The 57,671-nt window shown below is 41.5% G+C and carries 51 protein-coding genes (2 of these 51 running past the window's edge); 30 read left to right on the top strand and 21 right to left on the bottom strand.

Annotated features, from left to right (window positions below; all coding sequences use genetic code 11):
* Window positions 1-602, top strand: partial view of an aldehyde dehydrogenase family protein gene (locus K0S23_RS13425; protein WP_300358295.1) — the end only. The gene continues 955 nt to the left of window position 1, outside the view; 602 of the gene's 1,557 nt are visible here — the last part of the coding sequence; the start codon falls outside the window, past its left edge; its stop codon occupies window positions 600-602.
* Between the two features lie 177 nt (window positions 603-779).
* Here the strand turns inward: K0S23_RS13425 and K0S23_RS13420 are convergent, their stop codons facing one another.
* Window positions 780-983, bottom strand: coding sequence for a YwbE family protein (locus tag K0S23_RS13420; protein WP_366944316.1), 204 nt, complete (start codon window positions 981-983; stop codon window positions 780-782).
* A gap of 118 nt (window positions 984-1,101) precedes the next feature.
* Here K0S23_RS13420 and K0S23_RS13415 point away from each other — a divergent pair, with 118 nt between their 5' ends.
* The 5 genes from K0S23_RS13415 to K0S23_RS13395 all read left to right on the top strand — a co-directional run bounded on the left by K0S23_RS13415 (window position 1,102) and on the right by K0S23_RS13395 (window position 5,186).
* Entirely contained in the window at window positions 1,102-1,641 is a 540-nt protein-coding gene (locus K0S23_RS13415; RefSeq protein WP_300358293.1) for a hypothetical protein, read from the top strand.
* 42 nt (window positions 1,642-1,683) lie between these two features.
* A complete protein-coding gene (locus K0S23_RS13410; protein ID WP_300358290.1) occupies window positions 1,684-2,172 on the top strand; it encodes a hypothetical protein in 489 nt (162 codons plus the stop codon).
* Between the two features lie 20 nt (window positions 2,173-2,192).
* A complete protein-coding gene (locus K0S23_RS13405; protein WP_300358287.1) occupies window positions 2,193-3,542 on the top strand; it encodes a SpoIIE family protein phosphatase in 1,350 nt (449 codons plus the stop codon).
* A 474-nt stretch (window positions 3,543-4,016) separates the two neighbouring features.
* Window positions 4,017-4,592 carry a DUF1990 family protein gene (locus tag K0S23_RS13400; protein WP_300358285.1) on the top strand — a complete coding sequence of 192 codons (576 nt, stop codon included), beginning with the start codon at window positions 4,017-4,019 and terminating at the stop codon, window positions 4,590-4,592.
* Window positions 4,593-4,595: 3 nt separating this feature from the next.
* Window positions 4,596-5,186 carry a CHAP domain-containing protein gene (locus K0S23_RS13395; RefSeq protein WP_300358282.1) on the top strand — a complete coding sequence of 197 codons (591 nt, stop codon included), beginning with the start codon at window positions 4,596-4,598 and terminating at the stop codon, window positions 5,184-5,186.
* Window positions 5,187-5,426: 240 nt separating this feature from the next.
* Here the strand turns inward: K0S23_RS13395 and K0S23_RS13390 are convergent, their stop codons facing one another.
* The 3 genes from K0S23_RS13390 to K0S23_RS13380 are packed head-to-tail and all read right to left on the bottom strand — an operon-like array spanning window position 5,427 to window position 10,418.
* Entirely contained in the window at window positions 5,427-6,170 is a 744-nt protein-coding gene (locus K0S23_RS13390; RefSeq protein WP_300358239.1) for a hypothetical protein, read from the bottom strand.
* Window positions 6,171-6,218: 48 nt separating this feature from the next.
* The gene (locus K0S23_RS13385; RefSeq protein ID WP_300358236.1) at window positions 6,219-8,669 is read right to left on the bottom strand and encodes a TonB-dependent receptor; all 2,451 of its coding nucleotides are present in this window, start codon (window positions 8,667-8,669) and stop codon (window positions 6,219-6,221) included.
* 30 nt (window positions 8,670-8,699) lie between these two features.
* The gene (locus K0S23_RS13380) at window positions 8,700-10,418 is read right to left on the bottom strand and encodes an ABC transporter substrate-binding protein (protein WP_300358233.1); all 1,719 of its coding nucleotides are present in this window, start codon (window positions 10,416-10,418) and stop codon (window positions 8,700-8,702) included.
* Window positions 10,419-10,669: 251 nt separating this feature from the next.
* On the opposite strand from K0S23_RS13380, the gene K0S23_RS13375 reads away from it, so the two are divergent.
* The 3 genes from K0S23_RS13375 to K0S23_RS13365 all read left to right on the top strand — a co-directional run bounded on the left by K0S23_RS13375 (window position 10,670) and on the right by K0S23_RS13365 (window position 12,727).
* Window positions 10,670-11,476 carry a hypothetical protein gene (locus K0S23_RS13375; protein WP_300358230.1) on the top strand — a complete coding sequence of 269 codons (807 nt, stop codon included), beginning with the start codon at window positions 10,670-10,672 and terminating at the stop codon, window positions 11,474-11,476.
* Window positions 11,477-11,688: 212 nt separating this feature from the next.
* Entirely contained in the window at window positions 11,689-12,090 is a 402-nt protein-coding gene (mce, locus tag K0S23_RS13370; RefSeq protein WP_300358228.1) for a methylmalonyl-CoA epimerase, read from the top strand.
* A 1-nt stretch (window position 12,091) separates the two neighbouring features.
* Entirely contained in the window at window positions 12,092-12,727 is a 636-nt protein-coding gene (locus tag K0S23_RS13365) for a hypothetical protein (RefSeq protein WP_300358226.1), read from the top strand.
* Window position 12,728: 1 nt separating this feature from the next.
* On the opposite strand, the gene K0S23_RS13360 is transcribed toward K0S23_RS13365, so the two are convergent.
* Window positions 12,729-13,349, bottom strand: coding sequence for an HAD family phosphatase (locus tag K0S23_RS13360; RefSeq protein ID WP_300358223.1), 621 nt, complete (start codon window positions 13,347-13,349; stop codon window positions 12,729-12,731).
* A 38-nt stretch (window positions 13,350-13,387) separates the two neighbouring features.
* Here K0S23_RS13360 and K0S23_RS13355 point away from each other — a divergent pair, with 38 nt between their 5' ends.
* The 5 genes from K0S23_RS13355 (at window position 13,388) to K0S23_RS13335 (ending at window position 19,957) form a co-directional block, all read left to right on the top strand.
* Entirely contained in the window at window positions 13,388-13,732 is a 345-nt protein-coding gene (locus K0S23_RS13355) for a hypothetical protein (protein WP_300358221.1), read from the top strand.
* A 195-nt stretch (window positions 13,733-13,927) separates the two neighbouring features.
* Window positions 13,928-16,651 carry a 2-oxoglutarate dehydrogenase E1 component gene (locus K0S23_RS13350; RefSeq protein ID WP_300358219.1) on the top strand — a complete coding sequence of 908 codons (2,724 nt, stop codon included), beginning with the start codon at window positions 13,928-13,930 and terminating at the stop codon, window positions 16,649-16,651.
* A 29-nt stretch (window positions 16,652-16,680) separates the two neighbouring features.
* Window positions 16,681-17,964, top strand: coding sequence for a 2-oxoglutarate dehydrogenase complex dihydrolipoyllysine-residue succinyltransferase (gene odhB / locus K0S23_RS13345; protein ID WP_300358216.1), 1,284 nt, complete (start codon window positions 16,681-16,683; stop codon window positions 17,962-17,964).
* Window positions 17,965-18,362: 398 nt separating this feature from the next.
* Window positions 18,363-19,352 carry a tetratricopeptide repeat protein gene (locus K0S23_RS13340; RefSeq protein WP_300358213.1) on the top strand — a complete coding sequence of 330 codons (990 nt, stop codon included), beginning with the start codon at window positions 18,363-18,365 and terminating at the stop codon, window positions 19,350-19,352.
* Window positions 19,349-19,957: a hypothetical protein gene (locus K0S23_RS13335; RefSeq protein WP_300358210.1), complete on the top strand. Its 609-nt coding sequence runs from the start codon at window positions 19,349-19,351 to the stop codon at window positions 19,955-19,957. Before K0S23_RS13340 ends, K0S23_RS13335 begins: the two co-directional genes overlap by 4 nt.
* Here the strand turns inward: K0S23_RS13335 and K0S23_RS13330 are convergent.
* The 6 genes from K0S23_RS13330 to K0S23_RS13305 form a co-directional block, all read right to left on the bottom strand.
* A complete protein-coding gene (locus tag K0S23_RS13330; protein ID WP_300358207.1) occupies window positions 19,954-21,291 on the bottom strand; it encodes a saccharopine dehydrogenase family protein in 1,338 nt (445 codons plus the stop codon). The two genes, K0S23_RS13335 and K0S23_RS13330, sit on opposite strands and share 4 nt — an antisense overlap.
* Before the next feature lie 150 nt (window positions 21,292-21,441).
* Window positions 21,442-21,768, bottom strand: coding sequence for a hypothetical protein (locus K0S23_RS13325; protein WP_300358205.1), 327 nt, complete (start codon window positions 21,766-21,768; stop codon window positions 21,442-21,444).
* Between the two features lie 59 nt (window positions 21,769-21,827).
* Window positions 21,828-22,886 (bottom strand): META domain-containing protein, encoded by a 1,059-nt coding sequence (locus tag K0S23_RS13320; protein ID WP_300358203.1) that lies wholly within the window; start codon window positions 22,884-22,886, stop codon window positions 21,828-21,830.
* A gap of 108 nt (window positions 22,887-22,994) precedes the next feature.
* Entirely contained in the window at window positions 22,995-24,314 is a 1,320-nt protein-coding gene (locus K0S23_RS13315; RefSeq protein ID WP_300358200.1) for a T9SS type A sorting domain-containing protein, read from the bottom strand.
* Window positions 24,315-24,329: 15 nt separating this feature from the next.
* Window positions 24,330-25,649, bottom strand: a complete 1,320-nt coding sequence (locus K0S23_RS13310) for a hypothetical protein (protein WP_300358198.1) — start codon at window positions 25,647-25,649, stop codon at window positions 24,330-24,332.
* A 4-nt stretch (window positions 25,650-25,653) separates the two neighbouring features.
* Window positions 25,654-26,877 (bottom strand): outer membrane protein transport protein, encoded by a 1,224-nt coding sequence (locus K0S23_RS13305; RefSeq protein WP_300358195.1) that lies wholly within the window; start codon window positions 26,875-26,877, stop codon window positions 25,654-25,656.
* Window positions 26,878-27,034: 157 nt separating this feature from the next.
* Here K0S23_RS13305 and K0S23_RS13300 point away from each other — a divergent pair, with 157 nt between their 5' ends.
* The 10 genes from K0S23_RS13300 (at window position 27,035) to K0S23_RS13255 (ending at window position 37,925) form a co-directional block, all read left to right on the top strand.
* On the top strand, window positions 27,035-27,373 hold the full coding sequence (locus K0S23_RS13300) for a hypothetical protein (protein ID WP_300358193.1): 339 nt from the start codon (window positions 27,035-27,037) through the stop codon (window positions 27,371-27,373).
* A 152-nt stretch (window positions 27,374-27,525) separates the two neighbouring features.
* Window positions 27,526-28,803 carry a hydroxymethylglutaryl-CoA reductase gene (locus tag K0S23_RS13295; RefSeq protein WP_300358191.1) on the top strand — a complete coding sequence of 426 codons (1,278 nt, stop codon included), beginning with the start codon at window positions 27,526-27,528 and terminating at the stop codon, window positions 28,801-28,803.
* Window positions 28,804-28,806: 3 nt separating this feature from the next.
* The gene (locus tag K0S23_RS13290) at window positions 28,807-29,391 is read left to right on the top strand and encodes a CDP-alcohol phosphatidyltransferase family protein (protein WP_300358189.1); all 585 of its coding nucleotides are present in this window, start codon (window positions 28,807-28,809) and stop codon (window positions 29,389-29,391) included.
* A complete protein-coding gene (locus K0S23_RS13285) occupies window positions 29,381-30,112 on the top strand; it encodes a phosphatidate cytidylyltransferase (RefSeq protein ID WP_300358187.1) in 732 nt (243 codons plus the stop codon). The genes K0S23_RS13290 and K0S23_RS13285 overlap by 11 nt, the downstream gene beginning before the upstream one ends.
* A gap of 5 nt (window positions 30,113-30,117) precedes the next feature.
* Entirely contained in the window at window positions 30,118-31,068 is a 951-nt protein-coding gene (locus K0S23_RS13280; RefSeq protein WP_300358185.1) for a UbiA family prenyltransferase, read from the top strand.
* Window positions 31,065-33,665 (top strand): PEP/pyruvate-binding domain-containing protein, encoded by a 2,601-nt coding sequence (locus K0S23_RS13275; protein ID WP_300358182.1) that lies wholly within the window; start codon window positions 31,065-31,067, stop codon window positions 33,663-33,665. Before K0S23_RS13280 ends, K0S23_RS13275 begins: the two co-directional genes overlap by 4 nt.
* A complete protein-coding gene (locus K0S23_RS13270) occupies window positions 33,658-34,746 on the top strand; it encodes a DUF3419 family protein (RefSeq protein WP_300358180.1) in 1,089 nt (362 codons plus the stop codon). The genes K0S23_RS13275 and K0S23_RS13270 overlap by 8 nt, the downstream gene beginning before the upstream one ends.
* On the top strand, window positions 34,743-35,414 hold the full coding sequence (locus K0S23_RS13265) for a hypothetical protein (protein WP_300358178.1): 672 nt from the start codon (window positions 34,743-34,745) through the stop codon (window positions 35,412-35,414). Before K0S23_RS13270 ends, K0S23_RS13265 begins: the two co-directional genes overlap by 4 nt.
* Window positions 35,411-36,418, top strand: a complete 1,008-nt coding sequence (locus tag K0S23_RS13260) for a hypothetical protein (RefSeq protein ID WP_300358175.1) — start codon at window positions 35,411-35,413, stop codon at window positions 36,416-36,418. The genes K0S23_RS13265 and K0S23_RS13260 overlap by 4 nt, the downstream gene beginning before the upstream one ends.
* Before the next feature lies 1 nt (window position 36,419).
* Window positions 36,420-37,925 carry an AMP-binding protein gene (locus K0S23_RS13255; protein ID WP_300358173.1) on the top strand — a complete coding sequence of 502 codons (1,506 nt, stop codon included), beginning with the start codon at window positions 36,420-36,422 and terminating at the stop codon, window positions 37,923-37,925.
* Window positions 37,926-37,928: 3 nt separating this feature from the next.
* On the opposite strand, the gene K0S23_RS13250 is transcribed toward K0S23_RS13255, so the two are convergent.
* Window positions 37,929-40,835 (bottom strand): PKD domain-containing protein, encoded by a 2,907-nt coding sequence (locus K0S23_RS13250; protein WP_300358171.1) that lies wholly within the window; start codon window positions 40,833-40,835, stop codon window positions 37,929-37,931.
* 172 nt (window positions 40,836-41,007) lie between these two features.
* On the opposite strand from K0S23_RS13250, the gene K0S23_RS13245 reads away from it, so the two are divergent.
* Complete coding sequence (locus K0S23_RS13245) at window positions 41,008-41,361, top strand: ArsR family transcriptional regulator (RefSeq protein ID WP_300358170.1); 354 nt, start codon at window positions 41,008-41,010, stop codon at window positions 41,359-41,361.
* Here K0S23_RS13245 and mnmE read toward each other — a convergent pair whose 3' ends face one another.
* The 8 genes from mnmE to pheS all read right to left on the bottom strand — a co-directional run bounded on the left by mnmE (window position 41,362) and on the right by pheS (window position 49,615).
* Window positions 41,362-42,768: a tRNA uridine-5-carboxymethylaminomethyl(34) synthesis GTPase MnmE gene (gene mnmE, locus K0S23_RS13240; RefSeq protein ID WP_300358168.1), complete on the bottom strand. Its 1,407-nt coding sequence runs from the start codon at window positions 42,766-42,768 to the stop codon at window positions 41,362-41,364.
* Between the two features lie 506 nt (window positions 42,769-43,274).
* Entirely contained in the window at window positions 43,275-44,711 is a 1,437-nt protein-coding gene (locus K0S23_RS13235) for a T9SS type A sorting domain-containing protein (protein WP_300358165.1), read from the bottom strand.
* A 95-nt stretch (window positions 44,712-44,806) separates the two neighbouring features.
* Entirely contained in the window at window positions 44,807-45,598 is a 792-nt protein-coding gene (locus tag K0S23_RS13230; RefSeq protein WP_300358163.1) for an ABC transporter permease subunit, read from the bottom strand.
* Window positions 45,595-46,494 carry an ATP-binding cassette domain-containing protein gene (locus tag K0S23_RS13225; protein ID WP_300358160.1) on the bottom strand — a complete coding sequence of 300 codons (900 nt, stop codon included), beginning with the start codon at window positions 46,492-46,494 and terminating at the stop codon, window positions 45,595-45,597. The genes K0S23_RS13230 and K0S23_RS13225 overlap by 4 nt, the downstream gene beginning before the upstream one ends.
* Before the next feature lie 205 nt (window positions 46,495-46,699).
* Complete coding sequence (locus K0S23_RS13220) at window positions 46,700-47,143, bottom strand: nucleoside deaminase (RefSeq protein ID WP_300358158.1); 444 nt, start codon at window positions 47,141-47,143, stop codon at window positions 46,700-46,702.
* Between the two features lie 9 nt (window positions 47,144-47,152).
* The gene (locus K0S23_RS13215; protein WP_300358156.1) at window positions 47,153-48,229 is read right to left on the bottom strand and encodes a glutaminyl-peptide cyclotransferase; all 1,077 of its coding nucleotides are present in this window, start codon (window positions 48,227-48,229) and stop codon (window positions 47,153-47,155) included.
* Window positions 48,230-48,231: 2 nt separating this feature from the next.
* Window positions 48,232-48,588: a bacillithiol system redox-active protein YtxJ gene (gene ytxJ / locus K0S23_RS13210; protein ID WP_300358153.1), complete on the bottom strand. Its 357-nt coding sequence runs from the start codon at window positions 48,586-48,588 to the stop codon at window positions 48,232-48,234.
* 1 nt (window position 48,589) lies between these two features.
* Complete coding sequence (pheS, locus tag K0S23_RS13205) at window positions 48,590-49,615, bottom strand: phenylalanine--tRNA ligase subunit alpha (RefSeq protein WP_300358150.1); 1,026 nt, start codon at window positions 49,613-49,615, stop codon at window positions 48,590-48,592.
* Window positions 49,616-49,797: 182 nt separating this feature from the next.
* Between pheS and K0S23_RS13200 the strand changes: the two genes are divergently transcribed.
* The 3 genes from K0S23_RS13200 to K0S23_RS13190 all read left to right on the top strand — a co-directional run bounded on the left by K0S23_RS13200 (window position 49,798) and on the right by K0S23_RS13190 (window position 51,108).
* Window positions 49,798-50,175 carry a hypothetical protein gene (locus tag K0S23_RS13200; protein ID WP_300358147.1) on the top strand — a complete coding sequence of 126 codons (378 nt, stop codon included), beginning with the start codon at window positions 49,798-49,800 and terminating at the stop codon, window positions 50,173-50,175.
* A gap of 17 nt (window positions 50,176-50,192) precedes the next feature.
* A complete protein-coding gene (locus tag K0S23_RS13195; protein WP_300358144.1) occupies window positions 50,193-50,576 on the top strand; it encodes a hypothetical protein in 384 nt (127 codons plus the stop codon).
* Between the two features lie 160 nt (window positions 50,577-50,736).
* Window positions 50,737-51,108: a hypothetical protein gene (locus K0S23_RS13190; protein ID WP_300358141.1), complete on the top strand. Its 372-nt coding sequence runs from the start codon at window positions 50,737-50,739 to the stop codon at window positions 51,106-51,108.
* A 49-nt stretch (window positions 51,109-51,157) separates the two neighbouring features.
* Here K0S23_RS13190 and K0S23_RS13185 read toward each other — a convergent pair whose 3' ends face one another.
* Window positions 51,158-53,965: a prolyl oligopeptidase family serine peptidase gene (locus tag K0S23_RS13185; protein ID WP_300358138.1), complete on the bottom strand. Its 2,808-nt coding sequence runs from the start codon at window positions 53,963-53,965 to the stop codon at window positions 51,158-51,160.
* Window positions 53,966-54,013: 48 nt separating this feature from the next.
* Here K0S23_RS13185 and K0S23_RS13180 point away from each other — a divergent pair, with 48 nt between their 5' ends.
* Together K0S23_RS13180 and K0S23_RS13175 are read left to right on the top strand one after the other, a co-directional pair.
* Window positions 54,014-56,125, top strand: coding sequence for a tetratricopeptide repeat protein (locus K0S23_RS13180; RefSeq protein ID WP_300358136.1), 2,112 nt, complete (start codon window positions 54,014-54,016; stop codon window positions 56,123-56,125).
* A 4-nt stretch (window positions 56,126-56,129) separates the two neighbouring features.
* Window positions 56,130-57,671, top strand: partial view of a family 20 glycosylhydrolase gene (locus K0S23_RS13175; RefSeq protein WP_300358133.1) — the 5' portion only. 663 nt of this gene lie beyond the right edge of the window; only the first 1,542 of its 2,205 coding nucleotides appear in the window; its start codon is at window positions 56,130-56,132; its stop codon lies off the right edge, out of view.

Genomic DNA, 57,671 nt, shown 5'->3' with positions numbered 1-57,671 from the left:
AAGTAAGAGATGCTTTGGTGAATGCATACAAACAATTGAAGATCGGAAATCCTTTGGATCAAAACAATCACGTTGGACCGCTTATCGATAAAGATGCAGTAGCTGCTTACCAGAATGCGTTGACACAAGTTGTGGAAGAAGGTGGTAAAATTTTGGTTGAAGGCGGAGTGCTTTCAGGTGAAGGATACGAATCCGGATGCTACGTGAAACCGGCAATTGCAGAAGCTCAGAATACTTTTAAAATTGTACAGCACGAAACCTTTGCTCCTGTTCTGTATTTGATGAAATACACAGGTGGTGTAGAGAATGCGATCGCTATCCAAAACGGAGTTCCTCAGGGATTATCTTCGGCAATTATGACAAACAACCTGCGTGAAGCAGAAGCATTCTTGTCTCAGGCAGGATCTGACTGTGGAATTGCAAACGTCAATATCGGTACTTCAGGTGCTGAGATCGGCGGAGCTTTCGGTGGTGAAAAAGAAACCGGTGGCGGGCGTGAGTCAGGATCCGATGCATGGAAAGTATACATGCGCCGTCAGACAAACACGATCAATTACACCGATTCATTGCCATTGGCACAGGGAATCAAATTTGATTTGTAAATCATTTTAATATAAACCACGTAGGGGCGCGATTAATCGCGCCCCTTTTTTATTACCTACCGGTCGCTTCATTTTAGCGAGACCGGTAGGCTCGCTTTAAATCTGTGCATCAGTGGGAGAAAAATAATAATACGTTTAAATTGTGGGTTAATCGCGCCCCTACGTGGTTTATCATATTTAATCAACCTCGGAATCCACAATCTCCACCACTCTTCCGACCAGTTTATCAACCGTCATAATTTTGATCCCATGTGGATGAGAAGGAGCGCTTGTGAGTAAGGATTTTACAATTCCTTCAGTCAGTTCTCCTGTTGCCTGGTGCTTCTTTTGAATAAACAAGACAAGCATTCCCGGTTTGATATCTTTTCGCTCTGGTTTCATGATCCAAAATTACGGAGAATTGAATCAATCTCAAATGAAAATAAACGCGTGTGAAATCATCCGAAAGTGATCTGGAATTCTTAAATATTTAATACTTTTAAAAGACAATCATTCGAATATGAAACCGAATCGGGTTAGCTGGTTTTTACCTGTAGAAAATTACATCATTCACACAAAATTAAGCGAGGAAGAAATCATTCAACGCTTAACCGAACTCACAAAGAATACAGGTAGTAAAAGCAATGCTTCTTTGTTTGGTTTAGGAACCCTGTTTGGTCAAAAAAGCGGTGGTCCTTATGAAGGGAAAATCCAGTCAAAAGAATTCAAAATAAGCCGAATTATTTCCTATCGGAACTCTTTTCTACCTGTAATAAAAGGTTCTATTTCCTCTTTTTTGAATCAGAGAGAAATAACAATTTCCATGGGGCTCAACCTGGTGGTTAAAATATTCACGATTGTTTGGTTCTCAATTGTTGCAATAAGTGCATTTTTCATCCTCGATAAATTTCTCCACACTAATGAAAACCCATTCCTGACGAACCTTTTCCCATTACAAATGGCCGTGTTTGGATACGTGGTAATGATTCTTTCATTTAAGTTTGAAAGCAGAAAAAGCAAGAAAGATCTGAAAAAATTGTTCGAAGCTGAAGTGGTCTGAAAAGCTTAATTTTTCATACTTTTAAAAGACAATCATTCGAATATGAAACCTAATCGAGTCAGTCGATTTTTACCTGTAGAAAAATACCAAATACAAACCAAACTAACTCCGGAAGAAGTAAAAGAGCGGGTTGCTTTGATCACAGCTTCAGAATACAATGGAATAGTATCCGGAAACACGTTCAAATTAAGCCGATCCATCAAATACCAAAACTCGTTTTTACCTGAAATAAAAGGAACAATTGCTAGCTATCTTGGAAAAACAGAGATTGATATTTCAATGAGTTTGAATCTCTATGTAAAAATATTCGTGATCGTTTGGCTTTCTCTCACAGGAATTCCATCAGCTATTATTCTTTTGGCACTGGTAAGAATGTTAATCCACTTTTACTTTAAAGGTTTTAGTCCGTTCCTGCTTATTCCGATCGGGATGTTCATTTTTGGCTATTTACTAATGCTTGTAGCATTTAAATCAGAAAGTAGGATAAGCAAAAAAAGATTGAATGTCCTTTTTGAAGCAGAACCAAAATAGACAAGTATATTTGAGCCGGAATGATAACTCAAATACTCAATAACGGAATTACTACTGAAAATTCGGATGCCCTGAATCGCAAGATCCGTATTGGAAATTTGATCGCTTTATTGACGGCTACGGTAATGTTTTGTTATACACCTGTATACGTTTATTACGAACAACCGGTCGGGATTCTCAATAACAGCTTTTTCTTTGCCGCAAGCATTATCACTTTTTACCTCATCCGTAAAAAAAAGTATTACCAGGCATTTTTCTTCCATGTTTGCTGTGGGTTTCTCTACTTTATTGAAGGAACACTCGCTTACGGCTTGCAAACCAATCTTCACTTCTATCTCCTGATCATGTGTATGATCAGTGCCGTGATGTTTGATCACCGGAAAACGATCCAGGGCTTCATTGCCTTTGCTATTCTTTCGTTCTTCGGCCTGATTTCATGGCTGCAGTTCCACAAACCCTTCATCTCTGTGCCGGAACAGTCCGAAACTATTCAAACTATTATCGGGAACGTCAATTTGCTGCTGCTCTTTATCATCAGTTCACTTTTCATCTTGTTCTTTAAGGAGGAAATGTTGAAATCGCAAAAACGGATTACAGAGCAGAAAGATCTGATAGAAGAGAAGAACAAAGATATTGTCGACAGTATCCAGTACGCACAGCGCATTCAGCTGGCTTTGCTTCCGAGCAGGAATAATCTGAAGGGAATGTTTCCCGGCTCATTCCTCTATTTCCAGCCAAAGGATATTGTAAGTGGTGATTTTTACTGGATCTTTCAAAATGAGGATTATCGGTTCGTTGCAGTTGGAGATTGCACAGGTCATGGAGTACCGGGTGCGCTGATGAGCGTACTGGGAATTAATCTCCTGAATGAAATTGTGGAGAATAAAGCGGTTTTTAATCCTTCGGAGATTCTCAGCGAACTGCGTTCGGGAATTATTGCTGCCTTTGACAAAGAAGGCAAAAGCAGTGAGTATAAAGACGGAATGGACATTTCAATCCTACGCATCAGCCGGAAAACAAATACGTATGTCTTGGCTGCTGCAAACAATCCAGTCTATCATATTTCCGGTTCCGGATTGGAAGAACGAAGCGCAGACAGGCAGCCGGTCGGATACTCCCATGAATTACGACCTTTTACCGACCAGGAATTGCCCTATCAAAAAGGCGATCTTCTTGTTTTGTTTACGGATGGTTTTGCAGATCAGTTCGGGGGACCGAAAAACAAAAAGTTCCGCTATAAACCTTTCAGGGAAATCCTGGTTCAGGGACAAAATGAAGATCCGGAAAAGATCCTTGCTGCAACTTTTGAATCCTGGAAAGGCAGTTTGGAACAAGTCGACGATGTATGTGTATTAGGTATTCGTTTGTGACTGTAGTTAGGCCCATTACAAAGAATAATTCAAGTATGGATAAGAGTCCGCCGCGGCGGACGAAGACTGAGGCTCTGTCTCACTCGATCCGAAGCGATCATTTGTTTGATCTGCTTTGGTCAAGACAGAAAACCGAGGGATATAACTACTATATTCCATAGTTAAAGCATATTTATAGCATGGATTAAGCATGGATACCCCACCTTTTAACCTACGAAGCTCGAAAGAGCGCTGAAAGCCCTAACCAAAGCGTCAGTGTTGAAAACCTTGACCATAGCGTCAATGGAAGTAGGGAATAACCTGCGAAGTCGACGACGAAGTAGGTTTCGCATTCGTAGCGACTACAAAGTCTGCTACTGTCACCCTGAGACGTAGCGACTGTAAAGTCTGCTACTGTCTCCTTTTTTAACTAAAGTGATTTCAAATCTACTTTAGTCTTTGTTAAATCTTCTAACTTTACACAAATTCTCAACCGTGAAAATCGCTTTCTTTAATCAAAAGAATCAGTTCAAAAAGTATTTGGAAGAACTCAAAAAAGTTCCTGTGATGACTTACGAAAAAAGTCAATTGGTCGAGAAAGTCAGTTCCATCGAAATTCATAACTGTTCCAATCTGAAAGACCTTGATTTAGCATTCTTCTTTGATTACCGGATTTTCCCTGAAAACATTCTTTCAGGCTATCCGCAATGGAAAGACGAGCAAAGAGCTATGAGATCGGGCGATACCATTCTACAACAGGTTTATCTCCCACCCATTCCGAAATTTTCTCAAAAAGCACTTTTCGGAGTTCGGATTAAAGAGGTGATTAATGAAGAAAAAAGATGTGGTTTCAGTTATGAAACTTTGAAGGGGCATGTTGAATGCGGAATTTCCTATTTCTTAATGGAAGAAGCGAATGGAAAAGTCCTTTTTAAAATTCAAACCTTTTCCAAGCCGGGAAATTTCTTCACGCGCTTACTTGGTCCCGTTTTCTCCATTCCGTATCAGACTTACTGCACAATAAAGGCATTAAAAAATGTCAAAAGAATACTCGAAACCGAATCACTTTAAGCAATGAAAAAAATATTCCTGCTCTTCTTTATTCTTATCGCCACGGGTACGGTGGTGTTATTCCTTTACCGGAAAAATGACCAGCCAAGCCGTACGTATGAGATTGGGGAACGCTTGGACAGTTTAAATCATGTAATAGTTTATTACAATGGCGGAATGGGAAATGTCAGCGGAAGGAACACAGCACCTGACGGATACAATATCGGTTTAAAATACCAATGTGTTGAATTTGTTAAACGCTACTATTACGAGCATTACAAGCACAAAATGCCGAATGCGTACGGGAATGCCATCGACTTCTTTAATAAAGCCCTGGAAGACGGGGAATTGAACGCAGACAGGGACCTGATCCAATATACCAATCCCAGCAGGAAAAAACCTCAGGTCGGCGATTTGATTATTATGGATGCAACCTGGACCAATGAGTACGGACATGTTGTGATCGTTTCCAGGGTTTCGGACGATGAGGTAGAGATCATTCAGCAAAATGCAGGAAATCCCGATCATCCGAGAGACGTATACGATTTGGAATTGAATGACGGCTTATGGGAAATCGACCATTCCAGGATTTTGGGCTGGCTGCGGATGAAATAAGTAGGGATATGATTAAGGAATTGATCACTCCGATAACTATAGGGATCACACCCACTCTTCTTTTCTCCCGCAAATGCACAAATTATTGGCTCGGCTACCGCACTCGCTTTTGAACTATATGAGCGATAACTTATTAGTCTATAAGGGAGGCGACTGGTAAGCGCCTCAAACATTTGCGTATTTGCGGTAAATATGTTTTTGTATTATTAAGAAAGGTTTGGGTGCAAATAATATATATATCTACTTGAAAAGCGTATCCTGGAAAGAGATCGTATAGTTCCTTATCTTAAACCTCAAATCAAAGCTTCTTCCGGAAGTTTCCTGCTCTGTTTCCTCATCCACCAGTTTTTCTTTGACCCGGACTACCAAATCTGTTTTTTCAGCACGGTAATTAAAATCTCTTTTGAAACAAATGACCTGATCAATCCCTTCTCCGCAATCACGGGATACAAAATGAAACGGATCGCCGCTTTTACGAATTACTTTTCCCCCGGCTGTAAAAATCAAAGGTGAATCCTCACAATATCCGCTTCCACTCAATTTCTGTGAAACGAGTACATAGTTTCCGGCTAAAACAACTAATTTCTCCAAATCGTAAGAGCAGTCTCCGCTCAGTGCCGGGATAACTCCCTGCCGGATCATTTTGAATCGTTGTTCGTTCTCCTCCTTCAGACAAAAGAAAGGATTCGGATCGTCATCTTCTCCCAGGTAACAGCTCGCAATCCAAACATACTCACCCGATCTCACAAAGTAGGCTAGTGTATCTTCTTCGTCGTAACCGGAAAAGTCGTATTTATCCAGAACCTTTAAGGAAAAATTGTTGTCGAGTCTTTGCAGTTCTTTGGCATTCAAATAACCTTTTTGTTCCTTGAGCTTCTCAAAGAGTTTTCCATCATTGATCTTCTTCTGCTGCTTGGGACTATTGCAGGAAACGATCAGTGCAAGAACCAATAATCCGTAAAACCATTTCGTTTTTCTACTCATTTTTGATAGTTGGACGTATCCCGATAGCTATCGGGATTGAATTTTGAATTACTCTTTCTTTCCACCTGCCAGTTTAAAACTTATCCGGTAATAAAAGATCGGAAGGAAGCCCAATTGCGTTTTCTCTGCCAAAGGTTCCTTACTCGGGTCAGCTAAATCAGGCGCATACGCCAAACCTAAAATATTTCGCGTGTTTAGAATATTCACCAAATCCAAACCGATCTCGTGCGTAACTTTGCGTGCATTCATCTTCCAGCTGATCTTCAAATCGGCACGGAAGTAATCTTTGAACTGACGGGTATTGAACAGGGAATCACTGAAGATCAATTCTTTCTGGGCACTTGTTTCCGGCAAATTGATGTAGCCATAACGCTTCCCGCCGGCAACGGTTATTTTTCCGCCCAAACCGATTGTGTGTTTCTTTCCTTTTCCAAGTTGAAATTCTTTCCCAAACAAGATATTCGCAGTGTACAATCCATTGTAGCTGGTATTGCGCTCAATTCCGTCACTTCCTTTATACTTGCTGTCGTAGATAGAAACGGTTGTCAGGATATAAAAGCTTTTGTCGAAGAATTTTTGAAGGGTCAATTCCAATCCGTAATTCACACCTGTTCCTGTATTCTTCAGGGTATCCGGGAAGAAACGCGCAAATCCGCTTCCCTGGTTGATCATGGAAAAGGATGAGGGCTGAACCGTTACCGGAACTTCATACAGGTATTGGTAGTAAACTTCTGTTTTGAACTGGAATCCTTTTTTAAAATTCTTTTCATAGCCCAAAGCCGAATGCATCGATTTGGTGAAACCCATCTTCCTATTGTGGTAGACCTTGTTCCCGGACGGATCGTCCAAATGATAAGTGTATGTGTAATAAGGTTGGGTTTGACTATGCAATCCAGCTCCGGCGAATAATTTCTGATTTCCTTTCATCACCCATTTCCATCCCAAACGAGGTTCAACCGGGCTAAGTGCATTGCTGAATGAATAATACTGCGCATGTAAACCTGCAGTAAAATCCATAGTTTCCGTAATCCGGTATTTCCATTGGAAGAAAGGCTGAATTAAAATTCCTCCCTGCCCTTTGTAATCCCAGCGATTGATAAATTGTGTTCCGGCAGTATTCAAAACGCTGTCTCTCATATTGAATGTGAGTACATCTGCGTTCAACCCTGTTTTAATGATGTGTTGCTTTCCAATTTTGTGATTGATGCTGAACATGCCCGAATACTTCGAAATATCGAAATTGTAACCCATAATCCGGTAAATACTGTCCACGCGTATATGAACCTTGGCCTCGCCTCCCTCATAAGTTGTGTCCAATGAACGGTTCAAGAGGTCGTGGTGCGAATGCTGGTTTTCGATACTTGCAGAGAAAGTAGTTGTCAGGAAAGTACGTTCGGAAAGTGATTTCTTATAAGTCAATCCGGCAACAGCCATCCCGGTTCCAAAATATTGATCGCGGTCTCCTTCTCCGTAAAGCTCCTTTGTATAGTCAGTTTGTTCGGAAACCAGGATCTTGATGTCGCTCTTCCCTCCCATTCCCCAAAGAGAAAGCTGACCTCCTTTTTTCATGGGGAAATTGAATTTAAAAGCACCGTCTCCATAAACCGGAACGGCATCTGTTCCGATACGGATTCCCATAAACTGGAACAGGCTTAGAGTAGAATAGCGGCCCATGATCAAATAACTCGCATTTGATTTTTTACTCAAAGGACCTTCTGCTAAAACTTCCGTTCCCAGGAATCCGAACTGGCCTGTAAATTCGTGCTGCTTTGAATTCCCGTTACGCAACTTCAAATCGAAGATCCCCGAAACAGAATTTCCATACTCGGCAGGAAAGGCAGACATAAAGAAGTCTGAATTCGCTAAACTTTTGTTATTGATAATAGAGACTGGTCCACCGGAACTTCCTGAAACGGAAAAATGTGACGGATTCGGAATATCAATTCCTTCCACTTTATAAACGATTCCAAGCGGGGAATTTCCACGAACTACAATATCATTCCGGGAATCATCGGCACCCTGGACTCCCGCAAAATTACTTGCCATCCGGGCAGGATCTCCCCGCGACCCGGCATAACGTTCGGTTTCTTCAACTGAAAATTGCTGGGCGGAAACAGTTGCCATTTCATTTTTTACTTCTCCGGGTTTTTGAGCGGTTACAACCACTTCCTCTACTTCGCTGATGCGTTCTTTCACCTTAATTTCCAGAACTGTTTGCCTCCCGGAATTTACTTCTACGGAGTTGGCGTAGTTTTCATAAACGGAGGACTTGATCAACAAGGGGTATTTCCCAACAGGCACATTCAAAAACTCAAAAACACCATCGTCATTGGTCATGGCTTTTAATTTCGAACTGTCGGAAAGAGTAAGAATGACCTGTGCACCAAAAACCGGGAAATCCGATTCGGAATCCAAAACGGTACCACGAACAGTTTGAGTAGGCTGCGCAATCAAATGGGATACAAACGCGCAAAACAATACGGTAAGGATAGTTTTCATTCTTTGAGTATATCAGGCGTAAATATACACTTATTGGATAGACTTCAAATACTCTTCCTTAGTCCATTCCTTGATGTACACTCTGCGCAGATCCAAAAATTCCATCGGGTTATTCTTCAGGTTACGCACGCGGGAATAGCTCAATGTAAAATCATTTGCATACCAGAGCGGAATGATCGGTGGGTCTTTCATCAACTCAATTTCAGCCTTTGAGAACAATTCCAATCTTCTCTTCTGATCTGCCGAACGTCCCATTTCAAAGTATTTGTCGAATAAAGGATTGATGTACCGGGATTGATTGCCGCTTGAAGGCATGTCTTTCTCCTTCGGTACTAATTTTCCATAGAAATTCCCAAGGAATGTTTCCGGACTGGAATAATCAGCTACCCATGCAGTGCGGAACATATCTCCCCTTCCCATATTTCCATCTTCGTTTCTTTGCTCGAAATTGGAACCGTCAATATTTACATTGATCCCCAGCGTCTGGTAAATCTGGTCTGCTAATTCTTCAGCTACGGCTGTATTCAGATCACTAATGTCCAAACGCAGGTCCACACTTCCGAAACCTTTTCCGCCCGGGAAGCCTGCTTCCTCCAATAATTGCTTCGCCAGTTCGGGATTGTAATCGTAACCATATTTTTTGATCTCAGAGAAATTATACCCTTTGAATACCGAGTTGATCGGTGGTGTGATCCCATAAATTCCATACTCGTAATACTGGTTCCGGAGCACGTTGTCAGCCAGGCGTTTTCTGTCGATCGCATAATTAAATGCTTTTCTGACACGAACATCCCTGAAACGCGGATCGTTCATATTGAAATAGTAATATTGTGTCGTCAATAATGGATTATTATATAATTCTTTCAGTGGCGGCTGAGCATTGAAATCCGAGATACGCCCTTCCAGCATTTCAGTGATCCGCGAAGTTGGTAACCCCGAAATTAAAAGCGTTTTTCCCTGTTCGAACATTTCCAGTTGTTCCAGCTTTCTTGTCTGAACATAGAAAACAACCGAATCCAGGTAAGGCAATGCATTTCCTTTATTGTCAACCATATAGTAATCCTGGTTCTTCAATAAAACATACGTTTCTTCTTCCGTTGGTTTTGTAAAACAGAAAGGACCTGTTCCAACGACATCCGTTTCTTTGTCTGCCTCCACTATTTTCCGGGAAACAATGCTTGCACTTAAGTTCGCCAGTTTATTGATGTAAGTTTGATCGGGATTATTGAGTGTAATTTCAAACTGATTCTTCTTAATTTTTATTCCGCTAATTGATTTTGCTTTCCCTTCGTAGTATTCTTTCGCGCCTTTTACCTGGTTTGCAAGCAGGAACAAATAAGCAGCCGTAGGATTTCCCTCTGCATTTGGTTTACATGCTTTTTCAAACGTGAAAAGTACATCATCCACTGTCAGCTTTCGGTCTTCCTTCGATTCGAAAACCGGATTCTCATGAAAGTATACATCGTCCCTGATTGTAAATGTAAATACAGTTCCGTCATTGCTAATACCCCACTTTTCAGCAATTTGCGGCTGAAGCGAAAGATCATCGGCATTGAAGCTCACCAAGCCTTCCATCACCTGTGAAAGCAATTCGAAAGAATAAACATCATTTACTTCTCTTGCGATAAAAGTAGACGGAGTGTTATCTAATGCCATTTTAAAGCTGCCCCCGGCATACTCAAATTGTTTTTTGTCTGAACCGCAGGCTGTAAGGATAAGAATAAGGAGAAATACAGAAACTAATTTCATAGCAGAAGTATACGTTTATCAATACAAGAATAGAAAATCTTTTTACTAAAATAACTTAAAAAAACAAAATATTCGTATCTCGAATGTTAAGTTTTTAGTTGGTTTAATCGACGAATGACCATTATTTCAGGATAAATAAACCGATTAGGTGGTTTAAGTCAAAAAAAAATGTAATTTCGTTGTCTAAAATGTTGGTAATGTAAAAAATAGCTATTATACTTGCCACAGTTTTTAGTGTAGCTACTAACAAAATGAAACAAATAAAATTAATCTTACTGTGCTCTTTCGTATTACTGCTAAGCTTTACTAGCTCAGCGGTTCTTTCTATTGAAGGAAGTTATCAGGGTAAAAATTTATACGTTCAGAATCCGGAAGACGGAGACGGTTTTGGCTTTTGTGCTACGAAAGTTACTGTAAACGGCGATATCTTACCCGGCGGAACAGCTATCTCGGCTTTTGAAATCGACTTTTCTCTTTTTAATATAGAAATCGGTGAACCCGTTTTCATTGTTATCGAACACAATGACGGATGTAAACCAAAAATTTTGAACCCGGAAGTATTACTTCCACGCAGTACATTCAATACTGTGGACATTCAAATTCAGAATAACGGAATGCTTACCTGGAAGACAACGAACGAACAGGGAAAACTTCCGTTCATTATCGAACAGTACCGCTGGAACAAATGGGTGAAAATCGGTGAAGTTCAGGGAAAAGGGACTCCCGGAACAAATTCTTATGAATTCCTGGTAGCACCTCATTCGGGCGAGAATACGGTTCGTGTTGTTCAGATCGACCATTCCGGAGCTAAGAGAAACTCTAAAGATGTGAAGTTCACATCTTCTGTTCCGATTGTCGTCAAGAATCCTGTCAAGGTAAAAGATCAGATTAATTTTACCGCATCCGGAAAACCTATCGAAACGAAGTACGAAATCTATGACGCATATGGAAACATCGTCAAGAAAGGGATCGGTTCATCTGTTCCTTGCTCTAACTTGTTGAAAGGAGCTTACTACATTAACTTCGACAATAAAACCGAAAAATTCTTTAAAGGTTAAAGCCCTGAAAAAATAATTAAAAACCGGCACTTCGACTTCGCTCAGTGACCGGTTTTTTTATTTCTGCAATTCTGCAAATTATTTATTTCCCACGCAAGAACACGGATAACTATGTCATAAAAACTTCTGTGCCCGTCCGTGGGAGAAAAAGACAAGTCGTAATTAATCGTGTATCAAAACAATTCGTAATTGAGAATTCGTAATTTTGGTACATGAATAAAATCGAACACATCGGGATTGCTGTCAGAAACCTGGATGAGGCAATTCTTACCTATACCGAACTTCTTGGAACGGAATGCTATAAAACCGAAGCGGTAGAAAGTGAAGGAGTGAAAACGGCTTTCTTCCAGGTAGGTGAATCAAAAATCGAACTGCTGGAAGCAAGCAACGAAAACAGCCCGATTGCCAAATTCATCGAAAAAAAGGGTGAAGGAATTCATCACATTGCCTTTGATGTTACGGACATTCAGCAATCCATGAGCGAACTGGCCGCGAAAGGATTTCAATTATTGAACGAAGCACCGAAAAACGGGGCGGATAACAAACTGGTAGCGTTTATTCATCCTAAATCTTCGAATGGAGTTTTGGTAGAATTATGCCAGGAAAAAAAATAAGATGAAAACACTACTTTTTCTCTCATTGCTAATCACCGGCACCACTTTCAGTCAGTCCAAAAAAGATTTAAAAGCCCAAGTTGCATCCTATCAGCAACGTCTAGACTCAATGAATCTGGTACTCGAAAAAACGCAACGCATCAACGATTCCTTATCAAGCGAAATCCGGCAGAAAGAGAATGCATTGAAAACCAAACAAGCTGCCCTCGACAAAAAAACGAAGGAATTGGAAATTCTTAATGCCCAAGTCGAAAGCTTCAAAGCATCCAAACAAGAATCTCCTTCCCCCAAGTTTCCGAAAGCACCAAGAAATAATCCATTTAGCAACGATGGTGGAAACGGTTCAGGAGATGGAGGCAGTCAATTGGGAACTGATAATTATCGGCACCTAATAAATGACCTGGATGTTAGTGGGATCCATTCCAAAGAGTCCTGCACACTCGCCTTCCGGGTTAATGTGGGTAAAAACGGTGAAATCATTGGGGCTCCAGCAGTTATTAGAGAACGTACTACAACTTCAAATGAAGTATTGATTAAGAAAGTTTCCGCGCTTATAAAGTCTCAGGCAAAATACAGTTCCATTAAAGGGATTGGAAATACGGAAGAGACCATTTTCATTCGGCTTAAGTCTGATTAATTCAATCGAAAAGACTGCTTATTTCCTGATTTTTACCCAAAAGAATCGCCTCAATCCCAATTGATCTTGCTCCTTCCACATGTTGGGGACTATCATCAATAAAGACTGTTTTCGCAGGATCAAGTTTATTTTCCGAGCACACAAATTCAAATATGCTTGAATCCGGTTTGCGCATTCCGATAGCGGAAGAGAAATAGGTCTTCTCAAAATACTGTTCCAAATTCCGGTGACCAACCGACTTATTCAAGGATCTTCTCACCGCATCAATATGCAGGTCGTTGGTATTGCTCAGCAGAAATATGCGGTATTTCTTAGAAAGCTCTTCCAAAAATTGCAAACGTTTCAGAGGAAAATCCAGAATCATTGCATCCCATGCATGAACAACCTGGTTGGCTGTTGTCCCCGGAGGTAAACGATCCAAAAGCTGATTAACAAAATGAAAAGAAGAAACCTCGCCTCTTTCAAAACGATCAAATAAATGGGTTTGCTGTAACTGGGAATAAGATTCGCCGAAATTGGCCATTCCCAAAGAAATAAATGCCTTTTCTGTTAAATCGTAATCCAAATTCAACAAAACGCCCCCCAAATCAAAAATGATTGCTTCTTTTGAGTTATTAATCATAGTGCAAAGGTAATAAGTTCACTTCGAATCGCTGAATTATGGAGGAAAAAGATTTAAATGCGTTAGTGCAAAAACTTCAATTGCGCTTGAGTCAGCGTAAGCTGCTTGAAAAACTCCAGGCACAGATCCTAAAAGATTTTCAACGGTCCGGAATAAGTCATTTCGAATTGAAAAGCACAGATCCGATTCATTGGAACGAAGAAATTCAGGTTATCCTCAAGCAATTATCGGAAAATGAACTGCAACACCTACTTTACCTCATTGATATTCCGGAACTCATTTTAAGTCAAACAGCAAATCACGAAAACCGCTTGTTCTACCTGTCAAATGCCATTCTCCATCGCGAATTAATGAAAGTATTTTACCAAATTCAGTTTAAGTGAAAGGGAATTATAAATGATGTAATTACCAATTATCAGGACCAAAAAGGAAGCAATCTTGATAATTAACTCTTTCATAATTGCTAATTATTTTTTGCCCTCAAACAATATATAGTGATTTTGCATTTTTTTATCGCAATTTCCTATTCACGCTTGGTATAAAAGTTTTAACTTTACCCACCATTATAGTGCAGGAACATGGATAAAGTGACGTACGTCGGAAATGCAGATGTAAATGCGATAGAGCATTTATATCAATCATATATTAAAGACCCTGAAAGCGTAGATATCAGCTGGCAAAAATTCTTTGAAGGATTTGATTTTGCCCGTATGAACTATGAAGACGGCGGTGAAATTCCTGAAAATTTTCAGAAAGAATTCAAAGTAATTAATTTGATCAACGGTTATAGAGGCCGTGGCCATTTATTTACAAAAACCAATCCTGTTCGCGAGCGCCGGAAATACGAACCGACACTTGCAATCGAAAACTTTGGCTTGGATGCATCCGATTTGGATACTGTTTTCCAGGCCGGAGAACAAATCGGGATCGGAGCGGCTACCCTGCGTGATATCATCCAGGATTTGGAACAATGTTACTGTCAATCCATCGGAATCGAGTATATGTTCATGCGCGAACCGGAACGTTTGGAGTGGTTCAGAAATAGCATTGAAGTAAAAAACCGACCGAAATTTGATGTAGAGCGCAAGAAACGCATTTATAAAAAACTGGTTCAGACTTCCAATTTTGAAGCCTTTTTAGGTAAAAAATATGTTGGTCAAAAACGTTTTTCCGTTGAAGGTGGTGAAGCATTGATCCCGGCATTGGATGCTTTGGTTGAAAAAGGATCTGACTTGGGTGTGGAATATTTCGTAATGGGAATGGCTCACCGCGGACGATTAAATACACTGACAAATATTTTCCAAAAACGTCCGCAGGATATCTTTTCCGAATTTGAAGGAAAGGAATTTGATGCTGATGGCGTTTTCGACGGTGACGTGAAATATCACCAGGGATACACAAGCTCTGTTAAAACTGCGAGCGGAAAAGAAGTAGGTCTGACACTTGCTCCGAATCCTTCTCACCTGGAAGCTGTTGACCCGGTTGTTCAGGGAATTGCACGCGCAAAACTGGATAGTCATTTCAAAGATGAAAACAAGGTTTGTCCCGTAATGATCCATGGTGATGCTGCTGTTGCAGGACAGGGAATTGTTTACGAAGTAATCCAGATGGCTTTGCTTGACGGATACAGGGCAGGCGGAACAATTCATATCGTAGTAAACAACCAGGTTGGCTTTACAACAAACTTCCACGATGCACGCTCATCCACTTATTGTACAGATGTCGCTAAAACCACACTTACACCGGTTTTCCACGTAAATGGTGATGATGTGGAGGCAGTTATTCAAACCATTGAAATAGCAATGGAATACCGCCAGAAATTCCACCGCGATGTGTTTATCGATTTATTATGCTACCGCAAATACGGTCATAATGAAGGAGATGAGCCTAAATTCACGCAGCCGAATCTGTACGACATCATTGCAAAACATCCGAATCCAAAGTTGATTTACCAAAAACAATTAACTGCGGAGGGTTCCTTGTCTGAAGATGATGCTAAAAAGATCGAAGACGAATACAACAATTATTTGGAAAGCGAGTTCGAAGCGGCCCGCAAGAATGAAAAAGCTGTTGTATGGGATTTTCTGAGTTCAACTTGGGAAGGTTTCCGTCACAGCAAGTCTGAAGATTTTGATTCAAGTCCTGAGACCGGGATCAAAAAGGAAAAACTACTGGAACTTGGTAGAAAATTAGCAACTCTGCCGGAGGGTAAAAAATACTTCCGGAAAATTCAAAAGATATTTGATGACCGCTTAGCGGCTGTTGAAAATAATAACCTGGATTGGGGAACAGCTGAAATGCTGGCTTATGCCACCCTTTTGGAAGAAGGTGTTCCTGTTCGTATTTCCGGACAAGATGTGGAACGTGGAACCTTCTCTCACCGTCATGCTGTTGTAAAAACAGAGGATAATGAAGAAGAGATCGAGACCTTGAATATGCTTTCGGACAAACAGGCTCGGTTTACTATTTACAACTCCCTGTTGTCGGAATATGCGGTTCTTGGATTTGAATACGGCTATTCACTGGCAACGCCGAAAGGATTGACTATTTGGGAAGCACAATTCGGAGACTTCTTCAATGGTGCTCAAATTATGATCGATCAGTTTATTACGGCAGGTGAAGACAAATGGTCTACTCAAAGTGGCTTGGTCATGCTTCTTCCTCACGGATATGAAGGACAGGGTGCAGAACACTCAAGCGGCCGCATGGAACGTTGGTTACAGCAATGTGCCGATGATAATATCCAGGTAGTGAATACTTCTACACCGGCAAATCATTTCCATTTGCTTCGCAGACAATTGATTCGTCCGTTCCGTAAGCCTTTGGTAGTATTTTCTCCTAAATTATTACTGCGCTACCCGGCTGCTACTTCCACATTGGAAGAAATGGCAAGCGGAAGCTTCCAGGAAGTAATCGATGATCCGAATGCAAAAGCAGGCCAGGTAGACACACTTGTTTTCTGCTCGGGGAAATTCTATTACGAAATGAAAGAAAAAGCCGCAGAAATGGGTGTTGATAATATGGCATTTGTCCGCGTTGAACAATTGTATCCCTTGCCTCAAAAACAAATTGATGCGATCGTTGCAAAATACAATGCGAAAAATGTTGTTTGGGCACAGGAAGAACCGGCAAACATGGGTGCATGGACTTACATTGCCATGAACCTCAGACACATTCCGTTTATCGGAATCACAAGACCCGCATCTGCAGCTGCAGCCGAAGGTTCTAAAAAATTACACGAACGCCGTTTGAAAAAATTATATGCAGATGTATTTCAATTCGCATCTGTAACGGCTAAATAAGATAAGACAAAACTAAATACGATTCAATTATGTCAATCCTTGAAATGAAAGTACCTAGCCCGGGAGAATCGATTTCTGAAGTGGAAATTGCAACCTGGTTAGTTTCGGACGGTGACTATGTAGAAAAAGACCAGGCTATTGCGGAAGTTGATTCTGACAAAGCAACATTGGAATTACCGGCGGAACAGGCAGGTATTATTACTTTGAAGGCTGCAGAAGGTGACGTAGTAAAAGTTGGGCAGGTAGTATGCTTAATCGATACTTCAGCTGAAAGACCGGCCGGATCTGCTGCTCCTGCTGCAGAAGCTCCTAAGGTGGAAGAGAAAGCTGCTGTAACGGCTCCGGTTCAAACACCTGTGGCTGCTGAAAAAACAAGCACACCCGCTCCAAACCCGGGACCGGTAAGTGACAGCTATGCGAAAGGAACTCCGTCTCCGGCTGCTGCAAAGATTATGGCTGAAAACGGTGTTTCCGGTACTAAAATAAATGGTACTGGAAAAGACGGACGTATCACCAAGCAGGATGTTGTGGAAGCAATGGCTGCCGGAATTTCTGCTGATGCCGCTCAGGGATGGGGAGGAACCCGCGATCAGAATCGCGAGAAAATGTCCATGCTTCGTCGCAAAATTGCAGAACGTCTGGTATCCGTTAAAAATGAAACGGCCATGTTAACTACTTTCAATGAAGTTGACATGAAGCCAATCATGGATTTACGCACAAAATACAAAGACCAGTTCTCTAAATTCCACGATGTGAATCTTGGATTCATGTCTTTCTTTACGAAAGCGGTAACAGAGGCTCTGAATTTGTTCCCTGCAGTAAATGCCCAGATTGACGGAAACGAAATGATCTTCCACAATTATGCAGATGTAGGTATTGCAGTTTCTTCACCGAAAGGATTGATGGTACCGGTTGTTCGCAACGCAGAACAAATGAGCCTGGCGGAAATCGAAAGAGAAATCAAACGCCTGGCAGTTAAAGCGCGTGACGGAAAAATTACTCCGGAGGACATGACCGGCGGAACGTTCACTATTACAAATGGTGGAGTGTTCGGTTCAATGATGTCAACACCGATTATTAATCCTCCGCAGTCTGCTATTTTGGGAATGCACAATATTATTGAGCGTCCGGTAGCAATCGATGGCAAAGTGGAAATTCGCCCGATGATGTATTTGGCATTGTCTTACGATCACCGCATTATCGATGGTAAAGAATCGGTTGGATTCCTTGTTAAAGTAAAAGAGATGATTGAAAATCCCGAACGAATTATTTTCGGAGGAAAAGATCCATATGCAGTACTCTTAGGATTGTAAGAGTCGGCAAACAAAAATAAACCCTGTATTTCTTGAAATGCAGGGTTTTTTTATTGGCAAAAATTCGTTGTTGAAATTTTGTAATTGAATCAGAATGCTCTGATTATTCGGATTTAGTCGATAATAAGAAAAAACGCAAGAGCCAGACGAATAATTAACTATTAACCAGTTAATTGTCCTGTTAAAGTTTCAGTGAAATAAAATTACTGCTTCCTTTGGACACATTTTTACATAAATGAATAGAATCTCTTTTAAAATGAACATTCCGGTATCTTCCGCGAATATTGTTTCCATGGTAAATATTAATCGAAACAGAATCCAACGATTTGGAAGAAGAATACGTTTAATGCCTTTAGCTAAATACATTTCCTTATTTTTGTTGTCAGATTCATTTAACTATGCGCATTCTATTTTTTATTGGTTTTCTTGCAGTACTCAGCTCTTGTGGTGGAAACAATTCAAACAAACCTCAAAAAGAACTCTCAATAGATCAGTTATACAAGAAATACCCTGATAGTGTTCCAATCCTTATCAGGCATGGTAATTTAATGCTTGAACGTTATGATTACGATAAAGCGCTTCAGGATGGTGCAAAAGCCTATCGTATGCAGCAATGGAATATCGAGGCTCGCTTCCTTTATGCAAATGCATTAAATAATCGGGCTAACCGAACTGCAAGTGATGTAATGTCGGCCCAGACACACTTTAAGTATGTGGTGAAGAAAGATCCTAAAAACTTAGCGGCATTAGTTGCTTTGGCTACAACTTATGCCCAGCAGGGTGATAACGAAAAAGCTTTCTACTATACGAACGAAGCATTAAGGATCAACAAAAAGTACCGGGATGCATACATTTTAAAGGGAAGTATATACTTAAGCTTAGGAAATCGTGAATTAGCAAAATCATCCTATCAAACGGCAATCGATCAGGATCCTGAGTTTTTTGCCGCCTATATAAAATTAGGATTGATCTACCAGGAAGAACAAAACCCTTTGTGTATCCAGTATTTCATTACTGCAACTCAAATCCGACCGAATAATATTGAAGCTCAGTACAATTTGGCTTTTGCATACCAGGATTTTAATAAATTGCCTGAAGCTCAGAAAACATACCGGGAGATGCTAAAGAAGGATCCGACCTTTACTCCTCCGCTGTTTCAATTGGGATGGATCAAACAATTCAAGCAAAATGAGTTGGATAGTGCTGTCTATTTTTACAATGAGACGCTTCAGAAAGAACCGCGCTATGTTGAGGCTTGGCATAATTTAGGACTCATTTATGAAACAAAGGGTGAAAAGTACAAGGCAATTCAATATTATAGAAAAGCATTGAAATACAATCCTGATTTTACTATTTCAAGTGATGCGATTAAGCGTTTGTCCAAATGACACCAAAAAGGGCAATTCTTTTTCAAACACTGATGGAGGCATTGCTTCCCGTTTTAGGGTATTTCTATTGGAATTGGGACGCCAGCTTTATTCTCTTATTTTACTTGATCGACTGGATTCTCTTCTGGACCTTGACCTTGTTAAAAGCACGTAAGAGAATTCAATTCAGCGGGAACATTTCCGAAAAGCAGGAGGCCGGCAAACATTTGGGAATTGGATTTTTATGCATTTTAAGCACTTCTCTGGCAGTTTTCTACCTTCTTCCGAATATTCACATCAATTTCTCATGGACAGAGCGGATATGGGCTTTTTTAAGCTACAGCGATATGGGAATCCAGCAAGGTTTTATTTTGATTCCTTTAATGATTTTAAGCGGTTACATGGTTTACAAACAACAGTTCCTGCTTCCCCAGCTCTTTCGTAAATATCCGGTAAACTATTTTACACGTGAAATTGTGAAACAGGGATTGATCCTCTCCATCGTTTCCGGATTGGTATTACTCGTTTCCGGGTTTATGAAATTCCCTGATGAGGCAGTGCTCTTCGGAACAGTAGGTGGAGTTGTGATTTACCGCCTGCTTAACAGAAGTAAGCTTTTCGCTTAAATAACCTTTTCCAATTCCTGGAACACCACACCATGTGCCTCCAATTCATCCAGTATCGGATTGTAGATTTCCGGCTTGGTAGGAAGTAAAACACCTCTTTCCGTAATTTGATCCTGCAGGATGAGTTTGGCACAAATTCCAACCGGGTAACCTACAGTTTTGGACATCGCCGTATGGATTTGATCATCACCCAAATTCACCATCGAAGACTCAATGAATCTTCGCTCGCCGTTCAGTAAATAGGTAAACTGATGAACCATGACCAGCATGTCCTTGTCCTGCGGACCCAAAACCCACTTCTCCACCAGGATCTTTTCTAAAACCTGGGCTGGCGTTGCATCTTTCAAACCGATTTTCACAGAATCATCAAACAATCCCAGCCACTGGTACCGGGAAATATCATCGACCCCCCATTTTCTGCAAAAGTTCAGGAACTTGGCTTCAACCGTTATTTCTTCTTCAAAGGGTAAAAAAGCATTCAAGAAGTTTCTCGGTGTAAGGTTTTCCGAGTCCTGCAGAATAAAACTATCATCCGTTAAACCCAATTGAATGAAAATATTCCACGATTTACAAAACCCGCTTTTCCGGAGCGTTCCTCTGTAAATTGTCGGAATTTCATCCAAACCGTAGATGTGGCGATAGGATAAGGAATCGCGGTTTGCATATCCTTCAAACTCCCCGTAGCCCTCAACTGATATGTTGTCCAAACGACTAAATACCTGGGTGTAGGGAATATATTTATACTGGTGTCTGTCAATATAACGAGCTGTATCTCCCTGGGCAGCCAGGACCACATTTCTCGGATTCCATGTAAATTTATAATTCCACGGATTGGTATCACTTTCCGGGGCAACCAACCCGCCGCAATAGGACTTAAATCCAATAATTTCACCGTCCTGATCTTTGATCGAGTCAACGATCCGCATAGCACTCATATGATCGATTCCCGGATCAACTCCAATTTCATTCATAAAGATCAAGTCCGCGTCCTTCACCTGATCATGCAAGGCATTCATTTCAGGTGAAACATAGGATGGTGTAATAAGGTTCTTTTTGAGCTCCAGGCAATCTTTTGCAATTTCCAGGTGAAAACGTGCCGGCAGCATTGAAATAATCAAATCAGCTTGCTGGAGTTCTTCCCAGCGCTCATTGCGATCTAAAGCATTGAACGAAAGTGCAACACCTTTTGGGTGATCCGCCAACTTGGATTTCACCAAATCCAACGATCGGTCAACTACACGCAGCTGCCAATTGTTTTCATCGGCTTGTTCAAGCAGGTACTTAATCAATGTTGAAGCAGAGAGGCCCGCGCCTAAGAGCAATATTCGTTTCATAACCATTAAATCTATGCACGAAATTAACGGAATTCAATGAATCCCGATAAGGAATTAACCTTATTTAAAGTCAAAAGTGAAAAGAAACTGTGGAAAACAAAAAAGCCTCTTAAAAAAAGAGGCTTCTTGTTCAATATTTCAAGAAATGATTTATTTCAATTCAGAAAGTTTAAAAGACTTGCCATGCATGGAGCTCGTAACTTTGAACCAAACCCCTCCGCAGTTGCTTCCTTCCAGGTGTTTGATTTCCGTTCCTTCACTATAACTAAATCCCTTAGACGCACCTGCACTAATGTAGTTATGACCTCCATTCACGCAGTATTTGTATTCAGAAGATGTGTCGTTGATAACTTTGAACTCAACATTACCAAGTACTTTCTCCGAAGACACAGTCTTCGCCGAAGTAAATGACTGGATTCCTAATGCTCCGACAAAGGCCAATGTTGCAAATGCAGAAATTTTGATTAGTTTTTTCATAGTAAAAAAATTTTTGGTGTATAAATATATGAAAACTGAATTTAAAACTCTAATTAAATTTATTTAGTTGCGTCCGCCGTGAACATTAACACCAGCTTTCCTCTGGAATCGTAAATGTTAAATATTTGCTCTGCAAAATCAACGGTTAATCCCTCGCTTCTCAAAATTTCCATCAAGCGGCGTTCTGTGTTTGCTACCAACTCATCGGTACACATCATTTTGGTTGAAATAATCTCTGAAAAAGCGACCGTATTTCTTGTTGTAGACATCTTCCCTGAAATACGATTACAGCCATTGCTCCCGGTAAATGAATTGGTCGAAACATCCATTATTAAGATTGCTTTCGAGTTTTTCACCGGAAATCCGTCCATCTGGACCAATTTCAACTCTTGCTGATTAAAGTAATTCCAGGGTGTTTTTTCAGGTCTGCCGGATGTTCCTGCCGGATCCTGGGGAAGTGGTTTTGAAATTGCTTCCAGGATAAGTACTTCCTTTTTCTTTGATTTCCAGATCATCAAACCTCCCTTATGGGAAATCTTAAAAGACTTACCAGAAATAGAGCTCAAAAACTCTTCTTCGATCTTAGTTTCCATTTCAGGACAGGCCATTTTCGTTGCTGCTCCTGTTTTTACACAAATCTTAGTTTGTTTCTTATTCATCTTAACCGGAGCCATGAAGTTGTTGCATCCGCTTTTCCCCGAAATCTTATGGAAAGTACTGTCAAAACTAAACGACAGGTCTGCATTTACTACTTCATTCCCATTCATTCGGATCACTTTATACAACATCCCTTCGTTCCCACTGATCATAGGAGTAACAGAGATCACTCTGCTCAATTTGTAAATGTATTTGGATAAATCCTGGGGAACCGGAGCAGGCCGCTCTGTTTCGATCACTTCGATCACGTACCTGTTTCCTGCAACATATTCAAAGCCTGAAATACGTTCATAAAATAATTCCCAGGTTTTAGACCCTTCCTTTTTCACCTGAAAACAAGTCATCGGCATCATGCGACGACAAGGAACACATTCTTCCTTTACTGTCATCCGAATTGTCTTTTGTCCGAAAAGTGTTGCTTGTGTAAGCAACAATATCATCAATACACCAATGCTTTTCATAGAATTTAGTTTGTTTCCCAAGTTACAAATTTGCTGCCAAACTTTTCGGCAGGAATGCGAATATAAAAAAAGCTCCCCGAAGGAAGCTTTTAAATCGAAAGATTATGTTTACTCAATAATTAATTGTTTCATAACTGATTTCTGAAGGGACTCATCCGAAACATACACAAAGTAGGTTCCTTTCTTCAAATCACGTACAGGAAGTGTATAAATACTTTCATTCATTTCACTAGTCATTACTGTTCTTCCGGAGATATCAATTACAGTTATCATTTTTAATCCTTCGGTTTCGTAATTGATCGTTACCTGGCCGGAAGCAGGATTTGGGTAAAGCGTCAGTTCATTCTCTTTGCTGTTTTCCGTCAAAGCTAATGTTAAACAGGTTTCATCAACAGGATTTCCGTTGCAGTAATTGATCGCATAAAGATTGGCATTTTGTGCAGGCGGATTCGCGGGCTGTAAATCCATATCGGTACATCCCAAACGCTGAACAAGGAAATCCCGGACAAAGTTTACCGTTGTATCCATATAGGCAATTTGTGTTGCACCCGTTCCTGCATATGGTACATGTGGTGCACCAAGGAAAGTATACAATTTATGCGGATGATTTAAAGCACAGCTTCTTTCAATTAACATGCGGCTGCCATCCAGGTACATTAAAGCAACTCCGGGATTCACCACCCCGCGATTGTATTTCACAGTAGCATCATTTGTGCCGTGAAGCGATACCAGGGGAACGTCTCCTGCCTCTAACCAGCTGTAACGTCCCAGTGCACCACACAGGTTAATAACTCCGGCTACTTTCGTAGAATAGCCCGGATTACCGCTGGTACCTTCCAAACCTCCTAGTGCAGCAAGATTCGTTGGGTTAACATAATCATTGATCTCGCACTCCTGATCCAGGTATGCAACATGCAATACAGTAAGTGCTCCGGCTGAACTCCCACCAATAAAAATCCGGTTCGTATCGATCTTATATGCATTTGCAGTCGCTCTGTCTTTATAAAAGAAACGGAGTGAAGCCTTCAGATCCTGGGTTGCACGTATAACGGCTTTGATCGCATTTACAGAATCTATCGGAAAGAAGCCGGTTCTGTAATTGATCGATGCACAGGCATATCCTTTTTTTGCGAAACGATTGGAAAGTTCCTGGACATCTACATCTGTTTTCGTACCGCCTAAAAAACTGCCTCCGTGCACCCAGATAATTAAGGGTCGGGCAACAGAAGTATCTGCAGCAGGTTCATAAAAATCCAAAGTTAAAGAGGTTGTTGCACCGCTAAAGGAGGTGTTAGAACCGTAAACGATATTGCTGGATAATGTTACATTGGAATAAACATCGCTTGCGTATCTTCCGCTCTGACAAGGAGTTTGTGCGAAAGCCACGGACGTTAAACCAAGGGATAGTAGTAAAGTAGAAATTTTCATGTGTTTATATTTAGATTATGGGAAAATAACCGAAGGGTAATTTACAGCGTTAATAGCCGGGATTTTAGCCCCGTATTTACTGTTCAAAGCACGGATGAATTCATTGGATATAATGGCATTTCCTCTTGGATTAAAATGGAGTCCGTCTAAAGAGTAAGCACCCCCCGAAACAAATTTTGCACTTAAAGTAACTCCGTTATAGACGATTCCTGCCTGTAATTTATTTACCAGTTCGTTTGGTTTGGCAAGCGCTAAGTTGTATGTTGTTGCAATAGCAGTTATAGCAGCGTTATACTCGGCAATCTGGGCTCTGATAATAGCTAATTCGTCCAGTGTTAAAACAAATTCATCTCTAAAGGGAAAGACTGAACCCATTGAATGGCATTTTACGGAATCCAGAGGGGTACTAAGCAATACCAACTCTCCCGCCACCATGTGTCTTACCCCAAAAGCCCCTGCTAAAGGATCCTGTATCATAAAGCCGTTTGGTCCTTCCTGGAATGAAATCCCTATCGGATTATAGATCGCGTTGAGTGACGCGGCCTTGTCCGGTGTCAAATTCAATCCGTTGTATGGTATGGTAGTAAAATAGGGCATTTCTGTAATGTCCGGAATCAGGGAAACAACTCCTTTGGCGCCGTTCACAGTTAATGACTGAACAATTTGTTCATATGCCATACTGAAATTCGCCGTATTTGTCATTGTACCATTCTTAGCCCCACCTTGTACATAAGGAAGCATGTCTTCAATTCCTAAAAAGAGGGCAAAACAGGTGGGATCGGATGCAGTTGCATCTCCCAGTACACTTGCACTCATGGAAGAACTCATTCTTCCATAAAACGGATTAGCAATTCCATAGGAAGGAATACTTACCGCCGTTACTGTCATTCCGGGAATCCCGAAGTTCCCAAATGGCTGACTTGCATTATAAACATTGGCTCCGAGTGCTGCAACATCACCGCCCGAAGCCAGACGTACAGGTGAAAGTGATGTAACACCGAGACAATCTGTTTTGTATCCCAATTTTAAACGGGACATTCCCTGGCCGTTAACGCCAACGGAATTATCCGGCATATAAGCCTGGTAAAATGCTCCCGAACCTACTTTTTGCAATTGGCCGCTAAGAAGATTCGCGATGGAATATTGCTGTCCTTCATAATACAATGCATCATCCATATAACCGGAAGTATGAGATCCGCCGATCATGACAAAACGGGTTGCATTCAATTCACCTGCCGAAGTTTCAGGTTTTTCATATTTGGGTTTACAGGAATTCAACGCTAGACTTCCCATCCCGATGAGAACCGGGATTAATATACTTAAGACTTGTTTCATTTTCTTACCATTTATAACTTAAACCAATACCAGGGGAAATTGCAATTGTAGTGAAAGTACCTTGCAGATTGGTTTCCTGATTTCTATCTGTCCGTTTGATGTATGTGTAATAAAAAGACAGGTCTGCGTTGAAATGCTCATTGAATTTAAACCCTAAACCCGCAGTTCCGTAAATCCGGTTTCCGTCCGGAGATTCTGGCGTAACATAACCGGATTGCACCGGTGAAAATCCAAAACCTCCTCCCAGGCGAACAGCAATCATTCCACTTGCCTGGAAATTGGCTCCTCCTCTGAATGCAATAATGTCTTTGTATTTTCTGGCCGATTTTGTATCAATCAAGCTGGCAGTATTGGATTCATAATCGAAAGCCAAGGTGTCATAAGCTTTCCAGCCTACATAATTGATATCCAGCACAAACTGCCATTTCTTTCCTGAGTTGTAAGATCCTCCAAGGGTAAGAACACTTGGCAATGGCAGCGATGAAGTGAATGGTCCGTTTGGAAAGTTTGCACTTAACGACTCCGGAACCGTGAATTTCGCATCCCCTTCCTTCACTTCCATGGATACTTTCGAACGATAAGTCAGACCAAGGGAAAAATGTTCGTTGATCTTGGCGTTTAATCCTAAATTATACCCAAATCCAAGCGCCTTACCTGTTAATTCCGCATGACCGTAAGTTCCGTCTGCAAACTGCACCGGGATATCTTTCTGCAAATCAACTGCTCCGGTCGCAATAATAAAACCGGCGCCGAATCCGAAATGCTCATTGATCTTATAGGATACTGTTGGCTGGAAATAGATGGATTTCAATGATAACTTGGTCAGGGCAAACCTGCCGATCCATTCGTCCTCGTATTGAATGGTACTCCCGAAAGGAGTATACACTGCCAAACCGACTTTCAGGGATTCCATTTTTTTGAAACCAAAAAGGGCATATGCTGAAAAAGGGGTTCCCATCGGGGATTTTGTACGGTAACCTTCTCCGGATGCCGAATCAACAAACAAAGTATTCGCAAAAATGGGTGAAAAACCGGCATTGATTTCATTCTTCTTTACAAATGCAACGCCACCGGGATTGTAAAATAAAGCGGAAGCATCTTCGGAAAGTGCAGTTCCTGCAAGGCCCATACCTTGTTGTTTCTGCCCTTGAAAATTCACCTGGAAACCTTGCGAATAAATGGATATAACAGCCGAAAGGCTGAAGAAAAGTAGTACTAATTTTTGCATAGTTATAGAACGAAAAATGCGTTAAGTGGGAGTAAGATACAAAAAATCTATGAGCGCACAACATATTTAACAATTGTATCTTTTTACAACGAATCCGTTAAATCAAAAAATGAAAGTTTAAACTAAATTCATATATTGCATTACTAATGAAGCGATTATGACCGGATTATATTTAATAATTGTTGGAGCACTCTTGGGTTTGAATTCCAATCCATCCAGTAAAGGTGTAGAGCCTACAAAAGGAATTTATGGTGGTGACGGAAAAAATGCCCCCAGTCTGCAATTGAATGAAAATCATACATTCATTTACACTGATCTGACGAAACCTTCCAAACCGATTATTGCAGAAGGAACATGGTCGCTGGAAGGGAATGAATTAATCTTAAAATCAGATTCAAAAGCTCGATTGAACAAGCATTACACCCTTATCCGTGAAGGAATGTGTATTAAAACCAGAAAGCATTTTGCTTTCTATACTTTATGTAATTGCAAGTAAATTTCAAATCAATATCGCAAAATAAGATCCACAAATAATGTGAGGAGCCCTTCCGAAAAGTTTCAAAGAAAAGTTAAAAGTTGTTTTGTCAGGCAATTAACATAGAGAAATGTAATACTATTGTTTTACGAAACTTAAATAACCAACACTTTATGGCTTCATCAAGTCAAAAATCATCTAAAGCATTGCATATTCTGCAAGCTGTTCAAACTGTAGATAATATTGTAAAGTCTATCACCAACAAAACAATTGTTGATATTAAAGATGATCGCTTACCTATTGAATTAAAAGTAAGCGAAGAAAGCACAACACTTCGAAGAGCTTTTTTAGAAGAGCAAACAGGTTTCGGACTTCCGGTACTAACAGGAAAAGAACCATTCTCTGATTTGGATAAACTAGAGGGAAATATTGAGAATTACATAGGAATGTCACAAATCCCAACGGGAGTTATTGGACCGCTTCGTGTAATCGGTTCAGCAGCAAAAGGAGATTTCTTCGTGCCGCTTGCAACTTCTGAAGGAGCTTTGGTAGCTTCTTATCATCGTGGTGCCAAAGCATGTTTGCTTGCCGGAGGCGCAACTTCTGTTTGCCTCGTGGAAGGTGTTCAACGCAGTCCATTGTTTAAATTCCATAATCTCGGCGAGCTCGGACAGTTCGTTGTTTGGATCTTAGCACAAATGGACAACTTCCGGGAAATAACGGAACAAAGCAGCCGTTTTGCAAAATTGGAAGATATGCGCACCAATATTGAGGGAAATCATTTAATCTTAACATTTGAATTTCATACCGGAGATGCTTCCGGTCAAAACATGGTGACAATTTGTACTGATAAAATTTGCAAGTACATTATTGCAAATACACCCATTCAACCTGAGATGTGGTTCATTGAAGGAAATTATTCCGGAGATAAGAAAGCAACTTCTCAATCGTTTATGTCTGTTCGCGGTAAAAAAGTAACTACAGAGATTTTCCTTCCGGCAGAGATTATTCAGGGCGTTTTGAAAACTACGGCACGTGCCATGGCCGAATATTGGCGCTCGTCTACCGTTGGAATTATTCAAAGCGGGGCAATCGGAGCGCAGGGTCATTATGCCAATGGTTTGACAGCATTATTCATTGCAACCGGACAAGATGCTGCATGCGTTGCTGAAGCGGCCACGGGAATTACCAGAATGGAAGAAAAAGAAAACGGGGCACTGTATTGCAGTGTTACACTTCCGAATCTGATTGTAGGAACTGTTGGTGGAGGAACTGGTTTACCTACTCAGCGTGAATGTTTGGAATTAATGGAATGTTCGGGAGCAGGAAATGCACGGAAGTTTGCTGAAATTTGTGGAGCTCTGGTCTTGGCCGGCGAACTTTCCATTGCAGCGGCTTTATCGGCAGGACATTTTGCTAGCGCTCACCAGAATCTAGGACGTAAAAAGTAACATATGGGCCAGGAAAAGAATCTGTGGAATGTTCCGAATATTCTATCGGGTTACCGTATTTTGGCGCTTCCGGTGCTGTTTTATACATTGTTTTCAAACAACAGTCACTTATTCATTATTCTCCTGTCTGCAAACCTGGTTTCCGATATTTTGGATGGATTCATCGCGCGACGATTCAATATGCAGACGGAGTTTGGAGCGCGACTGGACAGTGTTGCTGATATTGGGACTTATATCTGTGCCTTTACAGGTATGTTCTATTTCCACTTCGGTTTTATCCAGGAACATGTTTTCGAATTTAGTCTGATGATGGCCATGTACATTATTCCGCAACTCATTTCATTAATCAAGTTCAGGAGGAGTGCGAGTTTGCATTTGTATAGCAATAAGATCACAGGTTACATCCAGGGTATCTTCATTTTCACCTTTTTCAATTTCGGGAATTATCCGCCATATTTCTATTTTATGATCGTCTTCAGTTCATTGGCTTATTTGGAAGAACTCGTTTGCGTGCTTTATCTGGATGAATTACGGTCGAACGCAAAAACGCTTGTTCATGTTCTAAAATCGCCGAACAATGCTAGTTAGTGTCTACTTGTTAGTCATTATCTATTTTGTAATCGGAGCTGCTGCCATTGCACTAATCAATAAACGCAAAAAAACGAGTACGGAAAAACGCAACAGATGGATTAAATACCTTGTTTACCTTGGCATCGTTAATAGCGTTATTGTGAGTATCTACTTTGACTTTTTCTTTTGGCTTGCACTCCTCATTTCCCTGGTGGCATTTTTTGAGCTAGTCCTGTTATTACCCGGAACAGGCCTTCGTAATCGGATAGTTGCAATTCTTTCGTTTTTGGTCCTGATTTTCGCCTTTCAATCGGCAGCGTGGTTTTTAGCTCCACGCGAAATCTTATACGTGTACTTATTGGTGTTTTGTTTTGACGGATTCGCCCAGATTATTGGGCAACTGATTGGAAAACGAAAAATTACACCGAGATTAAGTCCAAACAAAACCTGGGGTGGGTTCATCGGAGCGTTCCTGATTACCATTGCAACATCTGCATACTACCTGTTACATAACGATTCCTTGCAATCAACCTGGCCGGAAGCAATTCTATTCGGGGCATTTATAGCCTTACTTGCCTTTGGCGGAGACTTGCTTGCTTCGCTATTCAAACGCATTACCAATGTGAAGGATTACGGAAATACTATTCCCCAACATGGTGGAATTTTGGATCGCTTTGACAGCTTCATCGTTTCACTTGGCGGATTTTTTGGAATCGTTTATTTAATCACTAATTTCTGATCGACATGAACGAATACAGTAATCCGCAGGAAAATGCCAGGTCGTTTTTCCGACGCTTTCTGCTCTATCAGAAAGAACGTTTTCCAATCCTGGGACACGGACTTCTGGTTGCAAGTTTCAGCTTTTCTGCTATCGCGTTTTCAAGAATTTGCCGGGGAGCAGAAGGATTTGTTCAGTGGTCTACCTATGGATTAGGCGTTTTCATCACCATTTCTTTCTTCTTACTGGTTCGTATTTTCGATGAATTCAAAGACGCAGAAGACGATGCAAAGTACCGGAAAGAGCTTCCTGTCCCGCGCGGTTTGGTCTCACTTCGCGAATTAATGATACTGGGAATTATCCTGGTGCTTGCCCAATGTGCAATAATCCTCCTGTTCTTTCCGAAACTGCTGGTCATTTGGGCGATTGTTCTGGCCTATCTCTGTTTGATGGGAAAAGAGTTCTTCGTTCCGGAATGGTTAAAAAAACACCAGTTCTGGTATGTCACCTCACATATGTTCATCATTCCGTTGATCGATATTTTAGCGAGCGGACTGGATTGGGTTGTGGAAAATGCAACACCATCACCCGGATTAGGTCTGTTTTTCATGGTTTCCTATTTCAATGGAATTGTACTGGAAATAGGCAGAAAAATCAGAACTCCCAACAATGAACAGGAAGGTGTATTAACCTATTCTTCCATGCTGGGCACAAAAAAAGCTTTGACTTTATGGTTAGTCATTCTTACTGTAACGCTTGCCTGCAGTTTATGGGCCGTTTATTTTGCCGGATACGGAATGATAGCTTATTTCATTTTCGGAGGAATTTACCTGCTTTGCTCTGTTCCGGCTTGGTTTTCATTAAATAAAATCACCGAAAAACGGGCAAAAATGATGGAATACACGTCAGCGATCTGGACCATTCTGATGTACCTCTCTCTCGGAGCTATTCCAATGATTCAACACTTACTGCCATGAAAAGAATATTAAACGCAGAAATGCTACGGCAACATCCGGATCCTTCCATTGGTGGAAAAGCAAAAAATCTGAGCGAATTGTCCAATTTAGGACTGAATGTTCCGCATTGGGTGGTACTTTCTCAACAATTATTGAAAGATTTTTCAGATGACACAGGCAAACTGACTTTGCCAGCCGATTTGCTCGATGAAATTCAAACTCATTTTTCAGATGCCGATTTTCTGGCTGTGCGTTCATCAGCTTTGGACGAAGATGGCGGAGATTTTTCCTTTGCCGGATTGTTTGAAACAAAGCTGTTTGTCCGCAAAGAAAATTTAGCAGAACAGATCCAGGAAGTTTGGAAGTCTTCGTTTGCTGAGCGTGTGCAATTGTACCGCGAAAAAAATGGACTCAAACAATCTAATGGCTTGGGAATTATTATCCAGGTCATGATATCTTCCGAAAGTTCGGGTGTCGCGTTTGGAATCAATCCTGTTACGGGAAATCGCAAACAGCAACTGATCAGCGCAGTTTTCGGACTGGGTGAAGGATTAGTTTCCGGAGAACTGGATGCCGATAATTACTTGGTAACCGAAAATGGAATTGAAACAGACATCGCTATAAAGACACATAGCTTTCATTACAACAAAACCGGAAAATCAGGTATAGTGAAAGAAGAACTTCCGGAAAAAAAGAAAAAGGCTAAAGTACTTTACAAAGAACAAATAAAGCAAGTTCAAAAACTGGTTAAACAACTTGGAAGACATTTTGGAAAACCGCAAGACATTGAATTTGCGTTTGCCGATCGAAAACTGTACTTGCTGCAATCAAGACCCATTACTTCGCTTTCCAAAATTCCTGACAAGAATGATACCTATGTCCTTTGGGACAACAGCAATATCATCGAATCCTATCCGGGAGTAACAACACCCCTCACCTTTTCCTTCATCAGTAAATCCTATGAAGGTGCTTACCGTTTGTTTTGCGAATATTTGGGTGTTGACAAGAAAGTGATCGAACGGAATACCAGCGTTTTCGAAAATACACTTGGACTGATCAATGGTCGCGTCTATTACAACCTGAAAACGTGGTACCTGATGTTGGCGATGTTGCCCGGATACAGTATCAATGCGCGTTTCATGGAAAAAATGATGGGAGTGAAAGAGCGTTTCGACATTCCGGAATCTTACCTCATTTCCAAAGGTCAGGCCTGGTGGCGGATTGTAAAAATGGGTTTCAAAATGACTTCACGTTATTATTCGCTCTCAAGAAAAAGAAAAGACTTTGAAAACCTCTTAAACGCTACGATCGCGAAATACAAAGCCATTGATTTCACTGAAAAGAGTGCAAACGAATTGTTGCAATTGTACCTGGATTTCGAGCACACTTTATTGAACGAATGGAAAGCACCTTTACTGAACGATTTCTTTGCCATGATCTGGTTCGGTCGTTTGCAAAGCATGTGCGAGAAGAAGTTGAAAAGTGTCAACCCGAATATTCACAACGATTTACTTTGTGGAAGCGCAGATATCATTTCTACACAACCCATTCATCGAACCATTGCACTTTCAACGGAAATTTCTCAATTGCCGGAGATGAAAGAAATGTTCCTGAATTTACCCTCAAAGCAGCTTTGGAACAAATTAAAAAATGCCGGTTCCGAAGATGAGTCCGGAAGAATTTATAATGAAATACAACGCTATATTACCGATTTCGGAGAAAGATGTGTCGGTGAATTAAAACTGGAAACGATATCTTATACGCAAGACCCGACCTTATTTTTAGACATCCTGAAAAGCTATGTTCAGAATGAAATAACTTTAAGCAAGCGCTCAGGAAATAAGGAAGCAGAAATTCGCTCAAAAGCGGAAGCAGAAGTGAATTCCATACTTCGTGGTAAATTCTACAAAAAATACAAGTTCAATAAAGCTTTAAGAAAAACGCGTGAATTGGTTTCATCACGTGAAAACTTGCGTTACGAGCGCACACGAGCCTTCGGGATTGTACGCGAATTGTTTTCTGCAATGGGAATTCGATTTTATGCAGAAGGGATTTTGAATAAGGATCGGGATATTTTCTACCTCACAAAAGAAGAAATCACACAGTTTATCCAAGGCAGATCAGTAACTCAGGATCTGAAGAAATTAGTAGAACTAAGAAAATCAGAATTTGAGGTCTATGAAGGAACGGAAACACCGGCAGAGCGCTTTGCCAGTTATGGACTCGTTTACCATGCAAATGATTTTTTTAGCACGGATAAGGTAGAGCAATTGGAAGGTGATCTGAAGGGAACAGGGTGTTGTCCGGGTCGAGTAACAGCGCGCGTGCAGGTGGTCAAAAACCCAAAAGATATTGCCTCTTTGCACGGTGCCATTTTGGTAACTTCCAGTACTGATCCGGGTTGGGTAACCTTGTTCCCAAGTGCATCTGCAATTATTGTGGAACGCGGAAGTTTACTAAGTCATTCAGCAATTGTATCACGGGAAATGGGAATACCATGCATTGTGGGAGTAACTGGTTTGCTGCGGACATTAAAAACAGGAGATCTTGTGGAAATGGACGGAAGCACGGGAACAATAAAAATAATTGAAAAAAAAGGAACCCCGGAAAATGAATAAACTAACAGATAAAGTTTCCTTTGCTTTGATCCGCTATGCCAATTGTTGGGAAGATGCTGATGTGCTCTTGAAAGGTTTAAATCCTGATGAAGACAAGCGTTTTCTGTCAATTGCTTCGGCAGGTGATAATAGTTTTTCACTACTGATTTCAAACCCGGAATTAGTAGTTGCTGTTGATGTGAATCAAATTCAGCTTTATTTGGTAGAATTGAAACGGGAAGCCATTCGACACTTGGAATACGAAGAATTGCTACAGTTTCTTGGATTCAGCAAGTGTGATTCAAGGATCAGGATCTACCATAAAATCTGTCAGCACTTACCGGAAAGAACGAAAAAGTACTGGGATCAGCACAAAGATCAGTTGTCGAACGGAATAATCCATGAAGGCAAGTTTGAGCGTTATTTCCAGCTTTTTGCAAATAAAATCCTTCCCTGGATTCATACCAAAAAACATATTGCGGATTTGCTTTCCGAAAAAACGGAAGAGCAGCAGGAGGAATTTTACAATAAAACCTGGAATAACTGGCGTTGGCGTTTCTTATTCAAATTGTTCTTCAGTAAAACAATTATGGGAAAATATGGACGGGATCCGGAGTTTTTGAAACAGGTAGATGTTCATGTAGGAAGAACGATTTACAATAAAGCGGCAGCCCACCTGAAAAGCAAAGGTGCTCAGCACAATTTCATCCTCAATTACAACCTGACGGGCGATTTCAGAGCTTTGTTGCCGCATTACTTAGAACCGGAAAACTACATGCTTATCAAGCAGAATTTAGATAAGCTCCACGTTTTTCATGGTTATGTAGAAAATGCAATTGTACAATATGGAAAGTTTGATTACATGAACTTATCAAACATTTTTGAATACATGACACCTGAACTTTTTGAAAATACCACAAAAGGGTTGATAACCGGATTAAATTCAGGTGGAAAACTGGCCTATTGGAATTTGATGGTGACACGTTCTGTTGCTCAACAATTTCCTAAAGAGGTAAAAAACGAAGAAAAATTATCGAAAGAACTATCAGCAATTGATAAAGGTTTTTTCTATCAGCAATTCCATTTAGACACAAAACTATGAATGACGATATAGTGCCATTAATCTGGCTTTCATTTTGTTTTCTGGGCTTATTCGGAATAAGTGAGCTCATTCATCGAATAACTTCGACAAAAGTCGAACACACAAGGAAATTGGTTCATTTTGGAACAGGAGCATTAACATTGTTGTTTCCCGCCTATCTGACAAGTTCCTGGTCGGTATTGGTTCTTTGCGCTTCTTTCGCTGTGATTTTATTGTTCAGTTTGAAGTACCGCTTTCTTCCCTCAATCAATGCCATTGATAGGGAATCACATGGAAGTATTCTCTATCCCCTTGCTGTATACTCGTGTTTTCTTCTGTACGAGTATCATCAATACGATTTGATGTTCTTTTATGCCCCCGTTTTGGTGCTGGCTATTTCAGATCCATTGGCTGCCTTGTTCGGAAAACGTTGGCCTAAGGGTGAATTCACTGTCGGAAAATACAGCAAAACCTTAATGGGTTGTACCGCTTTCCTTCTAAGTGCTTTTGTTGTACTACTCGGACTTTCTTATCTGTTCAACAAAGAGCTTTCTTTTATGACAGCATATCAGTTAGTGTTAGTCGCAACCGGCGCCACGTTGGTAGAGGCAGTCAGCGGAAAAGGGTCCGATAACCTCACCATTCCGTTATCAGTGGTATTATTACTCAGTTTATTTGCTTCCTTATGAGCTTAAAACTTCATAAGACATTTCCGGACCGGAATAATTTCCATCTTTTTTCAGAAGTAAAAAAACAGGTTTATATTGAAAATTCAGCTGGACAAGACCAAAGTGATGATTTAAATCTTGAATTCCTGGTTGAATGTATTGTTGTTACAGAAAATGACATTCCAGTTGGTCGATTGGCCTTATACCACAATCCCGAATTATTTTGGAAAGATGAAAAAGCGTGTTGTATTGGAAACTTCGAATGTGTCAATAAAACAGAAGTTGCACTCTTCATGCAGCATGAAGTTGATCATTGGGCAAAAGAAAACGGATTCAGATACATCCTGGGACCAATGAACGGTTCTACCTGGGACAATTACCGCTTCAGTGTACATCACAACAATCCGTTTTTTTTATCTGAAGCCATTCATCCGCTTTATTACAACGACTTGTTCCGGAAAGTAGGATTTGAAGTGATCCTGAATTATCAAAGCAGGATCGAGCGGGGAATTACTGTTAACAACGAAAAAGTAGCCCATAAAATCCGGGAAACACACTTAAATGGAATCACCCTTCGGGAATTCGATGCTTCGAGAATCTATGAGGAACTGGAAAAATTGTTCCCCTTGGTGAAAGCAGCCTTTGAACGAAACACTTTGTATACGAGTATTTCATGGGAGACTTTTTACAGAAAATATGCCGGGATTATTCGTCAATTAGGAACTAGATACGTGCTTTTGGCGGAAAAAGAGGGTGAATTAATTGCTTTTGTATTCGCATTTCAAAATTTCCTTGAGAAAACAAAAAAGCAATTGGTTTATAAAACGGTTGCCCGGAAATATGGAAATGAATATGCCGGTGTTGGACATGTAATTGCTTTGGAAGTGATGAAACGGGCTGTTGAAGACGGAATGGAAGATGCTATTCACGCTTTTATGATTTACGATGCTACTTCTGCCGGGATTTCTCAGAACTTCAATTCACAACCCTACCGGAAATACGTACTTTACGCAAAATCAATTTGAAATGAGCAGGATAAACGTCACCGATCTATTCTTTCAGCATGCTGATAATTCACCCGGAAGGTGCGCAATTGTAAGCGGAAATAAGCGTATTTCTTATGGTGACCTATCAGCCGAAGTAAAAGAAACTGCTGCTTATTTTCAATCCAAAGGAATAGAAAAAGGTGATAGGGTTTTGGTCTTTGTTCCGATGAGCATTGATCTGTACCGCATCGTACTGGCTCTCTTTGATATTGGAGCGACAGTAGTTTTTCTCGACGAATGGATTAGCAGGGAACGCTTGGATGTTTGTTGCCGCTTAGCCGCTTGCAAAGCATGGATCGGTGGATGGAAAGTAAAGTGCCTGTCGATTTTATCCAAGGAACTGAGAAAAACTCCATTAAAATCTGGTTTGACTTATAAAGCCAGTTTCCCCTATTCGAAAACTCAAACAACTGCTGATGATGTTGCGTTAATTACTTTTACCACCGGAAGTACGGGAGTTCCAAAAGCGGCAATACGAACGCATGCGCATTTGAAAAGTCAATTTAATGCACTTATTGAGAAGATCGAGCCACAGAAGGGGGAAGTGGATATGCCTGTTTTACCCATCGTTCTCCTCCTCAATCTGGGAACTGGATGCACTTCGGTCATAGCGCCTTTTAAGTCGAAAAAAGCCCGAAAAATGAACCCGGAAGTCATCGTTAAATTGCTTCGGGATGAAAAAGTTAACCGCTTGGTTTCATCTCCATATTTTGCCATCAGGGTAGCGGAGTATTGTTCTCAAAACAAGATTCAATTAACTGACCTGAAGAAAGTCTTCACCGGTGGGGCTCCGGTGTTTCCGGATGAGGCTGTAACTTTGAACAAGGGTTTTCAGGATGCGAAAGTGTCTGTTGTTTATGGTTCAACAGAGGCTGAGCCAATCAGTGCAATCACATCAGATCAACTGAAGAATGAAGATCCTGAAGTAAAAAAAGGACTGTGTGTAGGTCAGGTTCACCGCACAACCGAAATCTTGATTTTACCCATTACCGACAAAATGATCTTAGTCAATTCTTCCATGGAGCTTGAGCAGATGCAGCTGAAAGCAGGAGAAACAGGAGAAATTTGTGTTGCGGGTCCGCATGTCTTGGATACCTATCTTGATAATGAGGAAGCCGTCCTTAGAAACAAAATAAAAGTGGATGGAAAATGCTGGCACAGAACAGGTGACAGTGGATTTATCGGAGAAGACGGGTTGCTTTATCTGACAGGTCGTTCAGCCTATTTATTCGAAGCTGAAGGTCGGATCTATTCACCCTTTCTCCTGGAATTTCGGCTTAAACAAGAGCAAGCAGTCCTTAGCGGAACCATCTTAAAAATAAACCGGGAAATTGTTTTGTTTGTAGAATTGAAGACTCCAAAAATATCAACTGACTTTTTGAAAGAGAAATTTCCTTTCGTGGATAGAATTGTACTTGGTGAACTACCGAAAGATCCGCGGCATTTTTCGAAGATCGATTATGAAAAGTTGAAGAAAAATGATTGATTCCTACCTCATCATATTCAAATGACCGTTGAAGACTTCATATCGGTCATCATCCAGGTTTTTGATGCGAATAGTCCAGGTATAAATGCCCGCCGGAACCAGCTTGCCCTGGTAAGTTCCATCCCAACCTTTGTTCACATCATGAGATTCAAACAGCGTTTCTCCCCAGCGATTAATGATAGTAAATGAATAGTTTTGCGTATCGTAACCTGCTGTCACTATCGGGGCGAAAACATTATTGAACTCATCGCCATCCGGTGTAAAGGCATTCGGGACATAGATCAGTTTATTGTCTTTCACAGTGATAATCAATGATGCCTGGTCTGTGCAGCCATTTGAACTGGTAACAATTAAAGTAACCGTGTAATTTCCAGGAACTTCAGGATAGTGATGCGCCGGATTTTCCAGGTTGCTGTTGTCTCCGTCCCCAAATGTCCAGAAGTAAGAGTTCCCGTTTACCGAATGGTTATTGAATTGTGTATTTGTTTCCGTTTGAGTAAGTACCTGCGGACTTGCATTGAAAATTGCTTCCGGATTCGGATATACCGTAATATAATTTGTCTGAGTTGTACTTGATGAGCATCCGTTCGCTGCGTTCGTTAGAGTCACCGAATAAGTTCCGGGTGTATTGAATGAATGAGCAACACTTCCTATCCCGTTTGCAGTTGAATTATCACCGAAATCCCAGGAAGAAGACGCAACGGAAGGATCGGAAGTAAATTGAACGTTTAACGGAGTACAGCCGCTTAAAACATCAGCAGCAAAAGCAGAGTTCGGTACTGCATTCACCACGACATCCATCGTGTTTATTCCGCCACATCCCTGGGTGTGTGTATAAGTTAGTGAATGTGTTCCCACGCCTGCAGCACCCGGAGTAAAAATTCCGTTCGGGTCTGTAATTCCGGCACCTGACCAGCTTCCCCCGGGAATGTCAGCTGTTAAGCTTGCTCCCGTTGCCGTATTTTCACAAAACGGACCTGCAGGAGTAAGATTCGGTGCTACCGGGGTATTTACAGTAATCGTCATAGCAGCAGTTGTGGCACACTGTCCGGCATCCGGTGAAAAAGTATATGTTCCGGAAGCCATATTGTCTACGAGTGCCGGTGACCAGGTTCCGGTAATTCCATTAGCAGATGAAGCAGGTAAAACAGGTGCAATCTCACCAGAACAAAATGCCGGGATTTGTATGAATGAAGGAATAGCCGGAGCTTCTACAACAATTGCAACTGTAACAGGTGCTGCACACGGATTCCCCGTAGGAGTAAAGGTGTAATTGGCAGTTCCAGCCGTTAGTGTATTAATGGTTGCGGGTGACCACGTTCCGGTAACCCCATTGTCTGAAGTTCCCGGCAAAGCCTGTGGTATTGCATTCAAACAATATTGCGGATGAGCCGGAAATGTCGGGGTAATTGAATTATTGACTGTAACGGAAATACTTGCCGGAGTGGTTGAACATTGCCCGGGATTCGGGGTAAAAGTATAGGTCCCCGAGGCGGTATTGCTGATAACATTGGGCGACCAGGTTCCCGGTACGAGTGGTGCGTTTGTCTGTGCCGGAAATGCCGGAGCTGGCTGACCGGAACAAAAAGCCGGGACAGCTGCAAAAGTTGGTGTGACACCCGAACTGACCACAATCGTCGCCGTTTCTACGGAAGTGCATCCGGTAGAAGAAGTTGCGTTCAGGATCGCCACATAGCTTCCTGCGGTGGAGTAAGTAACTGCATGTGGTCCGGGCCCGGTGGCATTTGCGGGTGAGCCTGATCCGTTTGAAAAATTCCAGCTAAGTGAGTTATAACCTGTAGATGTATTTCCGTCTAATGATATGGGATTTCCGGCACAAACGGTAAAAGGTCCGCCGGTAATATTTGCATCCGGACCAACAAAGGTCCCTGTTCCGCCCCAATTCAATGAAAAACCATTCGTCGCATTGGTATTATTGATCAGAATCGCATAACTGGTCCCGACAGTCATGTTAAGTTGCTGAACATAAGCATCCTCAATCCCGGTCCATCCGATTCCTTCATTCTGGTCGGTTGAACTGGCATTCATTCCGGTACTTGCATTTCCATTGATAAAAGAAGTTGCCGTGCACCGGATAGCAGTTCGTGGTCCGCATGGGTCTGAAGTACTCAGCTGAAAAACGATAAAATCAATATCGTCCATTTGGTTTGCAGGAATGATATCCATTGTCAGGGTTCCTGCAGTTTGACAGGTCCAAGTGTACCAAACCGAATTGGTTTCAAAAATTCCGAAACCGGACAGGCAGGTTCCTGCATTTTCATTGTTATTTACCCCACCGTTCGTCAGGTTGGTTACACTGATCGAATTTTTGTTGCACAGTCTGCCTGCCCCGTTGCAATCTGCAGATGCCGTTGGTGGTGGAGTGTAGTTATTAATACATAACTGGAAAGATCCTCTTTGTGCAGCGGTAGTACTGATCCTGATAAAGTAAGTTGTTCCCTGGACAAGGCCTGAATTGAAAAGCTGGGTATTCGGAGAACCACCTGATCCGTTTGTACACCCTCCGGGAGGCTGTGTTAACCCTCCGGCGCAGGTTCCCGAATAAATTGCAATCCGTGGTTGCTGCATGGTCGCTCCGTTAACGGAGATCAATACATTCGTACCGATTGCAACAAAAGAAAACCAAACATCCGAAGTAGCGGTGGCTGTCCAGCAGGTTGCAGGTCCGAATGTACTAGCTGTTGAATTGGTGCTTGTATATTGAGTTGCTGATGAACAAAAATTGGTAACGTTCGTTAAGGCCAGGGCCTGGTCACAGTTGTCGCCCTGAGCTAGCGCTCTGTCGGCAAAGAATAGCAGTGACACGAATAAAAGACCATGCAAAAAACCAGGTAAGCTGCTTCGTTTGTTATAGGTCTCATTCGATAAAAAGTGGTGTATATTTTTCATCGATCTCAGTAATAATAAAGAAGTTCGCTAAGCTTCTTTTCTATTAACGTAATCAAAGTGAAGAAGTTGCTTTACAATCAGGGTGAAAAAATTTTATCCCGATAGATTTTAGAATCCTCTTTTTTATTAACTTAAATAAGAAACGAATTATTCATTTTTTCTAAAATCCACTATGTACGTTAAAAACAAACATCTTTACGACGAAAAAACACTTGAGTTTTGCAGACATGCCCGGATCGTTTCCAATGTTGATCGCATCTATATTATTCAAGTCATCAACGAATATCAAAAATGCAGGGTTAATCAGCTCGTCATGGAAACGGGGTTAACTATCCGGCAAGTCTATTATCAGCTTTCCGTGCTTCGAAAAATGAATTACATCACAACCAAATATGACCAGGGAAGGTATTTTGTGTATCCGGGTTTTGGGATGCATCGAGGAATGAAATTATTAAGAATACTTCAGGAGATCTGTAAAACAAGGGAAGATCAAAACCGACATGGTGAGTTGTACATCGTTAGATGACTATTTTCCGATACAAAACTTATTGAAGATATTCGCCAGCAGATCATCTTCGGAAATCTGACCGGTAATACTTCCCAGCCAGAACATCGCCTGGCGGATATCCATGGCTACAAAATCTCCGGTGATGTTGGTTTCCAGTCCCCATTTTGCTTTTTCCAGGGCATCCTGTGTTTTTTCCAGGGCATCCAAGTGGCGGGCATTGGTTACAATGGTATCGGATTGTGTGTTGAAGGAACCCAGGATTTGCTGTGACAACCAGGATTTCAATTCCGCGATTCCTTCTCCCTTTTTAGCACTGATCGCTAAGAATGGGGTTTCGAATTCCCATGAAGTGTTATTTTGATCCGAACGCAGATCGTATTTGTTTCCGATCACTAAAAAATGAGCTCCGGGATATTTCTTTGCCTGTTCATCTGCCCAGCGACCGGTTTCTTCCGGATTCATAGATAAGTGGCCTTCATCTGAAGCATTGTTCCCGCTGTAATCACTCAGCATCAGTACAATCTTAGCTTGTTTGATCTTATCAAGCGAACGTTGGATTCCCATTGCTTCGATCTCCTCGGCTGCTTCTTCGCGGATCCCGGCTGTATCAATTAAGCGGAAAAGAATTCCGTCGATATTCAATATTTCTTCAATGACATCACGGGTAGTACCTGCAATGTTACTCACAATCGCCCGGTCCTCGCCAAGCAGTTGATTCAGCAAGGTGCTTTTCCCCGTATTCGGCGCACCCACTATTGCAACCGGAACTCCGTTCTTCAGAACATTTCCCAGTTCAAAGGATTGGATCAATCTGCGTACATAAGCCAAAACCTCTGTTACCAAAGCAAGCAGTTCTGTACGGTCTGCAAATTCCACGTCTTCTTCCGCGAAATCCAGTTCCAGTTCCACCAATGAGGCGAAATGAATCAGCTTTTCACGTAAATCCCGCAGTTCGGTTGAAAAGGATCCGCGCATCTGGTTCATCGCTACTTCGTGTGCACGTGCAGATTCGGAAGCGATGAGGTCTGAAACCGCTTCTGCCTGGCTCAGGTCCATTCTTCCATTCAAAAAAGCCCGCATGGTAAATTCTCCCGGCTTAGCCAGTTCGCAGCCATTCGCCAATAACAAACGGATGATCTCCTGTTGGATAAATACCGAACCGTGACAAGCTATTTCAACTGTGTTTTCTCCTGTAAAGCTGTGTCCTTCGTGAAAAACCGTTACGACCACCTCATCCAGGACAGTTCCGTCACTATTCTTTAAGCGAACAAAATGTGCACTGTGTGACGCTGCCTTTTCAAACGGTTTACCTGCAACGTGTGATAAAATGGAAATTGCGTCTTTTCCGGATAAACGGATCAAAGCAATAGCACCCATTCCGGGAGCAGTAGACAAAGCACAAATGGTTTTCGGAGAATAACTCATGCTACAAAGTTACAAAGAGTAATTGCGAATTGCGAATGCCGGATTGTAAATTTCATCAGTACGATCGAGACGCTCGCACCAACTGGTGATTAGATGTTGAAATTAATACAATCATACTTCGTTCAGCAAACTTCGTATGATAAAAAAGGCGGGGTATGTACGAGATATAGTCGCTCTACCTAGGCTCTATCCATACATGACCGATTAAGGATCCCAGGATTATCATCGATTCGCACATTTGTAAATATCCATCCGAAGAAATGAAGTCTGAAAACAGCAAAAAACACCTGCTTTCTTTCATCGGAAGTTGATAGATTTCCGGTTCACATCTAGGTCATGTATAGATCAAGTACGGGTCAAGTATGGATATAGTATGAAGGAAGTATGAAACAGTTAAGGATTTAACACATATCCCGATCTCTTTGGGAAACGTTTTTCATATGAAATTTAAAAAGAAAAAGCCGGATAGATTCCTCTGCCCGGCTTAACATTATTCTTATATTTCCTTAGTGCTTAACAAAAGCTTTCACCGAAACTCCTGCTGCATGTTCGATCACCAGGAAGTATTTCCCGCTTTCAAGGACACTAACATCAATTGTTTCTGAAATGATCTTATTTGTAAGAACGCTTCTTCCGGAAAGGTCCAGAACCGATACTGTCTGAATATCCTTCAATTCACCGAAGTTCACATTCAATAGTTGATTTACCGGGTTGGGATACAATTCGAAATCTCCGAATGATTCTTCTTCCAATCCGGCACAATTTTGAACGGTCACTGTAAACATTGCAGTATCCAAACATCCGCTTGCATTTGCTCCGACAACCGTATAGACTTGTGTAGCACCCGGGGTCGCAGAAACACTCTGAGCATTCGGGTTATCAATTGATCCGGCAGGACTCCAAACATAATTTAAAGCGCCCATTGCAGATAGTGCTGCGGATTGTCCTGCACAAATGGTTCCATTAACTGGAACCGAACTTACTGACACAGACGGAGGCACAGCAACCGTAAGATTTGTCCCGTTATCCGTACCCGTAGTACCTGGGTTGGAAGCGTCTACACGAATCCGGTAACCTGTCCCCGGAGTTAATCCACTCGGAATCATTGCAGAAATGTTTAAGCTTCCGGTAGCAGTAGAAGACAAAGTTCCGATTGCAGTTGGTGCTGCAAAAGAACCCATGTTGTCTGATAATTGAGCAGTATACACATTCCCTGCATTTACTGTTCCTGAAACCGTGAAAGGTACCAGGAGCACCATACTGTTGTTCGAACAGTAAGTTGTTGTGTTCAAAGTACCGGTAGCGAGAGAAGCTCCTCCTCCCGGAGTTCCGATAATTTTTACCTCATCAATTGCAAAAGCAGGATCCATTCCGCTGCTTCCGTTTTGCCATCTGAATCGGAATTTCAAGGTTGCCTGGTTATCAAATGCCGCTAAAATAATGGAAGCATTCGTCCAGGTTGAAACACCCGAATATTGGGTCGAAGCAGCAGTCCACATAGTTCCTCCGTCTGTAGAATACTCCACAACGCCATAAGAAGTTCCGGAAGCACCGGCACACAGGTAAATAAACTCCAGGGTCACATTGGTATATGAGGTAGTGGAAACAGATGCCGTTTGAGTTGCGCTTTGGTTTGAAGAGGAGCCCGTGTCAAATGACGCGTTACAAATTCCCAAACCCGAACAGGCCTGTGTATTATGAATGTGCAAGTATGCAGAATTTGGTCCGTTTGTAACACCACCCGGCTGATTGGGAGTATCCGGAACAATTCCGAATCCCGAACCATCCACGTACTCTGAATTTAAAATCCATTGATTGTTGCCCGAACCACCGTTTAAGGTCCAGTTTCCACCCCCTGATTCAAAGTTGTCCTGGAAGATCGTTGTTTGGGAAATAGCTGAAAAGCCCGTAATCAGGCCGATACATAGTAATAGTCTTTTCATAGTAGAAGTTTAATGTGCCGCAATTTAGGACACAGGCTTCTAATTTCCAAACTTGTTAGTATGTTAACGGAATGAGTCTTAACGAGTTGGCTTTTCTACAGATCTCTTCGCTTCAGGATGAAATACGTGATTGCAAAACACAAAACGATATACACTCCCGCTAAAGATAACTGTTCACTTAAGCTCAACAGGAATATGTCGTTATCCGCATTCTTCGGACCGGAGTTGATAACGGCTTTGAAGAAGGGAATGGGAGTCAGATCCGCATAAACTTTCAATGGGAAAAACTGGTACATTTTATGCGAAATGATATTGCCGACGATGGTTTCAACCGGGAAATAAATAATGAACGTAACAATTGCAATTGCCGGTCTTTTCACCAAAATCGCAAAGAGAAAGGCAAAACTGAAATAACCGATCGTTTGAATAAAGTAAAGCACGTTCAGATGGATATTCTGGTAGAAATCCATGTTTGAAGATTCAATTAAGCCCAGGACCAATCCACAAAGAAAGGTATACAAGGTTGCAGCAGCACTTAAGAAAATAACAAAAACGAACTTCCCGAAAATAACCTGTCTTTTAGTTAATCCTTCAATGATATTCTGCCTCATGGTCTTGAATTGGATATCATTGGTGGTAATGGTAACAACCGAAACCGCCAGCAGGATATTGAAAAAACTCGCACTGTAGGTTATGAAGCTCCAGATATGCGGAAAATCGAACGGATTAGCCTGTGTGAAAATGGCTTTCAACTCGGGATTCATTTTGAAAAAGAAGTTCATAAAGTACATCCAGCAAGGAACGACTACCATATAAACTGCGAACAATATTTTAAGGGTATGGAACTTTCTCAATTTCGCATACTCCAGTGCTATAATCTGTCTCATAATTTCATTCTTTCTAAGAAAATGGTCTCTAAACTTTTTTGGTAAGCGTGCAATTCAGAAAGATATACCCCCTGTTCTGCAACTAATCGGTTCAAATCGGAACCGGTCAATTGTTCATCCAATTCCACCATCAGTGAATCCGGCTCTTCGCTAAGGATTCTGACTTGTGGTAAACCGCGTAAAACGGAAATCAGTTTTTGCGGTTCATCAGCCATCAGTTTGTAGGACTTACGCTGCAACAAAAGGTCAGTCATACTTCCGTTGTAAACCATCTCTCCCTGCTTCAGCATGACTACATGTGAACAGATTTTCTGAACCTCATCCAAAATATGCGATGCCAGGATGATGGTTTTACCTTCAGAGCCGATCTTCAGGATCAATTCTCTCATTTCGGCAATCCCCTCCGGATCCAATCCATTCGTAGGCTCATCCAAAACCAGTACTTCGGGATCCGAAAGCAGCGCAGCGGCTACAGCCAAACGTTGTTTCATTCCTAATGAGTAGGTACGGAATGTTCGTTTCCCGCGCTCTTTCAAGTCTACATATTCCAGCACCTCTTCAATCCGTGCCTTCGGATTTGGCATATTCTTGATCGTTGCGGTTACACGCAAGTTATCGTAAGCATTCAAATACGGATAAAAATTGGGCGTTTCCAACAAACAGCCTATTCGCAACCTGTTCCGGTCTTCCTGTCCGTTCCCGAACCATGAAAAGGATCCCTGAGTCGGATGCAGAATCCCCATTAACATGGCCAAAGTAGTTGTTTTACCACTACCATTCGGGCCTAGAAGACCGTAAACATTCCCTTTTCTGATATCAAAAGAAACACCTTTTACGGCCTCTACTTTCTTATACTTTTTGGATAAATTATCAACCTGTAAAACAATCTCTGACATACGCTGGATTTTAACCAAATCTAGCTAATATTCGTTATCGTTGCCAAAAAAGGATATGTGAATGGTAAAAATTAAATGAATATCGGTGCATAAATCGTGATCAGCGTCTCCGTTCAATAACCGGGACTTCCAAACTCCGGAAACTCATTTCCCAAGTATTTCGAATGCACACAGATGTAAAATCACACCGGGAAAACAATTCAGATTATCGTTTATCCTGAAAAAAATCGATCATTAGCTGGGAGCACTCATTTTCCATCGGTCCTTTACTGACAACCGTTTTAGGATGGTACAATTCGTTTTGAAAACGTCCGGCGCCTCTTTTTTCATCGCGTGCTGCGAAAACGATCTTATCTAGCTGCGACCAGTAAAGTGCCCCGGCACACATCACGCAGGGTTCAACCGTTACATAAAGCGTACAATCCTTCAGGTATTTTGCCCCTAAGTATTCGGATGCTGCAGTAATTGCCTGCATTTCCGCATGAGCCGTCACATCGTGGAGACGTTCTGTAAGATTATGCGCCCTGGCAATGATCTGGTTATTTACAACAACAACAGCACCAACAGGCACTTCCCCTAATTCGAAAGCCTTTTGTGCTTCCATATATGCCTGGCGCATAAAGTACTCGTCGTTGTAAGGAGAAATCATGCTTTGTTTCTACTTATTAAATTGAACTTCGAATGTTTTCGGCCAGTATTTACCAGTCATGAAAATTTGCTTGGTAAGCTTGTTGTAAGCAATTCCGTTTAACACATCTCCACCGTTTTTCCCGCGAATAATCAATTCATTCGCATCGATCTCCTGCAATACTTTTCCTGTATTCGGTTCGATAACCAGGACTGTTCCAGTGGTGTAAACATTTGCATAGATCTTCCCGTCGATGTACTCTAGCTCGTTCAACTGTGTTCTCGGTCCCATGTTATCATAAACTTCTATCACGCGGATTGACTGGAAAGATTTCGGGTCACGGAAAGTAAGGCGCTCCGAACCGTCCGACATAATAATGGATTTTCCGTCATTACACAAGCCCCAGCCCTGTCCAACATAATTGAATTCGTCCTTCAGCACCATTGTCTTCTTATCGTAAACAAAACATTTGCTGTTCTGCCAGGTTACTTGGTACAACAGGTCTCCCAAAATAGTAATTCCTTCTCCAAAATACGTTGCATCCAAGCCGTTCTTTGGTTCACTGAAAGCACCTGTTTGCAATGAAACTGGACCAACCAATGTTTTCCCCTGCTGTCCGGGATCACCGGTTCCTTCGTACAATTGGTTTCCGTCAAACTCGTAGCCCTGTGTGTAATTTTCCGGGTTGTGCGGATATTCTTTGATGATCTTTGCAAACAAGACTTCCGGTTCAATATCAGAAACCACACGGACATTACATGAATTTTCCAAAACAGTTCCGTCCTTAAATGTGGAACGCAGAACCAATGACCTGGTTCCAACACCATAGAAATTCGTTTGCATAGCAACTACTCTCGTTTGTGCTTTCGGAGTATTCCAGGTTTCAAAAACCGAATCATTGTAGATCAGTTCTACCTTTGCGAGCCCTTCAGGAATACTTAGCTTGATCGGAATATCATCTCCGAACTTTGCCTGGATATCACCCGGGACTTCCAACTTAGCGATTTCCATATCTTCGGTTCCACCGCTGTTTTTCATCATTGGCACAATGATAAATGCAGCCAATACCAAAATGAGGAGAACAATGATTCCGTATCTTCTTTTCATACTTAAATGAGTTTCAAAATTTCCAGTGCATTGATCGCAGTGTGTGTTGCTGAATAAATGACTTCGTGATTATTAATTAGAATTGCCTGCGGAGATTGATGTTCAACCTTGGTTAAGGCTTCAATTTCAGCAGATAATGGACGGTATGCCAGCAAATCCAGGTACACGCACGTTGCTTTCTCCGGATCCATATTGTTTTCAAAACGGTTGAGTGCCATGGATGAAATACTGCAACGGGTGCTGTGTTTAAAAAGCACTACCGGTTTCGTTTCCGAAGAGTTAATCAATTCGTGCAACTGTTCGGAGCTTGTCAATTTCACCCAAGGAAATTCAGCCTTTTGTTTGCTAAAAAGTCCCATATCAAAAATTCACTCCTTTAAACTGTTTCAGGAAACGGATATCGTTCTCGGAATAAAGTCTCAAATCATTTACCCTGAATTTCAATTGGGCAATGCGTTCAATACCCATTCCAAAGGCAAAACCGGTATATACTTCCGAATCGATCCCCGAAGCTTCCAAAACCGCCGGATCTACCATTCCACATCCTAAGATTTCCAGCCAGCCGGTATATTTACACACGTTACATCCTTTCGAGTTACAGATTGTACACGAAACATCTACTTCAGCACTCGGCTCGGTAAACGGGAAGTAAGAGGGTCTGAGGCGGATTTTTGCCTTGTCCCCAAACAGGGATTTTGCGAAGTAATCCAGGGTTTGTTTCAAATCGGCGAAAGAAACATTTTTATCAATGTACAAACCTTCTACCTGGTGGAAGAAACAATGAGCACGGGCTGAAATTGCTTCATTCCGGTAAACTCGACCCGGGGAAATGGTTCTGATCGGAGGTGTTGAAGATTCCATCACGCGAACCTGTACAGAAGAAGTATGTGTTCTCAAAGCCATTTCACGTTCCCCTTTTTCAATGAAGAAAGTATCCTGCATATCTCTTGCCGGATGTTCAGGTGGAAAGTTCAGGGCCGAGAAATTGTGCCAGTCATCTTCAATTTCAGGTCCTTCCGAAACAGAATAACCAATACGTTCAAAAATGGCAATAATCTCGCTGCGGACAATCGAAAGCGGGTGTCTTGCCCCGAAAGGAATCGGTTCTGCAGGTCTGGTAACATCCACATCCGAATCGGTACCGGAAACATTCTCCAGGCTCTCTTTGGAAAGCATCCACTTTTCTTCAGCTAAGATTCTTAAACCGTTCAAAAGCTGCCCGACTTCTTTTTTTTCTTCGTTCGGAACATTTTTCAATTCTCCAAAAAGGTTCTTTAATTCTCCTTTGGAACCCAAAAAGTGAATACGAAATGCTTCAACAGAATTCAGGTCTGTGAGGGCATAATTTTCAATAGCTTCCTTAGCTGCAGCGATTTGCTCTTTCATTCTTTTTTACAACCTTTTTACTTTCTAAACGTCTTTCTAAAAAAATATTACCGGAAATGTAACTTTTTCTTGTAATTTGATGTTTAAAAACATACTTTTTCAGGCAACGAAGTTACGAAATTGTAGACAATCAGATTATAATCGCAAAAAGATTATATTTACAACGAAAAAAAAACAACACTATGAACAAAATGGTACGCAACATTGGATATTTGTCCTTGATTACGATACTTATTGTATTGTCTTCCTGCAAGAAAGATCCTTCCATATTAAAGGTTTTTGTGCGTTCGGAAAACAATGAATTAGTTAGCAATGCGAAGGTTGTGATTATCGGAGACGTTAATTCGGATCCTGCAACACCTGAATATGTAGATACTGTTCTGACAAATTCGTCTGGTTTTGCATATTTCGATATGGAAAGCTTTTTCAGTTTGCTTGGAAAGAAGGAAACGACCGGTTACTTTGATGTCCTTGTAAAGAAAGACATGGCTCAGGGCTCAGGATACATCCGCTGCAGAGCTCATATTACAAACGTCTTAACCGTCGTTATTGAGGAATAATATAATATTTGAATAACATGAACACACTTATAAAAACAGCATTTTTCGGAGCACTTATAATCGGGATGGGTGTTATCTTTTCTTCTACAGGTTGCAGAAAGAAAAAGGACACTACCGCATTGATCTATGTTTTGGATGCTAATAATCAGCGGGTAGCTGGTGCACAGGTTGTGCTAAAAGGCGAATCAACTGTTCCGAATTCACCACCGGTTGTTCTTTTTGACACAACCCTCAGCGATGGTTCCGGGATTGCCTCATTTAACTTTAATGATGTTTATCAATTGGGTCAGGCCGGAGTTGCTGTTCTGAACATTGAAGCAAAAAAAGATGCCCTTGCAGGTGAAGCAATCATCAAAATCGAACAAGAAGAAGAAAACGAAGAAACGGTATTTATACAGTAACTTCAAATTCAATAGTTTAAACCCCGACTCCACACAGTGGACGTCGGGGTTTTTTATTCATGCAAAATTCGAAAAGGGACATCCGTAAGGCACTTTTATTCATTTCAAATGGCTCGGTCGCCTTTTATGTTGGAAATTGCAAACATCAAATTAGTATGTTATGTTATCGCGTTCAATTTTAACTCTTGCTATCGGAGCAGCAATTATAAGTATCGGTTCTTGCAGAAAGAAAGAAGATACTATTGCAAAGATCTATGTTCTGGATCAAAACAATAGCCGTGTAGCAGGTGCAACAGTAGAATTGATCGGTGAAGAGACAGGAGGCTCCGAAGGTCATGGATCACTAAGAGCTCCAAAAACAGCAACGACCAATGAGCAGGGCGAGGCCACATTCAATTACAACGATATCTATCAGTTGGGGCAGTGTGGTGTTGCCGTATTTAAAATAAAAGCAAGCTTGGGTGGTGCCGTGGGAAACGGCATCATCAAAGTTGAGCAAGAAGAAACATCAGAAGAAACGGTATTTATTTAACCGGTTAATTTATTGCAAGGTGCCTAAGACTAGTCTCAGGCACCTTTTTTTATTCTGTTAATTCGTATTTGTATTTCTTCCCTTTATGAATTGCAGGAATTCCTTCTTTCAGCCACAAAGGCTCAGGCTTATTCAAGAGGTAAAAATCAAAGAACTGGCGCATTCGGATACTTAAATCCATCCTGTTTGCAGGCTTCATCAGGTTATGATCATCGCCATTATAATTTAAAAGCCATACAGGTTTTTGAAGGCGACGCAAACCGGTGTACAACTCAATTCCCTGGTACCATGGAACAGCACCATCTTCATCGTTATGCATGATCAACAAGGGGGTTTTCACTTTGGGCAAGCCAAATATCGGGCTGTTCTCTACATACAATTCAGGTGAATCCCAAATGGTTTTCCCGATCCGGCTTTGAGAATGCTCGTACTGAAATTGTCTGCTATATCCCGATCCCCAGCGGATCCCTCCGTAAGCTGAAAACATGTTTCCAACCGGAGCTCCTGCCATGGCAGCTGCAAAACGATCAGTCATCGTGATCAACTGAGCTGTCTGATAACCACCCCAGCTCTGGCCCTGCAAACCCATTCTTTTTGAATCAATGTTGCTGTATTTTTTCAAAACAGCATCCGTTCCGCTCAGAATACAATCGTATGCACTGTTTGCAGGATGTCCGGCCGTATAGCGGATGTTCGGGATGAAAACCACGTATCCGGCAGAAGCATATTCTGTTGGGTAAATAATCGAAGCAGTTGGCTTAGGTGCATAGTGATTGTGAATATCATCGGAATACATTTCGTAGTAGTAAACCAATAAAGGATATTCCTGGTTTTCATCAAAATTCTCCGGTTTGTACAGCAAACCTTCCAGCTGGATTCCCGAATAACTTGTCCATTTGATCAATTCCACTGTCGACCAATTGTACTGGCTTTGCTGCGGATTGGCCTTAGAGATCTGAACTATTTCAGCCCCCGGCTTGGTTGTAGCAAACAGATCAGGGAAATCGCTGTTTGATGAGCGATTAAAGATGAGCTGATTTCCTTTTTTTGCTTTCACAAAATTGAAGTACTGATGATTTGATCCCGAGATCAGTTCGAAATTCGGGTCTGAAACAGGGCCTTTCACACGATAAACATCCATCATTTTGCTCGTTTTGCTGAAACGCGTTAACAAGCTGTTCTCGGGATAATAACGCACGGAATCCGGGTTGAGATTGAATAACACATAATGATAATTCGTATCCGCATCCGAATTCTGCAAAACGTTTGTAATAGAACGCAAACTGTTGGAAGTTACATCATACGACAAAATATCCTTATCCGACTGAATAAACAGATTTTGATCGTTTGGTCCCCAGCCGATTATTCCCTGAGGCTCATCTTCTTCGATCATTCCGTTCTTATCTTCAAACAGATTTCCCTTCCAACCGCAGGTAATGCATTCCTCAACCTGGGAATCCACATTCATCAGATAATATTTTTTTGCACGTTCGTTCCAAAATGCAAAGTGTTTTCCGTCCGGAGAGAGGGAAGGTCTTGCATATACTTTCTCTCTCAAGGTTGAAATTTTCCCGTCCGTCACACGGATAAGGTAATAATTGGTCGGATTATTCGTGTGCCAGGTTTCGTAGCGATACATTGCATCACAGCTTGCCAGGAGTACCTGCTGGTCGTATCGCTCCGATGAATAAACATTCAAACTGTCATTTCCAAGTACAACCGCCTGACCGGAAGTTAAATGGTAAACAGCCAGGTTGGTCCTGTTCTGATCTCTTTTCAGTTCAACTAATTGCTGTGGCTGCAAACGGTCATCCTTCCAGTGCCACACATCCACCTTTGATTTCTCGCTTTCCAGCAAAGTATCTTTGAACGGTTTCTCCGGTTTATCGGCAACGCCAAAAAAGATATCTGAATCCTGGTTATTCAAATACGGTTTGAAGTTGGCAGACAGCACTTCATTGTTATCAAATTTCATGGAAGTATCGAGCAGTTGCTTAAATTCCTTTGTTGCAGGTTGAATCATAAACAAGGACCAGCGCTTATTGGAGGCCGTATCCACCGTTGCCAATCCAAGCAATGCATTATTCTTTCCCGAGAAATTCAGCCCAGCATATTCGGCAACCCGCTTTTGAGCATTCCATACTTCGTTCTTAGTGAAGTCGTAGATACCCAAACGGACGGAGTCTTTTTTAAATTTTTCCTGTTGTACAAAAAGTGCGTACTTCCCATCTTTGCTTATTTCAAACTGGGTCACATTTTTAAAGTGTTTCTTCTGCTTGGAAAGGGGGTCGATCACTGTGAGCAACTTCCCGTCTGTCTTGATCTTACCTTTTTTCTGTTCCCGCTTCTTCTCTTTTTTCGCTTCACTTTTGGTAAGGTATCCCTTCGGCCATTCATTTTTAAGCGAAAGAAATGCAAGCGCACTTCCCTTTTCAGAAAGCTTGAATTCCTTTACCTGGTCGTATTTCACAAGCGAGTCCTTTTTTACAAACCAAATTCCCAAGGAGTCTTTGGGCCATTTCTCCTTATTCATTTTCGCGAGTTCTGCTTTTCGCAATGTGTCAAATCCGGGATGGATCTTAAAAACCAGGTAAGAACCACTTTCGTCAAACTTCGGCTCATATCCGCGGGCAATGGAATCTTTTGTTCCTGTTTCAAGGTTTACCAGATATAAAAATCCGTCGCCCCGATAAGGTTTCACCGAATACACGCTAAACTTCCCATCCTGAGAAAGTTGCACATCACCAATCCTATTCCAGGAATTATAAACTTCCGGACCAAGTATTTTCTTTTGTCCAAAAGCGTTTAACCCAAAAAATATTGCTGTCAAAACACTAAACCCAACTGATGCTTTCATGAAATCCGAATAATTTTAAACTAAAGCTTAAATATAAATACTTAATTTGTGACAGAAATAATAAAAACCATGATCCTGCGAAAAGGAATATTACTTGTACTAACTATACTTTGGGTATTTCAATTCTCTGCGCTCTCCTACGAAATTCCGAAATCCAACCTGGATATACGAAATAACACGGCTCCAAGGCCCAACGCCGTCATTGAATTATTCAACATCATTGACCAGACAGATAAAGCCGAATCACCTGTTGAAACAAGTGGGAAAAAAATTGCCAATCCGGAAAAGAAATCAAGTGCAAGCGATAGCATTGCTGTTTTGAAATTGCTGAACGAAGCTAAGCCAATTGCACATTCCGATTATAAAAAAGCCTTTAAACTGACCACTGAAGCCATGCAAATAGCAGAGGCTACGAAGGATAAGGAACTCATGGGAAGAGTGCAAAACTCTATGGGAAATCTGTATTGGTTTTCCGGAGACTACAATCACGCTTCCGAATACTATATCAATGCACTAAAGAATTTCCAGAAGACCAAAAATCAAAGTCAGATTGCAGAATGTTACCGCAATATCGGCTGGATTTACCTCGGCCAGAAGAAGTACGGACTGTCAGAAGAATATTTATTGAAATCCCTCAACCTGAACATCAAGATTGACAATAAAACGCGGATTATTATCAATTACGACGACCTGGCAAATTTATACCTTACTTCAGAACAGTACGAGAAAGGACTCAAATCCTGCGAGAAATCACTTGAACTGGCAAAAGAATACAAGCTTTCAGATGCCGTTGGAACCATTCACATCACCATTGCCCAACTGAATTACAAGCTGAATCGCTTATCCGAAGCTGAAAAAGACTACAACACAGGAATCGGTATCTTATCCAGGTTTCCAAACGAATCCTACAATTTATGCCTTGGGTACCTGGGTTTAGGAAAAGTTAAGGACAAACAGGGCAAATTGACAGCAGCTCTGCCCTTGTATGAAAAAGTAATCTATCTTGCCCGGGAACACAATTTTCCTCCCGAACTGGCGGAAGGATATTATTTGGCTTCCAAGATCTATAAAACGCAAAACCAATTAGGCAAAGCTTATGAATACATGGAGCTTTATGCTGAAACCAATGATTCGCTGAATGCGCGCAACAATCGGAATTACATCCAGGAAATGGGTGCTAAGCTGGAGTATGAGCAAAACAAACTACAGATCAAATCCCTGGAACAGGAACAAAAACTGTCGGATGTCAAACTTGACCGGGAACGCAATTTTAAGATCTTTCTGATCGTAGTGATCTTCTTCCTGTTTCTGCTTGGTTTCTATATTTACCGCTCATTTTTGCGCAAAAAGAAGGACAACGAGATCATTGCAAAAGCTTACCTGGAAATCGAAATAAAGAACAAAGACATTTCCGACAGTATTGAATACGCCTTGCAGATTCAACAAGCACGTCTGCCCCACGTAGAATCCATCCAAAAGTGTTTCCCTGAATTCTTTGTTATGTATCTTCCGCGCGATATCGTGAGCGGAGATTTCTATTGGTTCACGGAAACTGAGAACGGAAAGAAAATTTTCGCGGTTGCCGATTGCACCGGGCATGGAATTCCGGGTGCTTTTATGAGTATGATGGGAATCGACGGATTAAATTATGCCATTCTTGAAAAACGCATTGAAAGTTCATCTCAAATCCTGAATCACGTCAATAAATTCATCATTGAGTCTCTAAAACAGGATTTGGCTACAGGGAAGAACCAGGATGGGATGGACACCGCGATCTGTATCTTTGAAAAAGACCTCAGCAGTGTAAGATACGCAGGGGCAAACAGACCCTTGTGGCTAATCCGGGATAAGGAGCTGATTCAATATTCACCGGATAAAATGTCTATCGGAGGAAACAATTATTCCGATTACGAATTTACTGAAATCACCATTCCGCTTCAAAAAGGAGATTCTATTTATTTGTTCTCCGACGGATATCCGGATCAGTTTGGCGGTGAACGAAATAAAAAATTCATGACCAAAAACCTGAAACAGCTGCTCCTGCAAATTACGCACCTACCGGCCCTGGAGCAGGAGGCAATTCTTCAGTCGAATTTACAAACCTGGAAAGGATCCTTCCCTCAAATTGATGATATTATCCTGGTAGGAATCAAACTTTAATCCTATGAAAATTACGCTTGTTGTTTTGTTGTTCGCTCTTACGACTCAATCATTAGCTCAACATGGCTCCGTATTCCCCCAGCCAATATCTGTGGAACAAACCGATAGTAAGTTTGTTTTTAACCGCCGGCTCACCATGGACAATACACAAGTTCCCGCGGAATCATTTTCCTATTTCAGGGAATTACTCGGACGCAATTCCGTTTACCTTGAACCGTCTTCAGCGAAAGAAGCCACTATCCGCTTACAGCAAATTCAGACTCTTGTTTATACCGAAGGCTATCAGCTAACAGTAACAAATACCGGAATTGAGATCCAATACAGCAATTACCAGAGTTTGTGCAATGCCTTTCAAAGTTTAAATCAACTGATCCTAAATCCGCAAGAGCTTCCCGGGATCCGGATCTCGGATCAACCCGCTTTTTCTTACCGGGGAGTTCACCTGGATTGCAGCCGTCATTTCTTTACAATTGCCGAACTTCAGAAATTCATTGATCAACTCGCCAAATTAAAGTTCAACCGTTTTCACTGGCATCTGACGGACGACCAGGGTTGGAGAATTGAAATCAAAAAGTATCCGAAACTGACCCGTGTCGGTGCCTGGAGAGACAGTACCCTGATCGGTCATTTCAGCAAACAACCCGTTGAATATGAACACCAAAGATACGGCGGATTCTACACTCAGGAAGAAGCAAAACAATTAGTCGAATATGCCCGTATCCGCGGAATTGAGATTATCCCGGAAATAGAAATGCCAGGTCACGCCAGAGCAGCACTGGCAGCCTATCCCGAACTAAGCTGTACGGAAAAACAACTTCCGGTAGTTGGTACCTGGGGTGTTTTTGATGATGTATTTTGCAGTCAGGAAAAAACGCGGTCTTTCCTTAAAGATGTGCTCGATGAGATCATAGAGATCTTTCCCTCGCAAGTAATCCATATCGGTGGTGACGAATGTCCCAAAGTCAATTGGGAAAAATGTCCGAAATGTAAAACAATTATGACTGAAAATCACTTAAAAAACGGTCATGAACTTCAAAGCTTTTTCATCCGCGATATGGAGAAACACGTCAATTCAAAAGGAAGAACCATTATCGGCTGGGATGAGATTTTAGAAGGCGGATTGGCCCCGAATGCACAAGTGATGTCGTGGCAAGGTGTTGAAGGAGGAATAGCAGCAGCAAAACAAAAGCACCAGGTGGTAATGACACCAACATCCTATTGTTACTTTGATTATTACCAAAGCGGACATCCATCTGAGCCATTGGCAATCGGTGGTTATCTTCCCCTGGAAAAAGTATACCAATTCAACCCGTTGAAAGGATTAGAAAACGAATACAAACACTACATATTAGGTGCTCAGGCAAATCTCTGGACAGAATATTTACCCACCATACAAGCTGTTGAATACAACGCTTATCCACGTTTGGTCGCTATGGCAGAAGTGCTCTGGAATCAAAGTAAAGTTCCCTATCCGGATTTTGTTGCGGCGCTTTCAAGCTATTACCTGCCACAATTGCAAAAAGACGGGGTTCGTTTTTCCACATCG

Source organism: Fluviicola sp., from assembly GCF_029266855.1.
In the GTDB taxonomy this organism is placed as follows: domain Bacteria; phylum Bacteroidota; class Bacteroidia; order Flavobacteriales_D; family Crocinitomicaceae; genus Fluviicola.
Note: the sequence above shows the minus strand (reverse complement) of the source record. Positions and strands in the feature narration are given on the sequence as shown.

What these genes read in the sequence shown, in the direction of transcription:
- K0S23_RS13420 (WP_366944316.1), bottom strand. Translation starts at nt 983, where the DNA reads ATGAAACCAGAGCGAAAAGATATCAAACCGGGAATGCTTGTCTTGTTT.
- K0S23_RS13415 (WP_300358293.1), top strand. Translation starts at nt 1,102, where the DNA reads ATGAAACCGAATCGGGTTAGCTGGTTTTTACCTGTAGAAAATTACATC.
- K0S23_RS13410 (WP_300358290.1), top strand. Translation starts at nt 1,684, where the DNA reads ATGAAACCTAATCGAGTCAGTCGATTTTTACCTGTAGAAAAATACCAA.
- K0S23_RS13405 (WP_300358287.1), top strand. Translation starts at nt 2,193, where the DNA reads ATGATAACTCAAATACTCAATAACGGAATTACTACTGAAAATTCGGAT.
- K0S23_RS13395 (WP_300358282.1), top strand. Translation starts at nt 4,596, where the DNA reads ATGAAAAAAATATTCCTGCTCTTCTTTATTCTTATCGCCACGGGTACG.
- K0S23_RS13390 (WP_300358239.1), bottom strand. Translation starts at nt 6,170, where the DNA reads ATGAGTAGAAAAACGAAATGGTTTTACGGATTATTGGTTCTTGCACTG.
- K0S23_RS13385 (WP_300358236.1), bottom strand. Translation starts at nt 8,669, where the DNA reads ATGAAAACTATCCTTACCGTATTGTTTTGCGCGTTTGTATCCCATTTG.
- K0S23_RS13380 (WP_300358233.1), bottom strand. Translation starts at nt 10,418, where the DNA reads ATGAAATTAGTTTCTGTATTTCTCCTTATTCTTATCCTTACAGCCTGC.
- K0S23_RS13375 (WP_300358230.1), top strand. Translation starts at nt 10,670, where the DNA reads ATGAAACAAATAAAATTAATCTTACTGTGCTCTTTCGTATTACTGCTA.
- mce (WP_300358228.1), top strand. Translation starts at nt 11,689, where the DNA reads ATGAATAAAATCGAACACATCGGGATTGCTGTCAGAAACCTGGATGAG.
- K0S23_RS13365 (WP_300358226.1), top strand. Translation starts at nt 12,092, where the DNA reads ATGAAAACACTACTTTTTCTCTCATTGCTAATCACCGGCACCACTTTC.
- K0S23_RS13360 (WP_300358223.1), bottom strand. Translation starts at nt 13,349, where the DNA reads ATGATTAATAACTCAAAAGAAGCAATCATTTTTGATTTGGGGGGCGTT.
- K0S23_RS13355 (WP_300358221.1), top strand. Translation starts at nt 13,388, where the DNA reads ATGGAGGAAAAAGATTTAAATGCGTTAGTGCAAAAACTTCAATTGCGC.
- K0S23_RS13350 (WP_300358219.1), top strand. Translation starts at nt 13,928, where the DNA reads ATGGATAAAGTGACGTACGTCGGAAATGCAGATGTAAATGCGATAGAG.
- odhB (WP_300358216.1), top strand. Translation starts at nt 16,681, where the DNA reads ATGTCAATCCTTGAAATGAAAGTACCTAGCCCGGGAGAATCGATTTCT.
- K0S23_RS13340 (WP_300358213.1), top strand. Translation starts at nt 18,363, where the DNA reads ATGCGCATTCTATTTTTTATTGGTTTTCTTGCAGTACTCAGCTCTTGT.
- K0S23_RS13335 (WP_300358210.1), top strand. Translation starts at nt 19,349, where the DNA reads ATGACACCAAAAAGGGCAATTCTTTTTCAAACACTGATGGAGGCATTG.
- K0S23_RS13330 (WP_300358207.1), bottom strand. Translation starts at nt 21,291, where the DNA reads ATGAAACGAATATTGCTCTTAGGCGCGGGCCTCTCTGCTTCAACATTG.
- K0S23_RS13325 (WP_300358205.1), bottom strand. Translation starts at nt 21,768, where the DNA reads ATGAAAAAACTAATCAAAATTTCTGCATTTGCAACATTGGCCTTTGTC.
- K0S23_RS13320 (WP_300358203.1), bottom strand. Translation starts at nt 22,886, where the DNA reads ATGAAAAGCATTGGTGTATTGATGATATTGTTGCTTACACAAGCAACA.
- K0S23_RS13315 (WP_300358200.1), bottom strand. Translation starts at nt 24,314, where the DNA reads ATGAAAATTTCTACTTTACTACTATCCCTTGGTTTAACGTCCGTGGCT.
- K0S23_RS13310 (WP_300358198.1), bottom strand. Translation starts at nt 25,649, where the DNA reads ATGAAACAAGTCTTAAGTATATTAATCCCGGTTCTCATCGGGATGGGA.
- K0S23_RS13305 (WP_300358195.1), bottom strand. Translation starts at nt 26,877, where the DNA reads ATGCAAAAATTAGTACTACTTTTCTTCAGCCTTTCGGCTGTTATATCC.
- K0S23_RS13300 (WP_300358193.1), top strand. Translation starts at nt 27,035, where the DNA reads ATGACCGGATTATATTTAATAATTGTTGGAGCACTCTTGGGTTTGAAT.
- K0S23_RS13295 (WP_300358191.1), top strand. Translation starts at nt 27,526, where the DNA reads ATGGCTTCATCAAGTCAAAAATCATCTAAAGCATTGCATATTCTGCAA.
- K0S23_RS13290 (WP_300358189.1), top strand. Translation starts at nt 28,807, where the DNA reads ATGGGCCAGGAAAAGAATCTGTGGAATGTTCCGAATATTCTATCGGGT.
- K0S23_RS13285 (WP_300358187.1), top strand. Translation starts at nt 29,381, where the DNA reads ATGCTAGTTAGTGTCTACTTGTTAGTCATTATCTATTTTGTAATCGGA.
- K0S23_RS13280 (WP_300358185.1), top strand. Translation starts at nt 30,118, where the DNA reads ATGAACGAATACAGTAATCCGCAGGAAAATGCCAGGTCGTTTTTCCGA.
- K0S23_RS13275 (WP_300358182.1), top strand. Translation starts at nt 31,065, where the DNA reads ATGAAAAGAATATTAAACGCAGAAATGCTACGGCAACATCCGGATCCT.
- K0S23_RS13270 (WP_300358180.1), top strand. Translation starts at nt 33,658, where the DNA reads ATGAATAAACTAACAGATAAAGTTTCCTTTGCTTTGATCCGCTATGCC.
- K0S23_RS13265 (WP_300358178.1), top strand. Translation starts at nt 34,743, where the DNA reads ATGAATGACGATATAGTGCCATTAATCTGGCTTTCATTTTGTTTTCTG.
- K0S23_RS13260 (WP_300358175.1), top strand. Translation starts at nt 35,411, where the DNA reads ATGAGCTTAAAACTTCATAAGACATTTCCGGACCGGAATAATTTCCAT.
- K0S23_RS13255 (WP_300358173.1), top strand. Translation starts at nt 36,420, where the DNA reads ATGAGCAGGATAAACGTCACCGATCTATTCTTTCAGCATGCTGATAAT.
- K0S23_RS13250 (WP_300358171.1), bottom strand. Translation starts at nt 40,835, where the DNA reads ATGAAAAATATACACCACTTTTTATCGAATGAGACCTATAACAAACGA.
- K0S23_RS13245 (WP_300358170.1), top strand. Translation starts at nt 41,008, where the DNA reads ATGTACGTTAAAAACAAACATCTTTACGACGAAAAAACACTTGAGTTT.
- mnmE (WP_300358168.1), bottom strand. Translation starts at nt 42,768, where the DNA reads ATGAGTTATTCTCCGAAAACCATTTGTGCTTTGTCTACTGCTCCCGGA.
- K0S23_RS13235 (WP_300358165.1), bottom strand. Translation starts at nt 44,711, where the DNA reads ATGAAAAGACTATTACTATGTATCGGCCTGATTACGGGCTTTTCAGCT.
- K0S23_RS13230 (WP_300358163.1), bottom strand. Translation starts at nt 45,598, where the DNA reads ATGAGACAGATTATAGCACTGGAGTATGCGAAATTGAGAAAGTTCCAT.
- K0S23_RS13225 (WP_300358160.1), bottom strand. Translation starts at nt 46,494, where the DNA reads ATGTCAGAGATTGTTTTACAGGTTGATAATTTATCCAAAAAGTATAAG.
- K0S23_RS13220 (WP_300358158.1), bottom strand. Translation starts at nt 47,143, where the DNA reads ATGATTTCTCCTTACAACGACGAGTACTTTATGCGCCAGGCATATATG.
- K0S23_RS13215 (WP_300358156.1), bottom strand. Translation starts at nt 48,229, where the DNA reads ATGAAAAGAAGATACGGAATCATTGTTCTCCTCATTTTGGTATTGGCT.
- ytxJ (WP_300358153.1), bottom strand. Translation starts at nt 48,588, where the DNA reads ATGGGACTTTTTAGCAAACAAAAGGCTGAATTTCCTTGGGTGAAATTG.
- pheS (WP_300358150.1), bottom strand. Translation starts at nt 49,615, where the DNA reads ATGAAAGAGCAAATCGCTGCAGCTAAGGAAGCTATTGAAAATTATGCC.
- K0S23_RS13200 (WP_300358147.1), top strand. Translation starts at nt 49,798, where the DNA reads ATGAACAAAATGGTACGCAACATTGGATATTTGTCCTTGATTACGATA.
- K0S23_RS13195 (WP_300358144.1), top strand. Translation starts at nt 50,193, where the DNA reads ATGAACACACTTATAAAAACAGCATTTTTCGGAGCACTTATAATCGGG.
- K0S23_RS13190 (WP_300358141.1), top strand. Translation starts at nt 50,737, where the DNA reads ATGTTATCGCGTTCAATTTTAACTCTTGCTATCGGAGCAGCAATTATA.
- K0S23_RS13185 (WP_300358138.1), bottom strand. Translation starts at nt 53,965, where the DNA reads ATGAAAGCATCAGTTGGGTTTAGTGTTTTGACAGCAATATTTTTTGGG.